General features: G+C 58.9%; 43 protein-coding genes (1 of these 43 running past the window's edge). 26 read left to right on the plus strand and 17 right to left on the minus strand.

The window, feature by feature from the left end; genetic code table 11:
• Nucleotides 1-479: 479 nt before the first annotated feature.
• On the minus strand, nucleotides 480-1,157 hold the full coding sequence (locus tag ABIQ96_RS07465) for a hypothetical protein (protein WP_348213943.1): 678 nt from the start codon (nucleotides 1,155-1,157) through the stop codon (nucleotides 480-482).
• 27 nt (nucleotides 1,158-1,184) lie between these two features.
• Entirely contained in the window at nucleotides 1,185-2,936 is a 1,752-nt protein-coding gene (locus tag ABIQ96_RS07470; RefSeq protein ID WP_348213944.1) for a cation:proton antiporter, read from the minus strand.
• A 313-nt stretch (nucleotides 2,937-3,249) separates the two neighbouring features.
• On the opposite strand from ABIQ96_RS07470, the gene mprF reads away from it, so the two are divergent.
• From mprF to ABIQ96_RS07490, 4 genes are all read left to right on the plus strand, one after another.
• Entirely contained in the window at nucleotides 3,250-5,859 is a 2,610-nt protein-coding gene (gene mprF / locus ABIQ96_RS07475) for a bifunctional lysylphosphatidylglycerol flippase/synthetase MprF (protein ID WP_348213945.1), read from the plus strand.
• Entirely contained in the window at nucleotides 5,856-6,677 is an 822-nt protein-coding gene (locus ABIQ96_RS07480) for a hypothetical protein (RefSeq protein WP_348213946.1), read from the plus strand. Before mprF ends, ABIQ96_RS07480 begins: the two co-directional genes overlap by 4 nt.
• A 128-nt stretch (nucleotides 6,678-6,805) precedes the next feature.
• Nucleotides 6,806-10,876, plus strand: coding sequence for a hypothetical protein (locus tag ABIQ96_RS07485; RefSeq protein ID WP_348213947.1), 4,071 nt, complete (start codon nucleotides 6,806-6,808; stop codon nucleotides 10,874-10,876).
• Nucleotides 10,813-13,923: a hypothetical protein gene (locus tag ABIQ96_RS07490; protein ID WP_348213948.1), complete on the plus strand. Its 3,111-nt coding sequence runs from the start codon at nucleotides 10,813-10,815 to the stop codon at nucleotides 13,921-13,923. The genes ABIQ96_RS07485 and ABIQ96_RS07490 overlap by 64 nt, the downstream gene beginning before the upstream one ends.
• 10 nt (nucleotides 13,924-13,933) lie before the next feature.
• On the opposite strand, the gene modB is transcribed toward ABIQ96_RS07490, so the two are convergent.
• The 3 genes from modB to ABIQ96_RS07505 are packed head-to-tail and all read right to left on the minus strand — an operon-like array spanning nucleotide 13,934 to nucleotide 16,830.
• Nucleotides 13,934-14,605 (minus strand): molybdate ABC transporter permease subunit, encoded by a 672-nt coding sequence (modB, locus tag ABIQ96_RS07495; RefSeq protein ID WP_348213949.1) that lies wholly within the window; start codon nucleotides 14,603-14,605, stop codon nucleotides 13,934-13,936.
• 21 nt (nucleotides 14,606-14,626) lie between these two features.
• Nucleotides 14,627-15,367 carry a molybdate ABC transporter substrate-binding protein gene (gene modA, locus ABIQ96_RS07500; protein ID WP_348213950.1) on the minus strand — a complete coding sequence of 247 codons (741 nt, stop codon included), beginning with the start codon at nucleotides 15,365-15,367 and terminating at the stop codon, nucleotides 14,627-14,629.
• Nucleotides 15,368-15,420: 53 nt separating this feature from the next.
• Complete coding sequence (locus tag ABIQ96_RS07505) at nucleotides 15,421-16,830, minus strand: alginate export family protein (RefSeq protein ID WP_348213951.1); 1,410 nt, start codon at nucleotides 16,828-16,830, stop codon at nucleotides 15,421-15,423.
• Between the two features lie 84 nt (nucleotides 16,831-16,914).
• Between ABIQ96_RS07505 and ABIQ96_RS07510 the strand changes: the two genes are divergently transcribed.
• The 4 genes from ABIQ96_RS07510 (at nucleotide 16,915) to ABIQ96_RS07525 (ending at nucleotide 19,116) form a co-directional block, all read left to right on the plus strand.
• A complete protein-coding gene (locus tag ABIQ96_RS07510) occupies nucleotides 16,915-17,508 on the plus strand; it encodes a helix-turn-helix transcriptional regulator (RefSeq protein WP_348213952.1) in 594 nt (197 codons plus the stop codon).
• Between the two features lie 37 nt (nucleotides 17,509-17,545).
• A complete protein-coding gene (locus ABIQ96_RS07515) occupies nucleotides 17,546-17,866 on the plus strand; it encodes a hypothetical protein (RefSeq protein WP_348213953.1) in 321 nt (106 codons plus the stop codon).
• Between the two features lie 93 nt (nucleotides 17,867-17,959).
• Nucleotides 17,960-18,532 (plus strand): hypothetical protein, encoded by a 573-nt coding sequence (locus ABIQ96_RS07520; RefSeq protein WP_348213954.1) that lies wholly within the window; start codon nucleotides 17,960-17,962, stop codon nucleotides 18,530-18,532.
• Nucleotides 18,529-19,116 carry a DUF6036 family nucleotidyltransferase gene (locus tag ABIQ96_RS07525; protein ID WP_348213955.1) on the plus strand — a complete coding sequence of 196 codons (588 nt, stop codon included), beginning with the start codon at nucleotides 18,529-18,531 and terminating at the stop codon, nucleotides 19,114-19,116. The genes ABIQ96_RS07520 and ABIQ96_RS07525 overlap by 4 nt, the downstream gene beginning before the upstream one ends.
• Before the next feature lie 163 nt (nucleotides 19,117-19,279).
• Here the strand turns inward: ABIQ96_RS07525 and ABIQ96_RS07530 are convergent, their stop codons facing one another.
• Nucleotides 19,280-20,392, minus strand: a complete 1,113-nt coding sequence (locus tag ABIQ96_RS07530) for a hybrid sensor histidine kinase/response regulator (protein ID WP_348213956.1) — start codon at nucleotides 20,390-20,392, stop codon at nucleotides 19,280-19,282.
• 200 nt (nucleotides 20,393-20,592) lie between these two features.
• On the opposite strand from ABIQ96_RS07530, the gene ABIQ96_RS07535 reads away from it, so the two are divergent.
• The 3 genes from ABIQ96_RS07535 to ABIQ96_RS07545 all read left to right on the plus strand — a co-directional run bounded on the left by ABIQ96_RS07535 (nucleotide 20,593) and on the right by ABIQ96_RS07545 (nucleotide 29,765).
• On the plus strand, nucleotides 20,593-22,854 hold the full coding sequence (locus ABIQ96_RS07535) for a glycosyltransferase family 4 protein (protein WP_348213957.1): 2,262 nt from the start codon (nucleotides 20,593-20,595) through the stop codon (nucleotides 22,852-22,854).
• Between the two features lie 2 nt (nucleotides 22,855-22,856).
• Nucleotides 22,857-24,302, plus strand: a complete 1,446-nt coding sequence (locus ABIQ96_RS07540; RefSeq protein WP_348214064.1) for a glycoside hydrolase family 130 protein — start codon at nucleotides 22,857-22,859, stop codon at nucleotides 24,300-24,302.
• A gap of 99 nt (nucleotides 24,303-24,401) precedes the next feature.
• On the plus strand, nucleotides 24,402-29,765 hold the full coding sequence (locus ABIQ96_RS07545; RefSeq protein WP_348213958.1) for a LamG-like jellyroll fold domain-containing protein: 5,364 nt from the start codon (nucleotides 24,402-24,404) through the stop codon (nucleotides 29,763-29,765).
• A 55-nt stretch (nucleotides 29,766-29,820) separates the two neighbouring features.
• On the opposite strand, the gene ABIQ96_RS07550 is transcribed toward ABIQ96_RS07545, so the two are convergent.
• Entirely contained in the window at nucleotides 29,821-31,179 is a 1,359-nt protein-coding gene (locus tag ABIQ96_RS07550; protein WP_348213959.1) for a sulfatase, read from the minus strand.
• Between the two features lie 473 nt (nucleotides 31,180-31,652).
• Here ABIQ96_RS07550 and ABIQ96_RS07555 point away from each other — a divergent pair, with 473 nt between their 5' ends.
• The gene (locus tag ABIQ96_RS07555) at nucleotides 31,653-31,958 is read left to right on the plus strand and encodes a hypothetical protein (protein ID WP_348213960.1); all 306 of its coding nucleotides are present in this window, start codon (nucleotides 31,653-31,655) and stop codon (nucleotides 31,956-31,958) included.
• A 5-nt stretch (nucleotides 31,959-31,963) separates the two neighbouring features.
• Here ABIQ96_RS07555 and ABIQ96_RS07560 read toward each other — a convergent pair whose 3' ends face one another.
• Together ABIQ96_RS07560 and ABIQ96_RS07565 are read right to left on the minus strand one after the other, a co-directional pair.
• Complete coding sequence (locus tag ABIQ96_RS07560; protein WP_348213961.1) at nucleotides 31,964-32,956, minus strand: hypothetical protein; 993 nt, start codon at nucleotides 32,954-32,956, stop codon at nucleotides 31,964-31,966.
• A complete protein-coding gene (locus ABIQ96_RS07565) occupies nucleotides 32,953-33,570 on the minus strand; it encodes a hypothetical protein (RefSeq protein WP_348213962.1) in 618 nt (205 codons plus the stop codon). The genes ABIQ96_RS07560 and ABIQ96_RS07565 overlap by 4 nt, the downstream gene beginning before the upstream one ends.
• 232 nt (nucleotides 33,571-33,802) lie before the next feature.
• On the opposite strand from ABIQ96_RS07565, the gene ABIQ96_RS07570 reads away from it, so the two are divergent.
• Genes ABIQ96_RS07570 through ABIQ96_RS07580 form a run of 3 tightly spaced genes read left to right on the plus strand, consistent with a single transcriptional unit; the run spans nucleotide 33,803 to nucleotide 37,477 of the window.
• A complete protein-coding gene (locus tag ABIQ96_RS07570; RefSeq protein ID WP_348213963.1) occupies nucleotides 33,803-34,474 on the plus strand; it encodes a sigma-70 family RNA polymerase sigma factor in 672 nt (223 codons plus the stop codon).
• Complete coding sequence (locus ABIQ96_RS07575; RefSeq protein ID WP_348213964.1) at nucleotides 34,464-37,031, plus strand: SUMF1/EgtB/PvdO family nonheme iron enzyme; 2,568 nt, start codon at nucleotides 34,464-34,466, stop codon at nucleotides 37,029-37,031. The genes ABIQ96_RS07570 and ABIQ96_RS07575 overlap by 11 nt, the downstream gene beginning before the upstream one ends.
• Before the next feature lie 32 nt (nucleotides 37,032-37,063).
• Nucleotides 37,064-37,477 carry an OsmC family protein gene (locus ABIQ96_RS07580; RefSeq protein WP_348213965.1) on the plus strand — a complete coding sequence of 138 codons (414 nt, stop codon included), beginning with the start codon at nucleotides 37,064-37,066 and terminating at the stop codon, nucleotides 37,475-37,477.
• Nucleotides 37,478-37,479: 2 nt separating this feature from the next.
• On the opposite strand, the gene ABIQ96_RS07585 is transcribed toward ABIQ96_RS07580, so the two are convergent.
• Nucleotides 37,480-39,462 carry a sialate O-acetylesterase gene (locus tag ABIQ96_RS07585; protein ID WP_348213966.1) on the minus strand — a complete coding sequence of 661 codons (1,983 nt, stop codon included), beginning with the start codon at nucleotides 39,460-39,462 and terminating at the stop codon, nucleotides 37,480-37,482.
• A gap of 173 nt (nucleotides 39,463-39,635) precedes the next feature.
• On the opposite strand from ABIQ96_RS07585, the gene ABIQ96_RS07590 reads away from it, so the two are divergent.
• The 4 genes from ABIQ96_RS07590 to cysK are packed head-to-tail and all read left to right on the plus strand — an operon-like array spanning nucleotide 39,636 to nucleotide 44,926.
• Nucleotides 39,636-41,402, plus strand: coding sequence for an assimilatory sulfite reductase (NADPH) flavoprotein subunit (locus tag ABIQ96_RS07590; RefSeq protein WP_348213967.1), 1,767 nt, complete (start codon nucleotides 39,636-39,638; stop codon nucleotides 41,400-41,402).
• 26 nt (nucleotides 41,403-41,428) lie between these two features.
• Nucleotides 41,429-43,150: an NADPH-dependent assimilatory sulfite reductase hemoprotein subunit gene (locus tag ABIQ96_RS07595; protein WP_348213968.1), complete on the plus strand. Its 1,722-nt coding sequence runs from the start codon at nucleotides 41,429-41,431 to the stop codon at nucleotides 43,148-43,150.
• Between the two features lie 24 nt (nucleotides 43,151-43,174).
• On the plus strand, nucleotides 43,175-43,921 hold the full coding sequence (locus tag ABIQ96_RS07600; protein WP_348213969.1) for a phosphoadenylyl-sulfate reductase: 747 nt from the start codon (nucleotides 43,175-43,177) through the stop codon (nucleotides 43,919-43,921).
• Between the two features lie 45 nt (nucleotides 43,922-43,966).
• Nucleotides 43,967-44,926 carry a cysteine synthase A gene (gene cysK / locus ABIQ96_RS07605; protein WP_348213970.1) on the plus strand — a complete coding sequence of 320 codons (960 nt, stop codon included), beginning with the start codon at nucleotides 43,967-43,969 and terminating at the stop codon, nucleotides 44,924-44,926.
• A gap of 186 nt (nucleotides 44,927-45,112) precedes the next feature.
• Here cysK and ABIQ96_RS07610 read toward each other — a convergent pair whose 3' ends face one another.
• Complete coding sequence (locus ABIQ96_RS07610) at nucleotides 45,113-45,364, minus strand: hypothetical protein (protein ID WP_348213971.1); 252 nt, start codon at nucleotides 45,362-45,364, stop codon at nucleotides 45,113-45,115.
• Between the two features lie 13 nt (nucleotides 45,365-45,377).
• Here ABIQ96_RS07610 and ABIQ96_RS07615 point away from each other — a divergent pair, with 13 nt between their 5' ends.
• Nucleotides 45,378-46,163 (plus strand): hypothetical protein, encoded by a 786-nt coding sequence (locus ABIQ96_RS07615; protein WP_348213972.1) that lies wholly within the window; start codon nucleotides 45,378-45,380, stop codon nucleotides 46,161-46,163.
• A complete protein-coding gene (locus tag ABIQ96_RS07620) occupies nucleotides 46,160-47,551 on the plus strand; it encodes a TonB-dependent receptor (RefSeq protein ID WP_348213973.1) in 1,392 nt (463 codons plus the stop codon). Before ABIQ96_RS07615 ends, ABIQ96_RS07620 begins: the two co-directional genes overlap by 4 nt.
• 3 nt (nucleotides 47,552-47,554) lie before the next feature.
• Here ABIQ96_RS07620 and ABIQ96_RS07625 read toward each other — a convergent pair whose 3' ends face one another.
• Nucleotides 47,555-48,019: a hypothetical protein gene (locus tag ABIQ96_RS07625; protein WP_348213974.1), complete on the minus strand. Its 465-nt coding sequence runs from the start codon at nucleotides 48,017-48,019 to the stop codon at nucleotides 47,555-47,557.
• 145 nt (nucleotides 48,020-48,164) lie between these two features.
• On the opposite strand from ABIQ96_RS07625, the gene purC reads away from it, so the two are divergent.
• From purC to ABIQ96_RS07640, 3 genes are all read left to right on the plus strand, one after another.
• Entirely contained in the window at nucleotides 48,165-48,878 is a 714-nt protein-coding gene (purC, locus tag ABIQ96_RS07630) for a phosphoribosylaminoimidazolesuccinocarboxamide synthase (protein ID WP_348213975.1), read from the plus strand.
• Between the two features lie 86 nt (nucleotides 48,879-48,964).
• Complete coding sequence (locus tag ABIQ96_RS07635) at nucleotides 48,965-49,261, plus strand: helix-turn-helix transcriptional regulator (RefSeq protein ID WP_348213976.1); 297 nt, start codon at nucleotides 48,965-48,967, stop codon at nucleotides 49,259-49,261.
• Nucleotides 49,251-50,468, plus strand: coding sequence for a type II toxin-antitoxin system HipA family toxin (locus tag ABIQ96_RS07640; protein ID WP_348213977.1), 1,218 nt, complete (start codon nucleotides 49,251-49,253; stop codon nucleotides 50,466-50,468). Before ABIQ96_RS07635 ends, ABIQ96_RS07640 begins: the two co-directional genes overlap by 11 nt.
• 10 nt (nucleotides 50,469-50,478) lie before the next feature.
• Here ABIQ96_RS07640 and rimK read toward each other — a convergent pair whose 3' ends face one another.
• Entirely contained in the window at nucleotides 50,479-51,375 is an 897-nt protein-coding gene (rimK, locus tag ABIQ96_RS07645; protein ID WP_348213978.1) for a 30S ribosomal protein S6--L-glutamate ligase, read from the minus strand.
• A 229-nt stretch (nucleotides 51,376-51,604) separates the two neighbouring features.
• Here rimK and ABIQ96_RS07650 point away from each other — a divergent pair, with 229 nt between their 5' ends.
• Both ABIQ96_RS07650 and ABIQ96_RS07655 read left to right on the plus strand, forming a co-directional pair.
• Nucleotides 51,605-52,996 carry a UTP--glucose-1-phosphate uridylyltransferase gene (locus ABIQ96_RS07650; protein ID WP_348213979.1) on the plus strand — a complete coding sequence of 464 codons (1,392 nt, stop codon included), beginning with the start codon at nucleotides 51,605-51,607 and terminating at the stop codon, nucleotides 52,994-52,996.
• Between the two features lie 163 nt (nucleotides 52,997-53,159).
• Complete coding sequence (locus ABIQ96_RS07655; RefSeq protein ID WP_348213980.1) at nucleotides 53,160-53,777, plus strand: HAD family phosphatase; 618 nt, start codon at nucleotides 53,160-53,162, stop codon at nucleotides 53,775-53,777.
• 30 nt (nucleotides 53,778-53,807) lie between these two features.
• Here ABIQ96_RS07655 and ABIQ96_RS07660 read toward each other — a convergent pair whose 3' ends face one another.
• From ABIQ96_RS07660 to ABIQ96_RS07675, 4 genes are all read right to left on the minus strand, one after another.
• The gene (locus ABIQ96_RS07660) at nucleotides 53,808-54,950 is read right to left on the minus strand and encodes an 8-amino-7-oxononanoate synthase (RefSeq protein ID WP_348213981.1); all 1,143 of its coding nucleotides are present in this window, start codon (nucleotides 54,948-54,950) and stop codon (nucleotides 53,808-53,810) included.
• 7 nt (nucleotides 54,951-54,957) lie between these two features.
• Complete coding sequence (locus ABIQ96_RS07665; RefSeq protein ID WP_348213982.1) at nucleotides 54,958-55,863, minus strand: D-alanyl-D-alanine carboxypeptidase family protein; 906 nt, start codon at nucleotides 55,861-55,863, stop codon at nucleotides 54,958-54,960.
• 84 nt (nucleotides 55,864-55,947) lie between these two features.
• Nucleotides 55,948-57,426, minus strand: coding sequence for an inorganic phosphate transporter (locus tag ABIQ96_RS07670; RefSeq protein WP_348213983.1), 1,479 nt, complete (start codon nucleotides 57,424-57,426; stop codon nucleotides 55,948-55,950).
• A gap of 12 nt (nucleotides 57,427-57,438) precedes the next feature.
• Nucleotides 57,439-57,671, minus strand: partial view of a pit accessory protein gene (locus ABIQ96_RS07675; protein WP_348213984.1) — the 3' portion only. Its footprint extends 424 nt past the window's final position; 233 of the gene's 657 nt are visible here — the last part of the coding sequence; its start codon lies off the right edge, out of view — the gene reads right to left on this strand; the stop codon is at nucleotides 57,439-57,441.

A 57,671-nucleotide genomic window follows, 5' to 3' on the forward strand; every position in this document is an offset into this window, starting at 1 on the left:
GCCGAACTCTCCCTGCCTGCCAACCTAGCCGCCTGTGTCCTCCACCTTCAAACCCAGATCACCCAACATGCCGAATCCAACACCGCATGAAGAAAAAACTTGAATGACTACATGCCTGTTCATCTGCGGTTAAAAAAACTCTTTCCGTATTGGCGTCCGAAGGGTTTCAGATTTTTCAGACAGCCTCTCAGGCGTTCGAAATATGGGGTGCCGATCTTTGGTCTGTATGTGTTGGAGGGCGGAGCTCTTCAATCCACCGCTTGCGGCGGAACTTTGGACTGCGGTGAGCATCACCGCTTTGAGAGAGAGCGTTGATGTTCCATTGAGGTGCGTGCCTTGGAGTGAAAGGCGTGAATGCGGCTTTTTTTCTGGCGAGAAGGGGTGGCTGGAAAGCCGGCCTGCCTCCCAAAGCGGTGATGCTCTATCGTTTTCACCGCAGTCCAAAGTTTTCGCCTGCGGCGATATGTTAGGTGAATGCTTCACGGCCCGGCTGCCGTCTCCATCCCGCGGTAGCGCCACGGGGCGTAGCCGTGTTGGATGAGTTTCCCCACGCGCAGGCCGCAGGCGCTGACGCGCCAGACGGGCAGGGGACCGGCTTCGTAGGCGTCGAATTCCTCGCCGGAGATTTTCCATTTCACGAAGAGAACGACGTGTTTGTCATTGAGAACGATATCGCCGGGGCGCAGACGGCCCCAGGATTCCAGAGGAGTGCAGATCTGCGGGAGTTCCGCCGTGGAGTAGGGGCGGGGAAGGTTCCAACAGCGCGAGACAAAGCCGGAGCAGTCGATGCCGCAGGATTCCCGGCTGGTCCCGGCGTCGCCGAGTTTGCGCTTGGCTGCGTCGGCGATGTCGCCCGCTTTTTTTCCGGCGGCGATTTTCTCAAGGAACATTTCCGGCGTATCGAAACCGCCCCACTGATAGGGCATGCTTTTGGCGGCAACGCCAGGCTTCCACCAGCCACCGGGCGACTTGAGGCTCTGGTCCGGGGTTTGGACAAGGATGCCTTGCGAATCGACCCCATGTCTGACATTCCGCACGTCCGGCGTCCATTCGACCTGAGTGTAGCGGTAGGCGGTGGCGATGGCTTGATCCGGTGTGACCTTGGGGGCACAGGAGGGAATCAGGCAGCAGACGAGAAGCGGATAGAGAAATCTCATAACGGCGATATGATGGAAAGGGGAGAGCTAGATTTCCAGTGCCTGCGCATCGGGGTTGGAGAAATCCCTGCGGAAACGGTCGCGTTCGCGGTCGATCTGTTCGCGGTTGGCACCGAAAGCTTCGAGGATTTTTTCGGTAATGGAGAGCGCGACCTCGCCTTCGCCGGAGAAGACCGCGGTGGCACCGGCTTCCATCAGTTCCTCCGCCTCGCGCAGATAGGCGGTGCGGGCGATGACGCGGATGCCGGGATTGATGCGGCGGTTTTCCTGGATGATTTCCTTCCCTAACGGGATACTGGAAGAGCTGAGAATGAGGTTGTCAGCCTTTTTGATCCCGGCGGCTTTGAGGGTGTCCGGATGGCTGGCGTCGCCGAAAAACGCACTGATATTTTTCGCCCGCAACGCTTGAACGGTGTCGAGATTCATTTCGACGACCGATGGCGAGAAACCGTTGTCGCGCAGCAATCGGAAGACGGTTTTTCCCACGGGTCCGTAGCCGATGATGACCGCCCGCCGTCCATGGTCCGGTGGCGACTGGGATTTGTTTTCATCGGCGGTGAGCGGTTTGCGGTTGAGCAGATTCCACAGTGCGGGGCGGCGAGCGACCCAGCGCTCGATCACCGGCATCGCCCGATAGAGCAGCGGCGAAAAGGTGATGGAAACGATGGCGGTCGCGACCAGCGCATTGAACGCCTGATCAGAAATCAGCCCGTATTGGCTGCCCATGGTGCCGACGATGAATGAGAACTCGCCGATCTGAGACAGCACAGCGCCGACCGACAGCGCCGTGCCTAACGGATAGCGCAGCAGCAGCGTAATGACGACGGCGGAAAGCGGTTTCACGATCATCACGATGCCGATGGTGGCGAGGACCAGCCACGGCGTTTCCAACAGGCTGTGGAAATTGAAGAGCATGCCCACGGAAACGAAGAACAACACCGCGAAGGCGTCTTTCATCGGCAGTGCATCGGTCGCTGCGCGGGTGCTGAATTCCGATCGGCCCACCACCATTCCGGCGAGGAAAGCACCGAGTTCCATCGAGACGCCGAACAATTTCGCCGCGCCGATCGCGATGCCAAGAGCCACCACCAGCACGCTCAGAGTGAACAATTCCCGCGAGTGAGTGCGGGCGACCAGTGTGAGAATCCACGGGATCACCCGGCCGCCGACGAGAAAGGTGAACGCCACCAGCGCACCGATTTTCACCGTCGTCCACAGCAGCGCCAAGGCGATCGCCGCTCCGCCGACCGACTCACCGCCGCCGCTGAAAATCGCCGGAATGAGCACTAGCACGAAGACAGTTAGAATGTCCTCCACCACCAGCCAGCCGATGGCGATGTGTCCCGTAGGCGTGTGCAGGTGGTGGTTGTCAGCGAGGATTCGCGTCAGGACCACGGTGCTCGCCACGGCGATTGCCATGCCGAAGACCGCGCCATCCGCCCAGCCCCAGCCGAAGCCGCGCAGGATCAGCATGCTGGCCACGGTGGCGATCACGCTCTGGCCGAGCGCACCGGGGATGGCGATCCGTTTCACCGCCAGCAGTTCCTTGAAATGAAAGTGCAGACCGACGCCGAACATCAGCAGGATCACCCCGATCTCCGCCATCTGCTTGGCGAGTCCCTCGTCCGCCACGAAGCCCGGCGTGTTCGCGCTGACCACGATCCCGGCGAACAAATACCCCACGATCGGCGAGAGTCCGATCCGCAGCGTGAGGTAACCGAAAACGAGCGCCGCCGTGAGGCCGCCAGTGAGGGTGAGGATGAGATCGAGATGATGCATGCCGGAAAATGAAAACGCCGCCACAGGCTAGCGGGATTGCGGAGCTTGTCGTTCTTTTTTCCCGACATCGGGGTTTTTCAAAGCCCATTCATTCCGGACACCGCGGCTGGAGTGTGCATGTCACGCCGATGCACAGGAAGCAGATGGGATTATTGAGCCAAGATGGCGAAATAACCGATTGTTTTTCAATGTGCTGTGAACTTTTTCAAGTTTTCGGAAGAATTTGCCCGTCGGTGTCGTTTCACTGATGATAAACAAGGGTTGAGTTCGGAGTGAAAGCCGCTCAAACCTGCGCGCGGTCCTCCGCATTGGCATGGATCTTCCGATCAAATTTGAGAGAGTCAAAGGGCTGTTGGCCGCTGTCGCCCCATTCGCATGGTTGGCGCTGTTGGCGTTTGCGGTGTGGTCGTTAGGCAAGGAATGGGGCGGTTTCCACTTGGACGAGTTGGACGACGCCTTGCGCCGGATCGGCGTCTGGCATTTGAGCATCGCTTTGCTGCTGACAGCGGCGAGTCTGTTATGCAATGCCTCGCTGGATCTGGTGGCTTTGCGGTGGTTAGGGAAATCCCTGCCTACCGGTGGGGTGCTTGGGACGGCGCTGATCGCCGGTTCGTTCAGCATGAACGGTGGCGGCACCATCCTCGGTGGCGGCGCGATCCGACTGCGGTTTTACGGTCAGTATGGCCTCGGCGGTTCGGAAATCGCGAGGATCACCGGATTTCTAATGGTCGCCGGTTGGCTGGGCCATGCTTTTCTGGCGGGGATCATGATGTGCTGGTCGCCGCCGGTGCTCGATTGGCTGCCGGCGACGATGGGGCGAGGGATCGGTGTTGCGTTGTTAATGACCTGCCTCGCGATTTGCGTGCTTTCGGCCGTCGGCTTCCGCGGCAGGCCGGTGCGGTTCCTGCCGCCGTGGAAGGTGATGCTGGCGGCGATGATCGTCTCGGGTTTCGATTGGTTGTTCGCCGGGCTGGCGCTGCGGGTTTTCCTACCGGCTGAAATTCCGACGCCTGCCTTCCTTGCCGCCACCGCCGTAGGGCAGGCGATCGGAGCTGCCAGCCATGTTCCCGGCGGCATCGGCGTGATGGAGCTTTTCATCACGAAATTCACCAACGGCATGGTGGCCTCGCCGGTCATCGTCGGCGCGCTGCTGACGTATCGGCTCACCTATTATCTCATCCCATTCGTCATCGCCGTTGCGGCTGTTAGCTTCCGGGAAATCTGGAGCAGGCGGCATTGGGCGAAGAAAACGATGGATGGCACGGGCAAGGCTTGGTCCGCCATCGCTCCGCGGCTCGCCGGGATGAGCGCGCTGGCCGGTGGTTTCGTCCTGATGCTGTCCGCCAACACGCCGATGGATGCGAGCCGCAAGCTGGTGTTGGAGAAATTCATTCCGCTGCCCTTTGTCGAGGCGTCGCATTTTCTATCAAGCATTGCGGGGACGGTAATGATCATCGTCGCCAGCGGCCTGTTGCGGCGGGTGCAGGCGGCATGGTGGATCGCCGTGGCGATGGCCAGCGGCGGCATTCTTTTCTCGTTGCTCAAGGGCTTCGATTGGGAGGAGTCGATCGTTCTGTTTGTTTTCCTTGGAGCGTTGCTGCCGTTTCGCTCGAAGTTTCATCGCCACGCCGGGATCTGGACGCGTCGTTTTTCGCTGCAATGGTGGGGACTCATTCTATCAATCGTCGGCCTTGCGATCTGGTTCGGGTTTTATACGAGCCGCCACATCGGATATGAGAACGAGCTTTGGTGGCAGTATTCCTTCGATAACGACGCCGCCCGTTTGCTGCGCGGGATGGCGGGCAGCGCGATGATCCTCATCACCGTGGCGCTGATCCAGTGGTTCCGGCCCGCGCCGCCACGAGCACGCGGACCGCAGCCTCCGATGGAAATGATCTCGGAAATGGTTTCGCGGACGGCCCGGTGCAGCAGCGCGCTCGCCCTGGTGGGCGACAAGGAATTTCTTCTCAACTACGAGCAAAGCGCATTCCTGATGTATGGAGACCAGGGCCGCACCCGCGTCGCCATGGCGGATCCCGTCGGCGACGAGGAAAAATTCGAGGGACTTTACTGGCGTTTCATGGAGCAGGCGCACGACGACGGCATGCGGGTCGCGTTCTATCAGGTGGGAGCCTCGATGATGCCGGTCTGCGTGGAAATGGGCCTACGGATTTACAAGCTGGGGGAGGAGGCGATGATCCCGTTGGACACGTTCGATCTCGCGTCGTCCGAGTTGAAGAAATTCCGCAAGGTCATGAACCGCATGGAGCGCGAAGGCTGGATTTTCGAAATCTGGCAGCCGGACGTCGTCGCCGCGCGCCTTGATGAACTTCGCTCCGTTTCGGATGCATGGCTCGCCCATCACCAAGCCAAGGAAAAGGGCTTCTCACTCGGCCGCTTCACCGACGACTACGTCCGTCAGCTTCCCGTCGCGGTGATTCTGGTGCAGGGAAAGGTCATCGCCTTCGGCAATATCTGGCCCGGCAATGGCAAGGACGAGCTCTCCACCGATCTGATGCGCCACGTTCCCGACGCGCCTAACGGAGTGATGGATTGTCTTTTCGTGAGCATGATGCTGTGGGGGAAAGAGCAGGGCTACCGCTGGTTCGACCTCGGCATGGCCCCGCTCTCCGGACTCGCGGGCAACCAGTTCGCCCCGTTGTGGAGCCGCATCGGTGGATTGATCTACGACAAGGGCGAGGCGTTCTACAATTTCAACGGCCTCCGCGCCTGGAAGAGCAAATTCCAACCCGTCTGGCATCCCCGCTACCTGGCGATTTCCAAGGCATGGGACCTGCCCGCGGCGATTCTCGACATTACCACGCTGATCGGCAAACCTTCGATCCGGAAACGAAAGGACGGTTCGTCGCCGACCAAGGAAACGTTGCCCGATGACCGACTGATCACTCCCGATCCATCATGATACCGAAGTCCGGAACCCTCCTTCGCCGCGTTCTAACGGTGATCCAGATCCTCCTGTTGATTCCCATCGCCTGGTTTCTCTATCACCTCTTCCTGCCGCGTCTCTACACCAGCAAGAAGGCGGAGGTCATTCCGGTAACGCTTTCCAGCGGGAAATTCGAGACACTCTATTACGCCGCGGAGCATCCGAAGGGCATACTCATCGTCGCCACCGGCGATGGCGGATGGTCGGGACAGTGGGAGGAACCCGTCGCTCTCCACGCCGTCGCCGCCGGTTACGCGGTCGGTGGTTGGGATTGCCGGAGATTCGCCAATTCCCGCACGTTCGATCACGCGAAACTGGTGGAAGCCTTCAATGCCGCCGTTGCCTCCGTTAGGAAACGCGCCAAGCTTGCCGACGAGATTCCCGTCTGGTTCACCGGCTGGTCCACCGGGGCCGAATGGGCGATCAACGCGGCCGCCAGTCCGGACCGCGAGAAGCACCTCGTCGGCATCCTCGCCGTTTCTCCCGGCGACCGCAGCCGCTATGGGATCAGCCAGAGTGATCTGTTGGGCCTCGATCCCAAAGGCCCCGACACCTACGCTCTCGCCGATCTGGCACCCGCACTCCACGGCGTCCGCATCGTCCAGTTCGCCGGGCAGCTCGACATGCTCGATGATACCGATTGGCTCAAATCCCTGCATGCCGCCACTCCCAACAAACTCGTCGTCATCCCGGATGCCACCCACGACATGAACGGGGCCGGGGATCGCTTTCTCAGCGAGTTCGACATGGCCGTCCAGTGGATGATCGACGCGCCGATTCCCGCCGGAAATTAGGGCGAGGGATCGTTTTCGAGAGTGCGTGTCCGGAGAATTTGTTGTAAACCGGGGATTCCGGGGCAACATGTGAAGAGGTAACCCATCCGCCTGTTCCGCTATCGGACCGTCCGCGGCCTCTCCGACTCATGAAATCCATTTCGCGACGTATACTTGCAGCTTTCCTTCTTCTCGCCGGTCTGGCTCGCGGGGAAACGGTGCTGCAGTATTTCAATACCAGTTGGGCGGAAATTTCCCGCAGGATACCGGAAGTCGCGGAGGCGGGCTATGATTCGTTGTGGCTGCCAAATCCCTGCAAAGGCGCGTCCGGTGCCTATTCCGTGGGCTACGATCCGGTGGACCGTTTCGACCTCGGCGACAAAGACCAGTCCGGCTCAGTCGCCACCCGCTACGGGACCAAGGCGGAACTGCTGCGTCTTGTGGAAATGGCGCACCGTTTCGGCATTCGTGTTTATTTCGACAACGTCATGGCCCACAGCGCGGGGCCGTTGGATCCGGTGCCGGCAGGCACGCTGCTTCCCGGTATCCCCGGATTCGTCCCGGAGGATTTTCATCTGGTCAGCAAGACCGGCGGCGGTTGGAGGAAACCGAGCGACAGCGTGGACTACAACGACGAGTGGCAGGTGCTGAACCGGAATCCGTTCGCATGGGACATCGCGCAGGAATCTCCTAACACCAGCTTCGATCCGATCGGACAAACCGAGAACGCCGACTATCCGAAATGGGTCGGAATCCGGCATCCGGGAAAAACGTCGCTCTATCCGGACAACGATCTCGCCGGAGTGACGGATGCCAATGGCGAGATCATCCATCCTTTCGCCGACAAGGAACCCTATCAGGACACCGGCACCGTCGCGCATCCCGAGTGGGCGGGAAACGGGAAATTCGATTTCACGGACACCAACAGCAATGGTCAACATGACACGGGCGAGCCCTCGGAACCTTTCACCGACACCGGAGTGGATGCGTCTAATCCCGCCCGGCAGACGGCGGCCTGGGGTTTCGGCGACGGGATCCGCAACATGGGTGATCCGGTCGAGGAAGATGTCAACGCGATGCTGATCCGCTCAATGCGTTGGACGATCGATCAGACGCACTGCGATGGTTTCCGGCTGGATGCGGTGAAGCATGTTCCCAGTTATTTTTTCGGCCAGCAGAGCGGCACGAAGGATCCATCCAGCGCCGGCTATCTCGGCCGCGCCCAGGCCCAGTTCAACCTCACTCATGGTTACTCGGATTGGTCGAACCACCGTGACTCGAATTTCTCGACCAACGCCGTGCGCAACGACCTCGTTTTTTTCGGCGAGCATCTCGGCGCGCCGCCGAATCCCAACGATTATCTCGCCGCGGGGATGCGCATCGCCAATGATGATTTCGTGAACAACGTCGGTGGCTTCGCCGGCATCGGTTCCAGCATGGCCGGTCTGGACAACCCCGGGCAGTTCACCTTCGGCGTCGATGGCGGCATGATGTATTGCCTCAGCCACGATAACAACTACATGGCCGGGAGCGAGCGCGCGGCCGCCCATCAATACATGCTCACCCGCGCGGGCATGCCGATTGTTTACACCGACGGCTATAACATCTCCGGCGGTCCCGACTATTTCCCCAAGCCGGCCTACATTCCATTCCTAGGACAGTTCGGACAGAACTACATCACCGGCACGCTTCCCGTGCGGCGGGATTTCATTCGCGGCGATCAGGTGGCTCGTTGGTCCACCCAGAATTTCTGCGCTTGGGAAATGCGTGACTTCAGCGAGAACGCCGGCATGAGCGTGGGAGATGCGACTACGCTGCTGGTGATGCACGCCCGGAACTACACGTCCGGCCAGCAGATGCCATTCGGCACGGTGTTCGGTGCGGGCTCCCGTTTGAAAAATTATTCGCCATATAACGGATCGTTCTACGCGACGGTCGGCAATGACGGCCTGCTGCGCGGTGACGACAACTCCGTCGTCATTGTTCCAAGCGGTGGTTATTTCGCTTTCTCCTACGACACGCCGGGGCTTCCTAACATTTGGCAGGGCTCTCCGTCGGTCCGCGCCATTGACATTGCCGAGAACGGCGCGCCAGTTCCGACCATAGGCGTGCTCCGCAAGGACGGAGCGAACGGCGACCCCGGCTATGCCTACACCGCGCAGGTTCCTCTCGTTAGAAATCCCGCGAATCTCACCTTCACCGCCCGTGCGGACGGCTCCGCGGAAAACATCCTGATGGCGCTGGATGGGGGCATGGATCTCAACTCCCAGCTCGGCGCGGGATTCGCCGCGGGACGTGACAACCCACCGGGCACGGCCAGGGACACCTACCTCGGTTTCGAGCAAATGGAGTTCTCCCGCCGCGTGGCCGAGAAATTCGCCGCGCAGGATGTCGGCCGAAATGTCATCGGCTCACAGGGCTCCGAGACATGGAAGGCGACGATCGGCACCGGCTTCGACGTGGCGTCACCGGCGCTTGGTGCGGGCGTCAACACGAACACCTCCACCGCTGCCTACGTCTATCACAATCCCGCGTCCAACCGCGATGGGGCGACGACCACCGCGCAGTTCACCCCGCAACCCGCCGCCGCGGCAGGGCAGGCGATCACCGTGCGGGTGAAGACTGCCTATCAGTTTCAAGTAAACCAGACTTGGCTCTATTACACCACCGACGGCTCCGCTCCTGAAGGCTCCGCCGGAGTTCCTGCCGGAACAACGCAGGCAGTTTCAATGGCTTTCGAAAGCGCCGGTGCCGACGATTCGCCAACCCTGCATACGGATTGGTGGAAGGGCACTATTCCGCCGCTCGCTTCGGGCACCGTGCTGCGCTACAAGATCGGCTCGCTACACACGGTTTCCGCCAGCCGCTTCCCGTTTTCCGTAGCGGACGTGGAAGTGAAAAAGCGCATGGAGACGGTTTTTCAAATCACCAACTTCAATGCCGCCACCGCCACGGTGTTTCCTCACGACGATCTCGGTGAGCGTCGCACCGGACTGAGCGAGGGATTTCACGTTCTCCGCACACGCGCCTTCCTCAGCCGTGGTGGCAAGGCCGCGCTCTACAAGACGAACACGCAGACGTTCTATTACGATACCGTGGCTCCCACCGGGCAAATCGCTTTCCCGGCTGAGAACTCCACGCTCGGCGGCACCACCTACGGGTTTGTTGTTCTAACCGATGCAAGCGTCACGGATGTCCGTTTCAATATCCTCGATTCGAATTCCGGCAATGATTCTCCGGCCAATGGAAATGGCTCGGGAAATTGGGCGGTCGCTACTGAGGTCACGCCCGGCCAGCTTGGCAACAGCAGCTATCAGCGCGAGTGGCGTTTCGACTACAAGAACATCCCGACCACCGCTCCGCCCGCTACAGTTAGCGTCCGCCTGCGCGAGGCGTCGTCCTCGACCAATGACGCGCTGAGTGATGGCGCGGGCTGGTTCTCCACTCTGACCCGCCACGTCAACACGGGCTCGCCTTATCCGGTCAATTTCCGCATCCAGTTCCCGACGGCGGACGGCACGGTGGTCGGCACCAACTACACGGAAAAGGTCTATTTCGACAAGAGCCTCGGCTATAATACCAACACGCCTATCGATCCCGCGCAGATCATCGGCGAGTTCGGCATCACTCTGGACGGCATGTTGCTGCCACGTTCCGGCTACACCTTCATCCGGGATGAAACCGGCGGTGAGAGCGCCATCGCCTTCCACCTGCCGCCGTTCTACACGGGAAATCCCGACGACCTCCACGAGATCCGCGCCACCCACCAGCGCGGCGATGTCTCTCTAACCGACACCCGGCTGGTGAAGGCGTCTCCGGGAGCCATCCCTGACAGCGATGGCGACGGACTGCCAGACTACTGGGAAATCCGCAACCGGCTCGATCCTAACAATCCCGACGGCGAGGAAGGCGGTTCCGGCGACAAGGACGGCGACGGGGTTTCCAACCTTCTCGAATTCCTCGGTGACTACAATCCGGCCGATTCCAGCGACGGCACCCTGCTCCAGCCCATCATCTCACCCATCGGCGGAAGCTGGCGCCTCCAGTTCCCCGTTATTCCAAACCGTGTCTATCAAATTGAGACCAGCTCCAACCTCACCACCTGGAGCAACACCGGTTCCAATTTCAGTGTCGCCAGCGAAAATCCAACCTACCTATGGCTCGATCCCACACCTACCGTCGCCCCGCGTTTCTATCGGGTGAAACTCAGCTTGCCGTAGCTGCCCGGGCGCTGATGGTGATGCTCGCCCTCAGCGTTTCCGCTGCGGCTGCGAATCTCAAGATCAGCGCGAATTCCGCTACCCGGCAGGTTGCGACGGAGGTGGATGGGAATTACTCGACAACGCATTTGTACGTCAACGAGGTGGCGGGTGATTCCATCCCCATCACGGTTTTTTTTGATCCGCAGATGCTGGGAGTCGAAAGCGCCGAGGTTTTCACCAACCTCAATCGGCGTGATCGCGCGCAGTTGGACGCGAACGGAGATGGTGTTGAGGACGGTATCAAAACTCCACCCGGCAACGCCATTCCGGCCGGCAACGATGCGAACTATTACAAGGCCTACACGATGAGTCTGGTTTCAGGCGGCTATCAGCTCACGCTGCCCGCGATGAAAACCGGTGCCTATCGACTCACCGCACGCTGGCGATTGACTACTGACGCACCTGGAACCTACCGCTATTATACCGATCCCTTCGGCGATTTGTGTTTCCGGGCGCACGCTCTCGTTGTCTCGCCGAAGCCGGCTCGGGATATCCAGCTTTATGAGGTCAACCCGCTCACGATTACGGCGACGGGAACACTCCCATCGCAGCGCGGCACTTTTGCCGATCTTGCAAACGGCGTGGGCGGCGGGCCACGTTTCAATCTACAATACGTCAAGGATCTCGGTGCCAACATGCTGTGGTTCCAGCCGATCCATCCCAACGGCATCGACGGCCGCCAGATTGATCCGGCCACCTCACAGCCGTTCGAAGTCGGCAGCCCGTATGCGGTGAAGAACTTTTTCGAAGTCATGCCGCTGATGGCGAAGTCGTTCAATCCCGGCGGCACCCCGTCCTCTAACGATACTCTGGCTGGACGCACGCAGGCGATGACCGAGTTTCAGGGATTCGCCACCGCTGCCGATTCCGCGAATGTGGGAATCATGCTCGACGCGCCGTTCAACCACACCAGTTATGACTCGGAACTCGCCGCCATCGGGCAGACCTTCTTCGGCAACGGGGGGACGAATGCGAATACCGAAATCCGCAATGCGGAGGCGCGTTTCTTCGCAAGGACGGATGCCTACGACATGCGGGCATCGGGCGCGGGAAATATCGCATTGGCGCCGGACCGGACGGACTTCGGAAAATTCGCGGATACTTTCGAGGTCTACTATGGCCGCTATGCCGCGCTGGTTTCCGGTTCGACGGGTGGTTTTCAGAACGAGGGGGATTGGTTTGATTATTCGATCGGCAGCGAAGGTTCGGCGGGCGATGCCAACGGCCACTTCGACGCGATCACCCAGAATGCCTGGCGTTACTTTGCTGAATACACGCTCTTCTGGCTGACCCAGACTGGCTACCCGGCGAATGTAAGCGGCGCGTCCCTGAACTCTAACGTCGGGATCGATTCGCTCCGCGCGGACTTCGGCCAAGGGCTGCCGCCGCAGTGCTGGGAATACATCATCAACAAGACCCGCACGCGGAAATGGAATTTCATCTTCATGGCGGAAAGCCTCGATGGCGGTGCCGTGACTTTTCGCTCCGCGCGGCATTTCGATATTCTGAATGAGAACATCGTCTTCCCGCTGCATGCCGCGCAGAACACGACCGACTTCCGGAACATCTATGAAAGCCGCCGGAGTTCCTACGGGCAGGCGCTGGTCCTGCTGAACACGAGCTCGCACGATGAGGATCACTATCAGGATCCTTGGCACGCTTTGATCCGCTATGCTGCTAACAGCAGTGTGGACGGCGTGCCGCTGGTTTTCCCCGGGCAGGAACTCGGCCTCAGTGGCGCGGTGGTTCCGCCGGGTGACACGCAGTCCGGAATCACGCCGTTCGGCTATGACCGTTATGAAACGAACTTCGGGAAGCCGATTCCGCATTTCAAAAAGTTCAACTCGCTGATGCCGCTTTGGCTGAAGACACAGGTCGGCGACCCGACATTCAACTATGGTGTTGCGCAGCTCGCGAAGGTCTATCAGGGAATCGGGCAGGCCCGGAAATTCTCCCCGGCGCTGCGGAGTTCCAACCGTTATTTCCTGAATTTGAACGACAACTCGCCGCACGGTCAGATTTTATCGGTCGCCAAATTCGAGAATCGCAACTCCGCTCCCAACTTGTCCGACGTGGTGCTCGCGTTCGTGAACTTGGACCGCAACGCCACTCCGGCCACCATGGGAACCAATAAGTTCAATGTGAATATCGACACGGATGCGAATGGCGTGAATGACTTCGGCATCAAGCCGGCCCGCCAGTATAATGTGAAAAACATCGCTGCCTATCTCGGCACCGATCCTAACCGGCGGAACACCTTCCTCATTCCCGGCGGCATCTCCGGCAGCGATCTGATTTCGCAAGGACTTTACGTCGCGATGAACAAAGTGCCGGTAACCGATGGCGATTGGTCCACCGCACCCTACGAAGCCCAATATCTGAAACTCTACGACGTCACGCCACCGCCCGCGGCTAACACACCGGCAGCGGATCTCGCCTTGTTCGGGACCGTCATCGGAAATCAAGTCACCTTTACGTGGACGGCCGCGAATGATCCCGAAGGCGGGATTTCCGGCTATCACGTACAAATCGGGACCACTCCCGGAGGATCGGATCTGCTCGACGCATCGCCTACGTCCACCAGCCAATCCGTCACCGTGTCTTACGGCACCACGCTCTACGCCCGCGTCCAACAGATCAATAACGCCGGTATCTCCGGGCCTTACAGCAGTGCCTCGGCTGCTGTTCTCGTCCTCGATCCCGTCGCAGACACCGACGGCGACGGCCAGTTAAACGCCTCCGAACAAACCGCCGGCACGAACCCTCTTTCCGCGGCTTCGGTTCTGAAAGCCACCGCCGTCGGGAGATCCGGAAACGACGTGACCGTTACGGTCGCCACGGTCTCCGGCAAAAACTATCAGCTCGAAACCAGCACGACGCTTGCCCCGCTTTCCTGGAGCAACGTCGGAATCCCCGTCAACGCCACGGGGCCATCCACCCTTTTCACCCACACCAACGGGGCGGGGGATGGCAGGCGGTTCTATCGGGCAAGGGTGGTGCCATAAGGGGCGGCCTTCAGGAATTCCGCCGCTTTTTCTGCAAGCGCTCGCTGAGCCAGAGGACGATGAAGGCGATGGAGACGGAGACGGCGGCGAGTTTCCAGACGGTTTCGTCCTGGCCGAGCTGGACGTGCTGATAGATGGCGACCGAGAGGGTGGTGGTTTTACCTGGGATGTTTCCGGCGACCATGATGGTGGCGCCGAACTCGCCGAGGGCGCGGGCGAAGGCGAGCAGCAGTCCGGCGATGATGCCGCGGCGGGCGAGGGGCAGGGTGATGAAGAAGAACACGCGCCACTCGGGCGCGCCGAGCGTGCGGGCCATTTGTTCGAGCTCCGGGCTGACCTCCTCGATGGCGGCACGGGCATTTCTAACGAGCAATGGCAGTGACATGACCGCCAGCGCGAGGACAACGGCTTTCCACGTGAAAACGACATCGGTTTGGAATGTTTGGTCGAGCCACGAGCCGAGCGGCCCACGCCGGCCGAAGATGCGGAGCAGGACGAGCCCGGTGACGACCGGCGGCACGACCAGCGGCATGGCGACGAGCGTCTCCACGAAGGATTTCCCCCACCAGTCCTTGCGGGCGAGCAACCAGCCGAGCGCGAGGCCGGGCGGCAGGATGAGCAGCGTGCCGAGGACAGCCATCGCCACTGAGAAGGCGATGATCTGGTATTCTTCGGCGCTCATGGTCGGCGCAACGATGGCGGCTCAGTCGATGACGGCAAAGCCGAACTTCGCGAATGTTTCATCCGCCTGCTTGTCGGCAAGATAGGCGAGGAACTTGCGCGCTGCTTCCATGTTGCGGGAGTCTTTGATGATCGCGGCCGGATAGGTGATTTTCGGACCGTCGGCAGCAGGGACTTCCAAGGCAATCCATACCTTCTTTGAAATCGCGGCGTCGGTCTTGTAAACGATACCGGCTTCCGCATTTCCGGATTCAACGACAGCCATCGCGGCGCGGACGTTTTCCGCCGGAACGACTTTCGATTCGAGCGCCGCCCAGAGTCCGGCCTTTTCCAGCCAGGCTTTCGCGTAGATTCCAGCGGGCACCGCCTTGGGATCGCCTAAGGAAAGGTGCTTGATAGCGGCGTTCTGCAGATCTGCGGGAGCGGAAACTTTAAGTCCGTTTTCCGCTGTGATGACGACGAGCGAATTCCCCAGCAGATCCTTGCGGGTGTCCTTGGCGATGAGATCGGCCTTTTCCAACGCGTCCATCTTCGCCTCGTCGGCGGAGAAGAAGATGTCGGCGGGCGCTCCGGCCTGGATCTGTTGGGCGAGGGTATTGGATGCGGCGAAATTAAAGACCACCTTGTCGCCGCCGGACTTTTCGTAAGCGGTGGCGACTTCCTTGAGCGCGTCGGTCAGGCTGGCGGCGGCGAAGACGGTGACCTCGGCGGCGATGAGTTGTCCTGCTGCAAGCAGGGAGAGGAACAGTGCGAATGATTTCATAGAACGGGGGAAGAAAAATCTATCGAGCGGAGAATCAACGAGGGGATGATTGATTAGAAAGTGAGGATGAGCTGGGTGTAAAACCAATCCGCGTCGGTCGCGGCGGAGCCGACGGATTGATCGATGTAGTCGCTGGTGAAGAAGTGGCCGTAGCCGATCTGATAGTTGGCCCACTTGTTGATGCCGTAGTTCGCGTAGAGATCGATCTCGGAGCCGACGAACGAGTTGTTTCCGGGATTGATACCGTAGCCGTTGCCGCTGCGGCCGCTGCCGGATTCCGGATAGAAAAGGTCGTTGGTGTCGTCCAGGATGAAGAAGAGGTAGTCGGCGCCGAGCGTGAGTCCTTTGACGGGCTTGATGGTGAATTCCAGTTTCGGGATGTGCATGTTCCGCGCGCCGACCAGATCCATCAGGCCGTAGGGCCGGTGCTGGGTGCCGAAGAGGTTTTCGAAGGTCTCGACCTTGCCGTCATTGGGATTGCTGTCGCCGGATCCGTGTTCGTAGCCGACGCCGAGCCGTGGCGTGCCGCAGGAACTTTTCCATGTGTAACCTGCATCGAGGAAGACGCCGTAGGATTGTTGGTCGAGGCGGTCGAGCTGGGTCTTGTTATAAACACTGCCGAACTGATAGTCGAGTTCCATGCTGTAGTCCCATCCGCCGAAGGCCTCGGGATCGGACTTCCACAGCGTGCCGAGGGTGTAGATGTCGCGCTGGGTGGATGGTGAACCGGGGACACCGGTGGAAATGGCGTTAGGTGCCTGCGGCCGGCTGTTGCGCGCGAGGAAGTAGGCCTGCGTTTCCTGCCAGGGCATCAGCTTCTTGGTAGAGGCGTAGATGCCGGAGAAATAGTCGTAGTCGTTGTCGACGTTGAAATTTCCGTCATCGACGAGGACGACCTTGCTGGTGAACGCATCGACCCAACCGAAGGAATTTTCGAGGCGGAGCTTGATCGCGTCGAACGAGCGACCGGTGTTGCTCCAGTCCCCTTTGCCGATGAGACGCTGGTCGCCGTAGGCCATTTCCTGCCGGCCGATCTGGGCGGTCAGGGGAAACTCCTTGGCGTTGCCGAAGATCATATAGGCTTGGAAGAGATCGAGGGAATCCTCGGCGCTCGGGTCGTCATTGGCCGAAGCGTCGCGACCTTCGACGAAGGCACTGACCCAAGGCGACGCCTTGTAGCCGAGGTGGATCTTTTCCCGGAGATAAGTCGCTTCCCTGCTCACGGCGGTGCCGGAAATGAAATCAGTGTTGGCCACCACGCCGGCGTCTTCCTTGTCTTCATAACGGCCGCGGATTTCCGCGCCGATGTCCCACGGCTGGCTTTCCGGGTATTTGGCGTGCAGCCATTCGTCGAGGAGCGGTGTTTCTTTTTCCGCAGCCTGGCTGAGGAATGGAGCGAGGACCATAGCGGCAACGACGTCGGTGAGGAGTGAGTGGTTGCGTGTTGTCGGAAGCGTGGACATAGCTGGTGAAGACGATCTGAATGACAAACTGCGGTGTCGGCAAGCCGATTGAACCCGGCGGAGATTCAACCGATTCATGCGCCGATGTCCGCCCGCGCATGGGTGATTTTTTTCGTAGGTGGTTCCGCTGCGATGCGCTACATCCCGGGCATGGATGAACTGACACGCGATCACGGACCGCAGCCGCTCGACGGCTTGATGGACCGCTGGAAGATTACCAATCATGAATTGGTGGAAGTTTCCGAGGAACAACTGAACCACAAGCAGGTGCAGAAGGCACGGAAAGGCCGGCAACTCACGCTGCACCTGATGCAGAAACTGATGCGGGCGCTCAATGCGACCGTTCTGGTGAAGCTGGCGAAGGAGGACGGGGAAAAATTCAGCCCCTATCTGCACAAGCATCTTCACAGCTACTTTTTACAATTCAATCTTCGTTGCTTTCGGAAGGATCGAGACGGATGGGGGACGGCGAGTTCCGTGCTCGGTGACCGCATTCGGGCCGCGAGGAAGAAGCTCGGACTTACCCAGGGCCAGTTGGCAAAGCGCGTCGGAGTCACGAAAGGCACGCTGTTCACGTGGGAGGCCAACTCCCATCAGCCTTCCGGCAGCCCGTTGCAGAAACTGGCCAATCTTTTTGGGGCAGAGTGGCTCGGGCACGATCAGCGGAGGAATGCTTGATCTCGCAGGGCCACCGAACGATAAACACCGCAACACGATGAGCGAAGAAGAACGAGAATTTGGTCCCCAGCCTCTGATAGCCATGATGGAAATGTGGGGCCTCGAAAGCCACGATTTGGTCGATGCGTCAGACGAGCAGCTCACTTACAAGCAGGTCCAGAGAGCCAAGTCAGGGCGGAAGCTCACGCTCAAGATGATGATGAAGGTTGCTCGCACGCTCAATCTAGCGATCTGGAAGAGGCTTGATGCGGCGCAACGAGAGCAATTCGTCGAATACCTCCACAAAGACGTGTTTTCCTATTCCAAGGGGTTCAATCCGGACAAAGAAGATCCCAATCATGGGCTCGTTGTAAAATAGTCCTGTGTATTCGGTCGTGGGGCGACGACTGGTCATTCAGCGGGCTGTGGAGAGTGGGATTGCAATCGATTGGAACGTTGCTAGCCTCAAGCCATGGAATCCTTAACGTTGGCTCGACGGCTGGGCACGACAGCGCACCTCTCGGCGTTGTTGATGAAGGCCCGACGTTTGGGACTGGCGAGTCCCATGGATCTCGAGCGGCTGGCGGTGTCCCGGGGACTGCGCTACTACGACAGTCACGGGGATTCATTGAAAGAGATGAGAAGAACTCCGGCTGTCTCGGATAGCGGGAGCGAGAGAGGATTGACGAACGAAGAGTTGGCGGTCGCGTTACTTTCTCCGTCGGCTCTCTATTCACAGCAGAGGCTGAGAATGGGGGCTGCGATGTTGGCTGCGGAAGGAAATCGTCCGGAATCCATCGCAAATCTGGCACTTCGGGAGCGTTGCGAGACGGTAGTGAGGCACATTGCTTTGTGCGGTCATGAGGTGGAGCCACAAAACCCATTCTGGGACAAATTGCTCGGGTTGCTTCCGGCAAGCGATTGGGTGCCGCAACCTGACGCTTTGCCTCATCCCACTCGCTTCGTGGCGATGACCGGCATCACCCGGAACGGGGTTGGGAATCTCAAACAGTGGATCAGGCCGCGTGCGCCGCTTTCTTCATGAGAGCCTCGCAGGACAATCCGACCGAGGTTCTTCTCGCTCTTGATCGCGAATTGGATCACGAGGTGAGTCTGGTTCTTTATGGGCGTGCGGCGTTGTGTTTGGGATTTGCGGATGCACCAGCAGAATTCGGCACGACCCAGGATGTGGATGGCATCATTCGTCTATCTCAACTTCCCGTACTGATGGAGGATAGTGGATTTTGGGAAGCTCAAGAGCGCGCTAACCGCATTTTGGAACCCAGGGGGCTTTATATCACTCATCTTTTTAGTGAGGATCAGGTTTTTCTTCGCCCCCAGTGGGAAGAACATCTGGTTCCCGTCCTACAGCCGGAAACCCGTTGGCTTCGTCTCTTCAGACCTCACGCGGTGGACCTGATTCTGACCAAAATGATGAGGGGCAACGATCCTCAAGACATGGAGGACGTGGCGTTTCTGGTGACAAAAAGTGGGGTGACGTTGGCAGAAATGGAAGTCGCCTTTCAAGAGGTAAGGATGCCAGACCTGCATGAACTCCGGGATGCCTTCGAAAGAGCTCTGCCTCGAGTAAGGGAAATTCTGGATCGGAACGGCTTGATAGGTTCCTAACATTCGTCGAGTGAGATGGTCACTCGAACAGGACACGTGGTGGGAATCGTTGATATAAAAGTAGCCGCATGCACATCTCTTCAATTACGCGAAGGGCCACGAAGCCGCCTGGGTGGATCCGAATGAGGAATTGATGCCGAAGTAACGGCGATGTCTGACGGAGTCAGTTGAAAGCCAGTGGTAGCTTGACGGAGAAACAGGCGCCTCCCAAGCGGCTTTTCTCGTAGAGGACGGTTCCCTGCATGGCGCTGACAAGCTCATGGACGATGTGCAATCCCAGGCCCGTCGATGCTTCGCCGGCGGTGGGGCGTGCGCTGAGTCGGGTGAATTTCTGGAAAAGCTGTCCGACTTCCTCCTCCCGGATTCCGGGACCTTGATCCTCGATCCTAAACTCTCCATTTCCACCATCGGGTTGAATTTTGATCGCCACATGTGCTCCCTTGGGAGAAAACTTGATCGCGTTGGAGATCAGGTTTTCAAAGCAGCACAGCAACGTTTTGTCCTCCCCTAGAACCATGATCGCGTCCGGTGCGTTGTGGAACTCCAAGTGGATTTGCTTGCTGCGGACGTGTTGTTCAAAACCTCTCACCGCCTTTGCGGCGTTCTCGTTCAAGCAGACAGGCTCGTTGCGGATTTTGGTTTTCAGCTCATCGAGCACAGGCGTGGCCAGCAAGTTGGACACGATCTCGAAGGCGCGGGCGGACGAGTCCATGATGCTGCCCACAAGCTGGTCCTGTTCGGGACTGTTGCCTTTCGCCCCTTCGGCAAGCATGATTGCGGCAAACTGAATGCCGTTGAGCGGGTTCTTCAGGTCGTGGGCCACGATCTCCAATAGACGGTTTTTTTCCGTGATGATCGCCGACATGAGGCGGCGACTTTTCTGGAGGTTCGAGTGGAGATCGACCCTGGTGAGCAGTTCGGCACTGTGGAAAGGCTTGGTCACGTAATCCACTCCGCCATATTGCAAAGCTTCGATGACGACGTCTTTATCGCAGGGGTCGGAAAGGAAAATGATCGGAGTATCACGGGTTTCCGGCCTCGCCTGGAGGATGCGGCAAAGCTCGAATCCGGTCATGCCGGGCATCATCACGTCCAGCAGGATCATGTCAGGCTTCGCGAACTCCAGTTTTGCCAAGGCTTCCGGTCCGCTTGAGGCAGCGAGGACTTCGTGACCGTGCTTGAGGAGCAACGAACCGACCATTTGGATGTTCTGCTGGTCGTCATCGACCACGAGGATCAGCGACGGAGCGTCGGTGTGTGGAAGTCGGTCAAGCATGGTAGGAAATGGCCATCAGTGTTTTCCCGGCACTCGCTAGGTAATCGGATTACCCTTCAAAAGTCCATCATTTCCGCGATAGCGGTCTTCGGAGGAGGGCTATCGGTGGGGTAATCAGAAACATTAAGTTGCGAAACCGGAGTGGAGCGGTTCATGTGAGGGATGCTAATGCGGTTGATTACGGAAGGTTTGGTTTGAGTGTGGGTCCTTTTCCGGAACGAATCGCATTCCTGGGCGGTTACGATCCGCGGCGTTGCGGGATAGCCACCTTCACGCACGACATTTGCGAAGCGGTGGCGAGGGCGGTTCCTGATGCCGAATGCATCGCGGGTGCGGTGAACGACCGGGTGGAAGGCTATAAGTATCCGGAACGGGTACGCTTCGAAATCTTTGAAAAGGATCTGGATTCATACCGGCGGGCGGCGGACTTTTTGAATTTCAACAATACCCAGGTCCTTTGCGTTCAACATGAATTCGGCATCTACGGCGGGCCTGCGGGAAGTCATCTGCTGGCTTTGCTGAAGGAATTGCGCATGCCGGTGGTAACGACCTTGCACACTGTTTTAAGAGAGCCGAATCCCGCGCAGCGAAAGGTGATGGATGAGCTGGTTCACCGCAGCGACCGGTTGGTGGTGATGGCCAGGAAGGGCAGGGAGATTCTGATGGAGACCTACGGAGTTTCGGAAGCGAAGATCGACGTGATTCCTCACGGCATCCCCGACGTTCCGTTTCTGGATGCGGAACCTTACAAGGCCCAGTTCGGCATGGAAGGCAGGGAAGTCCTCCTGACGTTCGGATTGTTAGGACCCGGAAAGGGGATCGAGCATGTCATCGAGGCATTGCCGGAAATCATCAAGCGCCACCCGAAAGTGCTTTATGTGATTCTCGGCGCGACGCATCCCCATTTGGTTGCCCGGGAAGGCGAAACCTATCGGCTAGGTCTGGAGCGGCTGACGGAGGAGCGGGGGGTGAAGGAGCATGTCATTTTTTACAATCAGTTCGTTTCGCCGGAGGATCTTACGGAATTCATCGGAGCCACCGACATCTATCTGACACCCTACCTGAACGAGGAACAGATCACGTCGGGAACGCTGGCTTACGTCTTCGGGGCCGGAAAAGCAGTGGTTTCCACGCCCTACTGGCATGCCAGGGAATTGCTGGTCGAAGGCAAGGGTGCTCTCGTTCCCTTTCGCGATCCGGCGTCCATCACTGCTGCGGTTTGCACTTATCTGGACGATCCCGTTTTGTTGAACAACACGCGGGCCGCGGCCTATCAGGCGGGCCGGGAAATGATCTGGCCTACGGTGGCTGGGAATTACATTGAGTCATTCCAACGCGCGCGGGCCGACCGGAAATCTTTGCCTCGTGGGGCCTTCGGCGGATGGACGCTCGGCAGCAGACCCTACAATCTGCCGCCTCTGCGGCTGGATCATATCGTCAGAATGAGCGATGGCACGGGGATCTTCCAGCACGCGACATTCAACGTGCCGAATTTCCACGAAGGCTACTGCACCGATGACAACGCGCGGGCTTTCATCCTATGCAATCTGTTGGAAGGACCGAACTCACTGGAGAACCACTCGACGACCTATCTTGCCTTCATGGCCGCCGCGCTGGATCACGAGTCCGGGCGTTTCCGCAACTTCATGAGCCATGGCAGGGAATGGTTGGAAAAAGCGGGCAGCGAGGACAGCCACGCACGGGCCTTGTGGGCGCTGGGTGTGGGGGCGGGTCGCTCGCGCAACGCGGGGCACCAGCGTCTATCCGTTTATCTCTTCGAGTTGGGATTGCCCGCAGTCTGTGACTTTACCTCGCCACGGGCTTGGGCTTTCACACTGATAGGAATCCACGAATATCTGCGCGAGTATCCCGGAAAGGAAAAGGTGCTGAAGGCCCGCGATGAACTCACTTCGAAATTGGTGAGACTGTGGAATGACTGCGCGACCGACGACTGGCCCTGGTTTGAGATTTCCGCGACTTACGACAACGCCCGCCTGTCCCAGGCGCTGATTCTTTCAGGGCTCTCCATGGGCGATGAAGCGGTGGTCGGAATCGGGCTCGAATCCTTGCGCTGGCTGACCTCCATCCAGAGAACACAGGCAGGCCATTTTCGCCCGATCGGCAGCAACGGCTTCTATGTGAGGAATGGTGCCCGCGCCGATTTCGACCAGCAGCCTGTGGAAGCCCAAGCCATGGTATCTGCCTGTCTTGACGCCTTTCACGCGACGGACGATGCCACTTGGACCGCCGAGGCAAAACGGGCCTTCGAATGGTTCCTCGGCAGAAATGATCTCGGTCAGGCGCTTTATGACTCCGCCAACGGTGGTTGTGGCGACGGGCTCCATGAAACACGCGTCAATGCCAACCAAGGTGCGGAATCCTCCCTGGCCTTCCAGATCGCCCTGGCGGAAATGAAGCACGCCGCCCATCCCACTCCTGCTCCCATCGATTTCCCTTCATGAAAATTTCCATCCGCCGCCACGAGATCATGCTCCAGCCCGAGAGCGCCAGAGTGATCATCCGTCCGTTCATTCCGTCCGATGCCGACAAGATCACCGCCATCATCCGGCGCACTCTGGCCCTGACAGACAAAGAGGTGACCCGTCAGTTGAAGGCCGTCTATCAGGAGTTCGAATCCAGACATTACGATGTCGAAGCATTGTTCATGGCGCATTATCGGAAGATCGCCCGCCATATCTCCAGTCCGAGCCCGCTTTCTCGTGAGTCTGAGCTTTTGTTAGGAGCATTGTTCTCAGGGGAATACTCGTTGGAGTCCGCGGCCCTGTTCAATCCCTCCATCGTTCCCCATCCGGACCAGAGCGACGTGCCGGCCGGAGGCCTGCGTTTCATCATGAGCCTGCGTGCGACAGGCGAGGGGCACATCTCGTCGATCGAGTTTCGGTCGGGAATGATCGATCCGGGCGGCGGAATTTCCTTCGATCCCGTTTCCCGCTTCGTCGCCATGCCGCTGGTCGTGCCGAATCCGACCTACCGCAAGAAGAGCTTCGTCCTGAAGTTCCATGAAATGGGATTCGACAACCCGTTTGCGGATGCGGTCATGGCTCCGCTCGGATCCGAATTCTCCCGGTCCGCCCTGAACGAAAGCGTCGAGGCTGTTGGAAAAGGCGCCCACCCGGAAACCCACGAACTGCATCGCACGCTCGAGTGCATCAAGTGGCTGGCGGATTCCAACTACGAGCTGAGTTTTTCCTCAAAGCTCAACGTCAGCGAGCGCATCATTTTCCCCGTTTCTCCCAATGAGAGCAACGGCATCGAGGACGCCCGCTTCGTCTGCTTTAAGGAGGACGGGGGAGGCGCGTCCTATTGCGCCACCTACACCGCATATAACGGAAAGGCGATCCTCCCGCAGTTTATCGAGACCCGGGATTTCCTGAACTTCCGCATCCTCACTCTCAACGGCACTGCCGTGCAGAACAAGGGCATGGCGCTGTTTCCCCGCACCATCGACGGCCGCTATGCCATGCTCTCCCGGCAGGATGACGAGAACCTGTTCATCATGTTCTCCGACAATCTCCACTACTGGAACGATCCTCAATTCCTGCTAGGCCCTGCAGAGGTTTGGGAATCCGTCAAAATCGGAAACTGCGGCTCACCCATCGAGACCGAGGCCGGCTGGCTGGTGATCACCCACGGTGTCGGTCCCATGAGGAAATACTGCATCGGTGCGGTTCTGTTGGATTTGAATGATCCCACCAAAGTCATCGGCCGTTTGAAAAAGCCATTGATCTCGCCGGAGGGCGTCGAACGCGAGGGCTACGTCCCCAATGTCGTTTACAGCTGTGGCTCGCTGGTTCATGGGGACAAACTCATCCTGCCCTATGCCATGAGTGATAAATTCACCGCCATCGCGAGCGTGGATTTGAAGGAACTGCTTGCGGCACTCTTGTAGAGGCGGGTATTTGAGCGGCGTGAGGCGGGCCGACGTCCCGCAACGCCTTGAAAGTTAGAGTTGAACTGTCCGGAGGATTGGCCGACCGTCCGAAGGCCGATGATGAAAAACCCACCCTCCGCGAGGTCACTCGCCAAAGCGGCTTGTTGCGCCCTCGTCGCTGGGCTGACGCAGCAGGCAAGCGCCGTGATGACCAACCGCTGGTCATTCAACAACACGGCCGGAACCGCCGCCGCCAGCACGTCGATGGCGGACAGCGTCTCCGGTGCGACGGCCACCGTTCGCGGAAATGGTTCCACGTTCACCGGGACGGGGCTGACCATCACCGGCGCGACCACTGGCAATCAAACAGCCGCGGCCATCGCAGGTTACGTCGATTTGCCTAACGGAATTTTTTCTTCAAAAACGAACCTCACCATCGAAATATGGGCCTCGCCGTTGAGCTACATTGCGAACGCTCGGATGTTCGACTTCGGACGGGTGATCACCGCGGGCAACGGCAGTGCGCCGGGCGAAATCGTGGACACCGCCACCACACCCGGCGCGGGCCTGGCTCCCTCCGATGCGGTGTATGTGAATTTCTGCCTCAACAGCATCAGCTCGCAGCGGATGAAAGCCTGGCTCAACGGCGTGCAGATGACCCAGATGGACACCGCGCTCGCGACCACGGCGGGCACCCAGTATCATTACGTCTTTACCTTCGAGGACGGCGTCGGGACCTACGGCGCGGCGGGCGGGCGCATGACTTGTTTTCGCAACGGCACGCAGGTCACCAGCGCGGATGTGAATTTCCGCCTCGTCGATATCGAGGACGTCAATAACTGGCTAGGCCGCTCGAATTTCAGCAACGACTCGCTTTCCAACGCAAATTACAACGAAGTCCGCCTCTACAATCACGTCCTGACCACTTCGGAAATTTCCGCCAATTTGGCAGCCGGCCCGGACTCCATTGTCACTCCGCCCGCCTCCGTGGATCCTCCGGTCCCGGATAACCTGTGGACCTTCACGACTCAGGCAAGTTCCTCGGTATCGTCCGGCACCACGTTCAACGACAGCATCGGCGGCAGGATAGCGACCCTGCGCGGCAATGGCGGATCGCTGACCGGCGGTGCCGTCGTGCTTCCAGGCAGCACCACCGGAAATCAGCCGGCTTCCGCCATTTCCGCCTATGTGGATCTTCCTAACGGAATCGTCTCGCAGACGGCGAGTGTCAGCTTCGAGGCCTGGGCGACTCCCATTTCTTCGAAAATTTGGCAGCGCCTCTTCGACTTCGGCCGCTGCGTCACCACGTTCGGCACCGGTGCCGCCACCGGTGAAATTCTCGACGGCTCCACGGCTCCCGGCGCGACCGCGGGATATGACAATCTGAGCCTCACCTTCAACAACGCGGGCGATATCAATTCCCAGCAGCTCGAAGGCCAGTATGACGGCACCGCCGCGCAGTATTCGTTCTCCTCCGCCACGACCACGCCCGGCACGAAGTATCACTACGTCCTCGTCGTCGAGGACAAGGCCGCCGGTTGTCAGGCGAGATGGTATCGCAACGGGGCTTTGCAAAATACCGCCGACTTCGCCTTCCACATCAATGCCATGGAGGACGTGAACAACTGGATCGGCCGCTCGATGTATTCCGGTGATTCAAATTCTAACTTGTCACTCGACGAGCTCCGCATCTACCGGCGTGTCATCACTCAGGCGGAAATCCAGGCCAGTTACACCGCAGGGCCGGACCTCACCGTCGGTCCGCCCGAGCCACCCGCCCCGGCGCCGATCCCGTCGCGCCGCTGGAACTTCAACGCGGCCGCCGGGGCCGCTCCATCAGGCACCACATTTCTCGATCAGGCCACCGGAGAAATCGCAACCGTCCGCGGCAATGGAGCCACTCTCAGTGGCACGGCGCTCGTCCTGCCCGGCACCACCACCGGCAACCAGACCACCGCTAACATTTCCGGCTACCTCGATCTGCCTAACGGGATTGTTTCGTCCCGCCCCAGCCTCACTTTCGAGGCATGGATCACCCCGCTGTCCTCGAAGACGTGGCAGCGTGTCTTCGATTTCGGAAACACCAACGTCACCAGTGGAACGGGTGCCGCCACCGGCGAAATCATCGACGGAGCCAACGCCCCCGGCGGCTTCACTGGAAACGACAACCTCCTCCTTTCCCTCAACGTCAACGGCGTTCTCGGCACCCACCGTCTTGAGGCCAAGCGCGCGGGCGCATCCGCCGTCACCAACGACGCCGACTATTCCTCCGTCACCAGCGCTGGCACCCGGTATCACTACCTAATGACCGTTCAGGATGGCGGCGGTGCGAGCGGCATCTCCGGTTGTCTGGTGAAATGGTACCGCAATGGCGCGCTGGCCGGGACCATTGATCTTCCCTACCGCCTGCCGGATCTATCCGACGTGAACAACTGGATCGGCCGCTCGATGTATGGCGGCGACATGAACTCGAACATGTCGCTCGACGAACTCCGTATCTACGATCGCGCCATCACCGCCGCCGAGGTGGCTTCCTCTTTCTCCGCCGGTCCGGATGCGACGTTCGCGCCTCCCGTCGCCGTGGCGGACAGCGCCACGATCCACCCGAATCAAAAGGTGCTCGTGGACGTGCTCTCTAACGACACCGGCTCGCCCATTCCTTCCACGTTGCAAATTCTCAGCGCCCCGGCTACAGGTACCGCCACCATCAGCGGTGGGAAAATCCTCTACACCCACAGTGGCAGCAGCGCCGCACCGGTCACCTTCACCTATCGCGTCGGAAACGTGAGCGGAACCACCGCGGATGGCACCGTCACCATTAATTTCGCCAGTTCGCTGCGTCTCACGAATCCGGCCCTCGCGATGCCCGCCGCACCGCCTTCCAGCACCTGGCAACTCGTGGACGGTCTGCCGGGTCTCACCTTCAACCAACCGCTTTGCATCGCCTCGCTTCCGGGCGACACCAGGCAGATGTTCGTCTGCGAGCGCATGGCGAAGATCCAGCGCGTCGCCGATGTCACGGCGGCCGCGCCGGTGAAAAACGTTTTCCTCGACCTTCAGAACGTCGTTCTCGGACGCACGCCCACCGAGACCATCGAAGGCGGCGGCAATGCCGAGCATGGCTTGTTAGGCCTCGCGTTCCATCCGCAGTTTGCCACCAACGGCTACTTCTATGTCGCCTACACCGTGCGCTACAACACGCTCTACTATCAGCGCATCTCGCGGTTTTCGGTCAGCAGTTCGGATCCCACCGTTGCCGATCCGACGTCCGAGAAAATCCTCATCAATCAGCTCGACGAAGGCTCCAACCACGACGGCGGCGACCTCCACTTCGGCCCGAACGACGGTTATCTCTACTACACCGCCGGCGACGAGGAAAACCCCAACGATTTCCGCCTCAACAGCCAGAAGGTCAACAAGGACTTCTTCGGCGGTGTCTTCCGTTTTGATGTGGATAAAAAAGCCACCAGCATCGAGCCGAATTCCCATGCGGCCGTCATCATCGATCCCGGCACCGGCCTGGCGCGATACTCGGTGCCGAAGGACAATCCTTTCGTTTCCACCACTCTCGGCGGCGCTTGGGGCGGAACCTACAACGGCGTTGCCGTCACTCCTCTATCAGGCGTGCGCACCGAGTTCTGGGCCACCGGCCTGCGTCACACCTGGCGCATGTCGTTCGACCCCGCCACCGGCGACCTGTGGGGCGGCGATGTCGGCCAGGACACCTACGAGGAAGTCAACAGGATCGTCAAAGGCGGCAACTACGGCTGGGTCTATCGGGAAGGCAAACACGACAACGCCGCCGCGGTCAATGCGGGTTGGCCGGCCAAGCCGGTGCCCTTCGTCTCGATCGATCCGATCTACGAATACGTTCACGCCGCGATCACCGGCGATGCCAATTTCAAGGGCAACTCCGTCGTCGGCGGCTACGTCTATCGGGGCACGCGCTACCCGTCGCTCGTCGGCACCTACATCTTCAGCGATTCCGTTTCCGGCCACGTCTGGCAGATGGACACCACCACCGGCGCAACCACCCGTCTCACCGGCCTGGCCGGCGCGTATGGCGTCTTTTCCGCGCAGGGAATCGATCCCTCCAACAAGGACCTGCTCTTCTGCGCCTACATCACCGGGAAAATCATGCGTCTCTCCACCGGCAGCGACCTCAGCACCGGATTCCCCGCCACGCTCGGGGCCACCGGCCTGTTCGCAGATCTATCCGATCTCTCGCCCGCTCCCGGCCTGCTTCCCTATCAGCCGAACCTCACCTTCTGGAGCGACTTCGCCGTGAAGCGCCGCTGGTTCACCATTCCGGACGCGACCAGCAGGATGACCTGGAGCAAGGACGGCAATTGGACTTATCCCACCGGCACCGTCTGGGTGAAACACTTCGACCTCGAACTCAGCCGGGGAAATCCCGCCACCAAAAAGCGCATCGAAACCCGTGTGCTGGTGAAAACCGCCACCGGCTCCTATGGCGTCAGCTACCGTTGGAATGAAGCGCAGACCGACGCCACCCTCGTCGAGGATTCCGGTGCCGAGTTCGACATCGCCATCGACGACCACGGCACGCCGCACACCCAGCGCTGGCAGATTCCGGGACGGTCCAGTTGTCTAACATGTCACACCCCGCAGGCCGGTCATGCCCTTTCCTTCAACACCCGCCAGCTCAATCTCGTCAATACCATCAACGGCTACTCGGGCAACCAGCTTGAAACGCTCTCCGCGCAGGGTTTCCTGAACAACACCCCCGATCCCGTCGGCACCCTCGCCCGCCACGTCCGGCCGGATGAAACGGCTTATCCGTTAGAGCAGCGCGCCCGCTCCTACTTCGCCGTGAACTGCTCCTACTGCCACCAAACCGGCGGCAGCGTCAGCGGCTTCTGGGACGGTCGCGCGCACCTGACATTGGAACAGACCAATCTCATCAACGGAGTCGCCGTAAACAACCAGGGCAACGCGCTGAACAAATACATCGTCCCGGGCGACACCACCCACAGCATTGTCCTCAACCGCATGGCCGGGACAAACAGCTTCGGCCGCATGCCCCCGCTCGCCAGCAGCGAGGTGGATCCCACCGACATCGCCCTCATCACCGACTGGATCAACAACAGCCTGCCCGGCCGCCCGCTCTATCAGCAATGGCGCGACGGCTACTTCACCTCGCTCGATCAGAACGGCGACAAGACCGCCGACCCCGACGGCGATGGCGTCAGCAACTACGAGGAATACCTCCGCGGCAGCTCGCCGACGAGCGGCGGCAGCCCATGGCAGGCAAGCATCGCCAACGGCACGCTCCAGTTTCTCCGCAAGGCGAACCGTTACTACTCCATTCAGACCAGCGACAGCCTCGGCCAATGGCAGCCCTGGTCGAACCCGGCCCTCGAAAGCAGCTACAAAGCCACCGACGAGGTAATCCAGTTACCGCTGCCGGTTGATCCGGATGGAAAGCAGTTCTTCCGCTTCAGCGTCACCGAACCGTGAGCCTGGAGTGTCGATCTGATAGTGTTACTGTTGGGCATCTCGACCCTTCTCGTTTTTATTGGGCTTCCATCATGGTCGGTTTGCCAAAGACGGTGCACTTGTCGCCTTGCTCCTTCATCCAGCGTTCCAGATCAGCGCGCATCGCCGCGAGGCGTTCCGTTTGGGCTGGATCATCTGTCAGATTGTTCTGCTCCAGTGGGTCGTTGGCGAGATCGTAGAGTTCCTCCTTGGGACGCTGTTGATAGCGTTTCACCTTGGTGGCGGCGACCGGATTGCTTTCGGCTTTTTTGATCCAGCTTCGCCAGTAATCCGAACCAGCCTCGCCTGCCTTCGTGATGTGGCTGGTGAACTTGAATTCGGGATGCAGGTTGAGGATGTATTTCCAGCGGGCGTCACGAACGCAGCGGCTCGGATAGACGTTGAAATCTCCGTCGCCACTGTGGGTCACGTAGACGCGATCGCGATGGGTCGCGGCTTTTCCTGATATCACGTTGATGAATGAACGGCCGTCGATGTTTTCCAGTTTGTCCCCGCCAGCCACATCGACCAAGGTGGGGAGCACATCGATTAGCGACACCATCGCATCGCTGCGCGAGCCTGCTTTGGTGTGGCCCGGCCAGACCGCGATCATCGGGACGCGGATGCCGTCCTCGTAAAGCGTCCATTTGCCAAACGGCCACTGCGCACCCTGATCAGCGAAATGAAGGAAAAACAAATCGTCGCTGAACTTCTTGCGGGCGAGGTCGTAAACTTGTCCCAACTCGTTGTCCATGCGGGTGATGGCGGCGTAGTAGCGGGCGCGCGCCTGGTGGGTGAGCGGAGTGTCGACATGGTTTTTCGGAATTCCGACGGCGTTGGGATCATGGCCTTCGGGAGTGCCGGGCCACGGCACGTGCGGCCAGTTGGTGCCGACGAAGAGGCACAGCGGTTTGTCGCTGTTGCGCGCTTCCAGCCATTTCAATGCCTCCGGAATAGCGATGTCCTCGTGGAAATTGGTGTTCGCGCAATAATCGAATCCGTAGTTCTTCGTTTGATTGTAGTGCCCGACTTTGCCGAAGCTCACCACTTCGTAACCGAGTTCATGGAGGTAGGCGGGCAGCTTCTTGATTTCGGGACGGGGCGCGGCATGGTTCGGCTCTGCCCCGTTGCGCGCGGGCATCAATCCGGTGAGCATAGCCGCACGGCTTGGCGCACAAGTCGGAGACGCCGCGTAGGCGCGGTCAAAGGTCATGCCTGCCGCGGAAATCCGGGCCATGTTCGGCGTATCCATCTCCTTCGATCCATAAACCGACGAGTCCGCGGCCGTGTGGTCGTCCGAGATGAAAATGACCAGATTCGGTCGATGCTCGGGTGCGGCTTTGAGCAACGGGAAACCTAGCAGAAATGTGGCGAAGATCAGCGCGGATCTTGTCACGGAGGGGAAGCACGGTCTATTCTTGAGCATCATTTTAGGATCGGTTTTCAGGAAGGATGAATCTATCAGAAGAACCCCGGAAACGTGCTTGTCTCCGTGGCCAAAGAGCAATCCACACCACTACCGCGCTTTTTACCTCACTGATCCGACAGGACTTATCATAAAAATCCATCCGTCCCGTCGGCCCGGATCTCTACAGTGAGAATGTCCGCCTGTTTTACCATCGGAGTGGGACAGATGGCGCGGGCCACGGGCAGCAAGGTGAGCGTGTGCTGGCCGATCCATAAAACTCCGGGAGCTTTTCCCGGTCGCCGAACGCATTCACAATGGATGATTGATTGTTGGGCAATCTTCATTAGATCGGCGCATGGCACGGCAAAGATTGGGTCTATGAATTAAAAACATTCATTCTCGGACAGTTTGAACTAGGCATTTCGGAAAAACTTAGTAGTTTATTAAGAACCTTCAAACCCATGAAATACGACGTCTTTCAATTGCCTGATTCTCATCAGCAACTGCTTGATGAGACACCCGAACGCCGCAAGGTCCGGGTGATTCTTCTTGACCGTGACAACCTTCCGCTGGCCCGTGGGACAGCGGTATTACCGCTCCTTTTGGGCGTGGGGGTGTTTTGGCCGGATTGTCCGATGCCCGGACCCAGTGGGCTCGCCACAGCAAAATGTTTCACCCTGCCGAGCGGCGAAATGCTGACTTTAAAGGCGTTGGAATTGTGCAAGGGCCATCCACCGCATTATGACTTCTGGGTTTGTCAGCCTTGATTCGCTCAGGCCGCACTCGCTGGTGCTTGAATGAGCAGACAATCTTCGAGGAACGGTTGAAGCGGTTCAAGCAGCGCGGACCCTTGACTCAGGAATTGTTCGCGGAATTGGTCTTCGATCCGGCGTAGGGCGAATTCCAAGTCGGAAAGAACCAAGTCATTCGAGCGACCGCGAACCACCGCCATCAGGATCACATGGCGGCCGACGCGGGAGATTGCATTTCGTTGGTCGGGAAGTTCGAAGGTTTCGCGGATTTTCGCATCCTCGTCTCGGAGCTGCATGGTGAGTCGGTGCACTGTGCTGGTGACCCGTTTGGCGGACGAATGCCGGGCCGGATCGCAGCTTGCGAATGAGATCAGCGCGAGACTGGATACGTCCAGGAGAAAGACCTCCTCGACTTGGAAACGGTGGGTTTTTTCGAAGAGAATTTCCTCGTAAGTGCGACTGGAGAATAGGGCCTGAAAGAGCCAGAAGAGACGGTCAAAAGCACGGGGCCCTTGAAACGGTCGTGACGCTGGCGAGTATTCGGCGAGGGCACGGCGAATGGTTGCCCGGAGCATCGGTTCGAGATAAGTGTCGATACCGTTTTCCTTGGCATAAACGGCGCTGCGCACCGCTTGTTCGACGATGGGTCCGAAGGCTTCCCGTAGGTCGTCGTCCGTGAAATCCGGTTCGGGGGCGAGAGCTGCGGGTGCTGGAACGAACTCCTTTGGCGCTGAAAAAGCTGGAGCAGGGGACTGTGACGGGATCGGGCTAACCGCGGTAACTGGCGCGGCAGGTGAGGGCAGAATCGTCAACGGAGCAGGCCATGAAGTGGGAAATCCGGTGGGACCCGGCACTGGGTCGGATGGCCATGACGGCAACGCGGATAGAGTTGAAGGGTTATTTGATTTTTCCTGACCGAATGCGGACGGGATCGGTTTCCATATCGGAGGGCCGACGACCCGGGCCTTGAGACCGGAAGACGGAGTGGGAAGGGGGGAAAGGACCGCTGTCATGAGCGTGTGGCGGTGCTTGGGAAAAGGGTGGAAGGCGATGCACACTCGGCGAGGGCGCGTGCGGCGAGGGCGATTCGATTGAAACGTTCTTCGAGGGAATCTCGGTCCACAGCCCGGCTTTCGAGACGGGTAATCTGGGACTCGGTGCTTTCCCAAAGTGCCGCGACTTCTCCGCGAAGCTGACTGGCGAGGCGTTGGTCGCGGTCGTTCAGATGGACTTGAAAGGAACTTTGCCAAGCCGTGAGCCAGGTTCCGATTTTCCGCTCCAACTGGTTAATTGCAGGCGCGGCAGACTCACTGGATTTCAACGCGGCGACCTGTTGGATCTGGGCTGCCAAGCGCTGGGTTTCTTCCCGGTGTTGGGAGAGCCGCAGTTCGGTTTGTTCGCGCGTGGTATCGACGAGTCGATGGACGTTTTCCTTGAGCGCTTCGAGCTGTGCCTCGTTGGCAAACAGCCGGTCCTCCAGTCGGGAGGAAGGAGCCGGAGACGTGACTCCTCCGGATTCGATGCGGGCGACACGCTGCTCAAGACGTTCGAGATGGCGGCCGACGATGATTTCGCGGATCCGCTCGACCGTTTGAGAAGGATTGAGGGGTGATGGAGTGGGTGACATTGTGCTCTCCGTGGGGGGAGTCCGCGATTGGGTGAAAATCGCGGACACGGTTGAGTAAAGGCGGGGAAGACTAAGCGAACGTTTGGAGGATTGTAAATAACATCGGCGACATTTCGTTTTTCACGATGGTTTGAAGGTCTTTAGTAAAGTTTTATAAATTGATAATGAAGCCGTTGTGAAAAAGTCGAATCGGTGAAAGACAGCGGGCGAGGAATCAGGTAAACAGTTCTTAATGGCTGAGGGCGACGAGGAAAAAACGGATGATCGTGATGCGATCCTGGTGCAGGCGTATGCGAAAACGCGGAAGAGCCTGATCGCAAGGCTGGATAATTGGGAGGACCAGCGGACATGGGATGAATTTTACCAAACCTACTGGCGCTTAATTTACTCCGTCGCTGTGAAAGCTGGCTTGCGGCAGGACGAAGCGTTCGATTGCGTGCAGGAAACAATTTTATCCATCGCCAAACAGAGCAAGAAGAAGCTCTACGACCCCGAGCAAGGGTCCTTCAAAACCTGGCTGATGAACATGACGCGCTGGCGCATCAATGACCAGTTCCGCAAGCGCAAGAAAGACACCGCCATGATGGCTGGTGAGTGGGAAAACGACCGAAAAACAGCGGTGATCGACCGTGTGGAAGATCCGAACGGCGATGTTTTGTCCCGTCTCTGGAATGTGGAGTGGAAAAAAAACGTCGCCGACGCCGCTCTTTCCCGTGTGAAGGCGCAGGTTTCTCCCAAGCAATATCAGATTTTCGACTGCTACGTGATCAAGCAGTGGGATGCCAAGCGGGTCCAAGACCAGCTCAACGTTAGCATGGCGCAGGTGTATTTGGCGAAGCACCGGGTAGGTGCCGTCCTCAAGAAGGAACTCGCCAAACTCGAAGACGAAGCAGATGGCGATTAAGATCCGTCCGAATCCTGCGATTCCCGACCACGAGGTCCTGCGCAAGATCGGTGGCGGTGCATACGGCGAGGTGTGGCTCGCCCGCGGGGTGACCGGGGCGTTGCGTGCGGTGAAAGTCGTGTGGCGTGAGGATTTCGAAGATGCCCGAGGGTTTGAGCGTGAGTTCGAGGGAATTCTGAAATTCGAACCGATGTCCCGGGATCATCCGGCCTTGGTCAACATTCTCCACGTCGGCAGAAGTCCCGACGGTGTTTCATTTTACTACTACGTGATGGAACTTGGCGACGATGTGAGATCGGGCCAGGACATCAATCCCATCGAATACGAACCTCGCACGCTGCGGGCCGACAATCATCAGGGCGTCGGCGTGCAATGGGACACCAGCGACTGCATCGATGTGGGGCTGCGATTGTCCGAAGCTCTGGACCACCTTCACGAAAGGGGACTCGCGCACCGTGACGTGAAACCGTCCAACGTGATTTTCGTCAACGGACGGGCGAAACTGGCCGACATCGGACTGGTGGCGACCCGCGGACAGCGGACTTTCGTCGGCACCGAGGGTTTTGTCCCGCCGGAGGGACCCGGCTCTTCTCAAGCCGACGTATATAGTCTCGGCAAAGTTTTGTATGAAATCGCCACTGGCAAGGACCGGTTGTCATTTCCCGAACTTCCCGAAGTGATGCCCTCCGGCGTTGACCGCAAGCGCTGGCTCGAACTGAACCGCATCATCTGCGACATCTGCGAACCTCGGATTTCGAAGCGGAAAATCTCCAGCGCTTCCGATCTGGCGGATGCTCTCCGCCGTCTCCAACGAGGGAAACGTCGTCGCCAGAGCGGCCTCGCCGTCTGGATGACCACTTCGTTGTTAGTTGGCTTCTCCGGTTGGGCGGGTTGGGAAGTTGTCAAGGACAGCGATTGGGTGAAGGCGCTCTACCCAGTCGCAGAAGTCCCCAAGCCGCAGACCGGAACGCTGCGTGTGGTGAGTTCCCCACCGGGAGCCGAAGTCTTTGACGCCAGCGGAAAATCCTATGGGACCACTCCGAACGCTTATATCGCCGTGACAGTGGGGGACGAGTATTCGCTCGTTTTCAAAAAGCCCGGTTACAGCAAGTACAAGCTCGAAGGAAAAGTGATGGCGCTGACCGACGTGCCGCTGTTCGCGGAATTGAAAATCGACTCGCCGCCGCAAACTGGCGAGCCGTGGAAGGATCATCTTGGGAATTCCTATCAGCCGGTGGCGATGCAGCACGAGAGCTCAGGATTTGTCACGAAGGACGACTGGGTGAAATTCTCCAAAGAAATGAAACGTCCGGAAAAATCGGCGGAGTTTCTCAAATTCTCACAGAACGGCCAGGGCGTGGAAATCGTGTTGGCGAAGCAGGCCGACTCGGATATCTACTGCGAATGGTTCCGCAAGGGGGGCAACGAGGCCGGGTATCTGCCTGAGGATTTCGAGGTTTCGCCGATGGTGGAATCCTCCTTCGACAATCCCGGCCTGAGTGAAAGCGCCAGGCGCGACGGACTGAAACCGTTTCGCTTACTGGTCCGGAAAATTCCTTATGGTGAGATCACCGTCAGCACCGATCCTCCAGGTGCGGAAATCTATATGAGTCCGATTTCCGACCCCTCTAACCAAATTTCCAAAGGGCCGGCCAACTCGCTGCCGATCACACATGTCAAACCGGGCGTTTGGCTGATCTATCCGGTCCGCGAGGGATACGGGTCGAAACCAATCGAGGTCAAAGTAGGTGACGGAGAGAAGGTTTCGCTGCCGCTCACCTTGGAGAAAAGCAAGGGCGTGGTTTTTGGGAAGCGGTGGGAGAATGGAATAGGCATGCGTTTCGCACCCGTCGGACAGGATTTGATGGCCTCGGTTTGGGAAACCCGGGTGAAAGACTATGAGCGATTCGTCAAGGAATCGAATCCCCGTCACGCCGCGCCACGACCCACTGATTTCCCTCAGACGCCGGATGATCCGGTGGTGAATGTTTCCCGCGAGGAAGCCAGAGCATTCTGCGAGTGGCTCACCGAGAAGGAGCGCAAGGGCGAGCAGCGAATCGCCGAGACGCACATCTATCGGTTACCGACGGATCTGGAATGGAGTTTGATGGCCGACCTCAAGGAGGATCCCGACATCAGTCCGAGTTGGCGGCACGCGCGGAAACAACAGATCTACCCTTGGGGCCTCAACTGGCTTCAAAACAGCGTGGCGGTTGGCAATTTCGCGGATGCATCGGCATCGCGCGAACCCGGCGTGACGGTCGATCGGACCATTGCGGATTACGATGACGGTTTTCCCTACACCGCACCGGTTGGCAAGTGGTCGCCTAATTCACTGGGGCTTTACGACCTCGGCGGGAACGTGCAGGAGTGGGTGGATGACGACTATTCCCAACTCGGCACGAATCGGCTGGGCGTGCTCCGCGGTGGCGGGTGGAGCAGCTATCAGGCGGAGGATCTTTACGTCGGATCCCGCAATCCTCTGCCACCGACGTTCCAGGATTCCATGTATGGGTTTCGCGTGGTGCTTGCCAAGGTCCCACCGAAAACCGAATGAGCGCGATCAGCTTTTCCTAACAATATTCCACCATGGTTGAAATCAAACTTAGCTACGAAGGCGAACTGCACTGCAGCGCCATCCACATGCCCTCGGGCAACACCCTTGTCACCGACGCGCCACTCGACAACAACGGCCGCGGCCAGGCGTTTTCACCGACCGACCTTGTCGCCACAGCGCTGGGCGCCTGCATGGCCACCGTCATCGGGATCGTCGCGAAGCGCAAGGAACTGGCGGTCGAGGGTATGACCATTTCCGTCCGGAAATTCATGTCCGACGACCAGCCGCGCCGGATCAAGCGCCTTGAGTTGGACCTCCAAATGCCGCTGCCCGCGTCGCACCCGGATCGGAAGGTTCTTGAAAGCGCCGCCCGCGGTTGCCCGGTCCATCACAGCATCCATCCGGACATCGACGTGGCGATGAACTGGGTCTGGCAGGAAGGGTGAACTCAAGGCGCATAGGCCTCAATTTCGGATAGAAATCCGAAATTGCGGTCATAGTTGTCCTGTTGCGGATAGGTATCCACGAACGTCGCGCGGATGAAGCGGGCCTTTGCGGGTTCGAAACTCGCCTTCGCCTTGGTGGCCTTTTTCATGGGGAATTCAGTGCGCCCGACTTCGGTGAATTTCTCACCGTCCTCGCTGATCGAAACCGCGACTGTTTTTGTGGAACCAACGTTGGGTGTGCCATAGACGATCGTTTTGATCGTTTGTGATGACCCCAAGTCCACTGTCGCCGTTTTCGGGAAGTTCGGGGTTTCGTCGGTTGCGTAGCAAGATGGTGCGAAGTCCGTCCAGTTTCCATCGGTGAGGCCGGTATCCCAGCCGTGGGTGTTAGGGTTGCTGGATTTGAAGGGTTTTCCACCGGAGATCTTGTGTCCCAGTGTTGGATCGACCGGCCAGTGGGTGTTGAAAGCTCCGGCGGGCAGGCCTTCCTTATTCATTAGGTTTGGCTCGGCGAGCTGGGACCAGGCGAAGCGGGCGCGGTCGGGTTTCGGCACGGAAGCGCTGGTTAGCAGAATGGATTTTCCGTCGGCGGATATCTTCGCATCGGCTGGCTGATAGACCTCGTCGCTCCCGGCGATTTCAAACAGGGTGGGGGGCTTTCCGTCACGGGTGGTCAGACCGCCGCCGATGTGGTCGAAACCGATGGCGAGCCCTGCGTCGGTGACTTTGTATTTGGAAAACAACGGCCCGGATTTGACGATGTCGGTCTTGCCATAGGTATCCGCCAGGGCCCACAGGGCAAGACGTCGCGCAACCTCGCCCTTGTTAGTCGGGTGGATGTTCTTGACGTTTCCGATGTCATTGATGACGGCCATGCCGGTGTGGGGAACCTTGAGGGTTTCCTGCTGGGCCCACCAGATGCAGGGAATATCGAAGGTGCGGTTGTCTCCGTAGTTGTAGGGGGCGAGCTGTACGAAGAGGAAGGGAGCTTCCGGTGCACCGAATGATTTGCGCCAGCCGGCGATAAGGGCCTTCATCTTCGCGGTGTAGAGCATTCCCTCGCCGTTGTTGGACTCGCCTTGATACCACAGGAAACCACGCAGCGCATAAGGAGCCAGCGGATGGATCATCGCCTGATAGGTTCCCGTCTCCGCTCCGGATCCCAGTTTCAACACCTCGGGGGCTGCTGGCATTTCGGGTGCCTTGTTACCGGAATCGAGGGCCTTTCCGGCGGCGTCCGCCCAATCACGGATGGCGGAAACGTATTTCCGATAGGGCTGATCATACTCGGGAAATCCCGGGCTTTTCGCGAGGCGGTCCTTGTGCATTTGGGCCAGTTCGTCGATTCCCTCAAGCCCCTCCTCGGCCCACCACGGTTCGATGCGGGATCCACCCCAAGAGCTGTGAATCATACCGACCGGCACTTTTAATTCCTCGGTGAGTTGCTTGCCGAAGAAATAGGCGACAGCGGAGAAATCTTTGGCTGTCTCAGGCGTCGCGGCGGTCCAACTGGCTGGGACGGAATCCTGACGGACGTTGCTCAGGGTCTTCGGCACTTGGAACAAGCGCATCAGCGGCACGGGGCCGGTGGCGGCGATATCCTGATCCTCTTTCCGGGTTTGTCCGACCTTGAACTCCATATTGGATTGCCCGCTGCCCAGCCAGACTTCTCCGACGAGGATATCTTTGATTTTCAATGAGGGCGATCCGTCCTCGGTGACAGATAGGGTCCGGCTTTCCGCACTGGCGGGCATGGAATCGAGAGCAACCTGCCAGCGTCCGGCGGCGTCAGCGGTGGTGGTTTTCGTTTGTCCTCCGAAGGCGACCGTTACTTTCTTGCTGGCGCTCGCATGGCCCCAGACCGGAACAGGTTTTTCCCTTTGGAGAACCCCGCCATTTTGGAAAAGGGGAGCGATCACGACTTCCGCGGCCAGTGGTTGAGTGACCAGCAGGAGCGCCAACCATCGAGTATTGGGTTTGAACATGGCCCCTTCCTACGCGGTCGCCAGAGGAGGTCTAGCATTACATTTCTGGAAATTTCCAGAGCGGGAAATCGTTGCTGGAATTCAAATCCTTTCGAAAAAATGGTTGCGTATCGGGCAAATTACCTCCACTTTTCGGGCGAAACCTCATAAAACAAGGTAATTAACTAAGGATTATGCTTCCAGAGCACGCCCCATTCACTTCTGACCAGCGCCGAGCGTTGGATTCGCTCCTTGCTGGCCTCGATCCCGTGCAACGCGGCTGGCTCAGTGGATTTCTTGCAGCCGGTGTGGCGGCGGCACCCGTCGTAGTAGCCGCCCCGGTTTCCGCAGGGAAACTGACCGTGCTTTATGGAACAGAATCCGGAAATTCCGAATCCTTAGCGGATCGCACCGTTAAAGAGGCGAAAAAGCGTGGTTTCCAAGCGGTCATGAAAAACATGTCCGATATTTCTCCCGCCGATCTCGCAAAAACCGGAAATCTGCTGGTGATCATTTCGACTTGGGGCGATGGCGAACCACCGGAAACGGCCACTTCATTTTACAAGGAATTCATGTCCGCCGATCTCTCACTCTCGGGCGTGAATTTTGCGGTTTGCGCGCTGGGGGACACGTCTTACGAAAAATTCTGCCAGACCGGCAAGGACGTCGATGCCCGCCTTGAAGCGCTCGGTGCCGCCCGCGTTTCCGCCCGCCAGGATTGCGATGTGGACTACGAGGAAAACTACGTCGCATGGCTCGCCAGCTCGCTTTCCGCGCTGGCTCCTGCCTCGGCCGCACCGGTGAATTTCGTTGCTGCGGCTGCCGCGCCTTCGGTCGAGTATGGTAAGAAGAATCCATTCCCTGCCGAGACGACCGACAACGTGATTCTCAACGGCGAAGGTTCATCGAAGGAAACCCTGCACGTGGAATTGTCTCTTGCCGGTTCCGGTCTTTCCTATGAGCCGGGTGATGCGCTGGCAGTCATTCCGGTCAACGCACCAGACGTCATCAAGGCGATCCTCGGGGCGGCGAAACTCTCCGGCAACGAAGAGGTCGAAGTGAAAAATGTCGGTCGCAAGCTGCTCGCGGACGCACTCCGTGAGGACTACGACATCACCGCCATTTCACGCGCTGTTCTAACGAAACTCGCCGAAGCCCTCAACTCCACCGTCCTGCGCGGGTTGCTGGCAGACGATGCGAAAGAGCGCTTGAAGGAATACACCAACGGCCGCGAGATCATCGACGCGATCCTCGACTTCGCTCCCGACGGTCTTTCAGCCGAGAAACTCACCGGTATCTTCCGCAAGCTGCCGCCACGTCTTTATTCGATTGCTTCCAGCCCGCTCGCTCACCCGGACGAAGTCCACCTCACTGTGGCCGCCGTCCGCTACGACACCCACGGCCGCAAACGCAAGGGCGTCTGCTCCACCTATCTGGCGGACCTCGTGAAATCGGGGGATCCGGTGCAGGTCTTCGTTCAGCCGAACAAGAATTTCCGCCTTCCTGCCGATGCTTCCACGCCGGTGATCATGGTTGGCCCGGGCACCGGCGTTGCGCCGTTCCGCGCGTTCGTAGAACATCGTGCGGCTCAAGGGAGCTGCGGGAAAAACTGGCTGTTCTTCGGCGACCAGCATTACACCTATGACTTCCTCTATCAGCTTGAATGGCAGGATTTCCTCAAGGACGGAGCGCTCACCCGCCTCGACGTCGCTTTCTCCCGCGACCAGCCGGAGAAAGTCTATGTCCAGGACCGCATGATCGAGCGCTCGAAGGAACTCTATCAGTGGCTAGAGGAGGGCGCTCATTTTTACGTCTGCGGCGATGCCAACCGCATGGCCAACGATGTCCATCAGGCTCTGGTTTCCGTCGTCGAAAGCCAGGCGGGCATCTCCCGCGAAGCCGCCGAAGCCTACGTCGAGGACCTCAAGAAGACCAAACGCTATCAACGCGACGTTTACTGAATTTCAATTTCCAACTTTCCACTATCATGTCCGAGAAAAAACTCTCAGCCAACGAATACATCAAGATCGACAGCAACTACCTCCGCGGCACGATCGCCGAGGGGCTTGCGGATCTTTCCACGGGATCGATGGTCGAGGATGACCAGCAGCTCCTGAAATTCCACGGCACCTATCAGCAGGACGACCGCGACATCCGCGCCGGTCGCCGCAAGCACAAGCTGGAGAAGGCCTACAGCTTCATGATCCGCATCCGGGTTCCCGGCGGTGTGGCGACTTCGGAGCAATGGCTCGAAACGGACCGCCTCGCCACCCAGTTCGCGAATGGCACGATCAAGCTCACCACGCGCCAGGCGTTCCAGTTCCACGGCATCATCAAGTCGAACCTCAAGCGCACGATCAAGGAGATCAACCAGTGCGCCATGGACACCATCGCCGCCTGTGGTGATGTGAACCGGAACGTGATGTGCAATCCGAATCCGTATTTATCGGAAATTCACGCGCAGGCGTTGCAGGCTGCCAAGGATATTTCCACGCACCTCACTCCGCAGACCCGCGCCTATCATGAGATCTGGTTGGACGGTGAGAAAATCGAATCGAGCGAGGAAGACGTCGAGCCGATCTACGGCAAGACCTATCTTCCGCGGAAGTTCAAGATCACCATCGCCGTGCCGCCGTCGAACGATGTCGATATCTACGCGAACTGCCTTTCCTTCGTCGCCATCGTCGAGGGCGGCAAACTCGTCGGCTATAATGTCGCCGTCGGCGGCGGCATGGGCTCGACCCACGGCAACGAAGCCACCTATCCGCGCATCGCCGATGTCATCGGTTTTTGCACGCCGGAGCAGGTCGTGGACGTCGCGGAAAAGGTCGTGCTCGTGCAGCGCGATTTCGGCGACCGCACGGACCGCAAGCACTCTCGTTTCAAATACACCGTCGATGACCACGGTCCTGACTGGATTCTTGCCAAGCTCAACGAGTATCTCGGCTACAATCTCGGCCCTGTGCGCGATTTCAAGTTCGAGGACAACGGCGACCGCTACGGCTGGACCGAGGACGCCAATGGCAACTCGCACCTCACGCTTTTCATCGCTGGCGGCCGCGTTCTCGACACGCCGTCCTATCCAATGCGCACCGGTCTTCGTGAAATCGCGAAGATTCACGATGGCGACTTCCGTCTCACCGCGAACCAGAACCTGATCATCGCCAACGTCTCCCAAGCCAAGCGCTTGGAAATCGAGAATCTGTTGGAAAAATACGGCATTCAGGACAGTCATCTGAAGAGCGCCCTGCGTCTCAACTCGCTGGCCTGCGTCGCGCTTCCAACATGCGCTCTCGCTCTTGCCGAAGCCGAGCGCTTCCTTCCCGACCTCCTCACAGGCTTGGAAGAATCGCTTGAGGAAAACGGTCTGCGCCACGATGCCATCACCATCCGCATGACGGGTTGTCCTAACGGCTGCGCACGTCCGTTCATCTCCGAGATCGGCTTCGTCGGCCGCGGACCGGACCGCTACAACGTTTATCTCGGTGGTGGATTCGCCGGCCAGCGGCTGTCGAAACTCTATCGGGAAGATGTCACCGCCGATGAAATCAAGCCGCTGCTTGCGCCGATTTTCCGCCACTATGCCAAGGCGAGGATCGATGGCGAACGCTTCGGTGACTTCTGTATCCGCACCGGATATGTGAATGCCACCATCCAAGGCCCGGATTTCCACAAGAATATCAAGCCAGAGGCGCACGTCGCCGTTTAATCAATTTTTCAACCCCGCTCCGATATGGAAGCACTCAAATTCGAAATACCACCCGTGATCTCCCACGACATTGATCCCGAAGGACTCTCTGCCGCCTTGGCGCCTTTGCGCGCTGGGGAGCGACTTCGTCTGCTTTACGAGCAGCTCGGCGATCGTCTCGTCGCGTCCACCAGCTTCGGACTTCAGGCCGCGGTGATGCTGCACCTGATCCACGAGCACGCGCCGAAGATTCCCGTCGTGTTCATCGACACCGGATTCCTGTTTCCGGAAACCTATCAGTATGCGGAGCAACTCACCTCGAAGCTGAATCTCGATCTCCGTATCTATCAGCCAACCGTCTCAGCAGCCCGCATGCAGGCGCTGTGGGGAAATCTCTGGGAAAATGGCAAGGATGGTGCGGATCGCTACGGCCTGATCACCAAGGTCGAACCCATGAACCGCGCGCTTCGTGAAACCGGAGCCGACGTCTGGCTCAGCGGCCTCCGCCGTTCGCAGTCCAGCACCCGCGTGGACCGGCCTTTCGTCGAGCAGCAGAAGAAGACCGTCAAAGCCTATCCGATCCTCGACTGGGCGGATGCGCAGGTGGATCTCTATTTCCATCAGAACGGACTTCCGCGCCATCCGCTCGCGGAAAAGGGCTACGTCACCATGGGCGACTGGCACAGCACCCGTCCCGTCATCGACGGCGACATCGAAGCCACCCGTTTCAACGGCGAGAAATTCGAGTGCGGCTTGCACCTTGACTCCGGCGCTCCTGATTTCCAGATTTGAACCGTCTCCTCCTGACTCTGAATACTTCCAACTGACAAACTCATCATGAACATCGCTGAAAACATGGTTGCCACCGTCGGCAACACCCCGCTGATCCGCCTCAACCACCTCACCAAGGGACTCGATGCCGAAGTCTGCGTGAAAGCCGAATTTTTCAACCCGCTTTTCAGCGTGAAGGACCGGATCGGCAAAGCCATGATCGAGGCCGCCGAAAAGGATGGCTCGCTCAAAGCAGGTGGTCTGATCATCGAGCCGACATCGGGAAATACCGGTATCGCGCTTGCATTCATCGCCCGTTCGAAGGGCTACCGCTGCATCCTGACCATGCCCGAGAGCATGTCGATCGAGCGCCGCGTTCTGCTCCGTTTGTTAGGTGCGGAAATCGTTCTCACCCCTCGCGCGCGCGGCATGAACGGCGCTATCGCCATGGCCAAGAAACTCATCGAGGAAAACCCTGGCTCATTCGGCCCCGGCCAGTTTGACAATCCGGCCAACCCGCAGGTTCACCGTGAAACGACCGCCGAGGAAATCTGGCGCGACACGGACGGTCAGATCGATGCATTCGTCGCCGGTGTCGGCACGGGCGGAACGCTCACCGGCGTCGGCGAAGTTTTGAAAGCTCGTGGCAGCGCGAAAATCATCGCTGTCGAGCCGGTTGCCAGCCCGGTCATTTCCGGCGGTGCTCCAGGCCCGCACATGATCCAGGGCATCGGTGCCGGATTCATCCCGAAGAATCTCAACGTCTCGATCATTGACGAGATCATTCAGGTCTCCAACGAGGATGCGATCGCCACCGCCCAAGCACTGGCCCAGGAAGAAGGTCTTCCAGCCGGTATTTCCACCGGAGCAAATGTCTGGGCGGCGCTTCAGGTCGCCAAGCGTCCCGAATTCAAGGGCAAGCGCATTGTGACCGTCGGCTGCTCGTCCACCGAGCGCTACCTTTCCACCGCCCTCGCCGAGAAGGTGCGTGAAGAGGTTTCGAATTTGCCGGTCAACGAAATCTAATCAACTCCTTTTCAATCGGGCGCGGCTTTCTCACGAAGGCCGCGCCTGCTTTTTAACGAGGGCAAAGCTTGCAGAGCGCGGCCCGAAAATCGCAGGGTGGGGTGTGCCCGAGACGATGGAAAGTGCCCGACGGTGGAGCGGTTATGTGTGCCCTGATTGCCGGTTCGTGTTTCGCGTGCCTCGCGATCATGACGGCAAGGGTATCGTTTGCCCGAGTTGCCGGCGGATGTTAAAGATTCCGACCGCGTTGGATGTCACGCCGCCTTTGCTGGCTCCCTTGCGCCGCACTTCGCCGGAGGAACCTGCAACGACTGACAGCGAACCACGGAAGCTGAAGAAGCGCCGAAAGGGGAGGAAATCCGGCGAGAACCATTCGTGGGAGAATGACTCCAGATCGTCCCGGTCCAGCGAGAAGAAGCAGATGCGTTTGTTTCTCATCGGAGGGGGCTCCTTGTTGATCCTGATCGTGACGGGCGTGGTTTTTTCGATGAATGGCAGTCGCAAACCGTCCGAACCGGTGGTCAGGGAAGCGCCTGTCGTGGCGCCAGCGAACAAGGAGCCAGTCAACCCCGGGGACCCGAACCAAGCACCTGTTAGCGATGTCGTATTTCTCGCGGAGGCCGAGCCGCTGGCGCAGAAATTTCTCAAGGCGACCACGGTCGAAGAACTCCTGCCGCTGGTTCGGAATCCCGAGACGGCCGAAAACCGCATGCGGCGGTTTTACCCCGACGGGAAATTCAAAGCCGCGGGTCTGTCGCAGTTCAATACGAGCGGAGAGCTTGATTTGCTAGGTGGGTTCAGGGCGATCCGGGTGATGACCGGGGACTTCGACGAGAAATCGCTGGTGTTCACCGATACGCCGGGAGTATTGAAAGTCGATTGGGAAAGCTGGGTCGGCTGGTCGGAAGTGCCGTGGGATGAATTCCTCTCTTCCAAGCCGTTCGAGGGGAAAGTCTTCCGCGTCACGCTGAGCCCGGTGGATTATTACAATTTTGACTTTCTGGACGAATCCAAGTGGCAGTCATATCGCTTGATATCACCGGACAAGGAGCACTCGATTTACGGCTACGCGGAAAAGGGATCCCGGTTGGACCAGCGTCTCCGCCCGAATGCCGACACCAAGTCCGTCGCGCTCATGCTGTCGCTGAAATTTCCCAAAGGCACCTCGTCGAACGATCAGGTAGAGATCGAAAAAATTATCAACGAAGGCTGGGTGGAGGAAGAAAATCCGAAATGATCCCGACCACCTATGACAAGGCGCAGGAACTGAACCTCGATCCGATGATCTACGGCACCTTCGCCGAGATCGGCGCGGGGCAGGAGACCGGCAATTATTTCTTCCGCGCTTCCGGCACCGCGGGGCTCGTGGCGAAAACCATTTCCGCCTACGACATGACGATGAGCGACGCCATCTACGGTCATTCGGAGCGTTACGTTTCGGCGGGCCGGCTTGGGTCGATGCTCGACCACGAATATTCGATTCTGCTGGAAAGGCTCGGTCCGAAGCGCGGCCCTAACACCACCTTCTTTTCGTTCTGTAACACCGTCCGTGCGCGTGGCTGGAACGATACCGGCGAGTGTCACGGCTGGCTCGGCATCCGCTATCAGATGAAACCGGGAGATCCGCCGTCTGACATCACGCTCCATGTCAGGCTGCTGGATGTCCGGTCGATCGACCAGATGGAGGCGTTGGGCACCATCGGCGTGAATCTGATTCACGCCGCGTATCGCCATCGGGGGCATTTGCAGAAATTCGTGGAGTCGCTGGTGGACAACCTCGCCGCCGGGCGGGTGGAGGTGGATTTGTTGAAATTCACCGGTCACGGATATGGCTTTTTCGACAACCGCCTGTGTGCGCTGCAACTGGTGGAAAGCGGACTAACAGATGCGACGATGTTCCTGCCGAACGGTGAGGTGGTGCAACCGGCGGAGGCGCTCTATCGTCGGCCGGTGCTGCTGTTGCGCGGGAGTTTTGATCCGGTGATGAATGTCCACCTCAAGATGCTGGAACAAGCGCGCGGAGGATTTGTCGAGACGCTGGACGAGGGGGATCGCATCTCGGCCATCGAACTGTGCGAAATTTCCATGCACAACCTGCTGCGTGGCAGCGGTGTGGACCACGTCGATTTCCTAGACCGGGCGGATGCGCTCCAGTCGTTGGGCAAGACCGTGCTTCTATCACGTTGTGCGGAGTTTCACCGGATCGCCGCATTTCTGCACCGCTACACCAGCAAGCCCATCGGCATTATTCTCAGCATCGGATTGCTCAACGAATTGTTCAAACCAAAGTGGTCGGAGAATCTCGCGGGAGGATTGTTAGAGTCGTTCGGAAGGTTGTTCAAGGAGGGTGTGACGCTTCAGGTATTCCCGTGGAAAAACCGCAAGAACGGCGAGCTCGTGACGGCGGAAACTTTCCGCGCTCCGGACGACAGCGTGCATCTCTATCGGCATTTCCTCGCCAATGGCAGGATTCAGGCCGTTCCCAGCAAGGATGACGAAATCCTCTGCTACACCGGGCGCGATGTCTGCCGGATGATCACCTCCGGCGACGAGAAATGGAAGGAGCTGGTGCCCGAGGTTGCATGGACGATGGCCCAGCGCCATGCCAAGTCGCGGCTTTCCTGAGTTTCATTGCTCGCCCGAGTGCTCGTCCCGCGCACCCCGCAGGTGGGAAGGCGTCTTGAGCAGATCGAAATCCGAGCCGCAATACATGCAGCGGAACGTCTGCGTCGCGATGATCGAAAGCGTCGCCGAGACCCCGTGATTGAAGGGGAAAATCCGGGTAGCTCTGGAGTGGGCGAGAGCTCCCGAATTGATCAGCGGCGTGCCCTTGCACAGCGGGCAATGGGCCGAACGCCGTTTGAAAAATGCAATCACCCACATCAACGCACTGAACACCATTCCGCCAATGATCACCTGAGTGGCCAGTTGGCTGGGCTCGTAAAAAAACAAAATGAAAGCCGTCGCGGTCGTGATAACCCCCATGTAGTGGAGTGCTGAAAAGAACACCGCCACGGTGAACGGCCGACTGGATGGGAGCGAGCGCGCACGCAATACCCTCGCGGGCTTCGTTTCGGGGACTCGATCTGGCATTACGGGTTGAAAAGTCCAAAATACAGCGATTCTTTGCAAGGCCTGAATTCCAGCGATCCGAAAGTATTTGGTTCGAAGTGGAATCATTTCACTTCGCGGTTTCAGCGCTCTTGACCGCAGCGGGGCGGGGTTTTACCACTTTTCAATGACACCACTTTACGAAGGCAAAGCCAAGCGCCTCTGGGCCACCGAGAACCCCGACACCTTGCGCATGGAGTTCAAGAACGACGCCACCGCCTTCAATGGTGAGAAGAAGGCGAGCTTCGAGAATAAAGGTCGCCTCAATAATGAAATCAGCACGCTGATTTACGGTTTCCTGGAAAATGCCGGCGTCCCGACCCACTTCGTCCGCAAGATCGACGAGACCAACGTCGAGGTGAAAAAGGTCACTATCCTGATGGTCGAGGTGATCATCCGCAATCTATCCGCCGGCAGCTATTGCAAGCGCACCGGTATCGAGGAAGGTCGTGTCTTCTCCCAGCCTGTTATCGAGTTTTCCTACAAAAGCGACGAGCTCGGCGACCCGCTGATCAACGACGACTACATCCGCGAAATGGGCCTCGCCACACCTGAGGATCTCGCCCATCTGCGGAAATCCGCACTCCAAGTGAACTCCATCCTCATCGACTTCTTCGCCAAGTGCGGGCTCAAGCTCGTCGATTTCAAACTCGAATTCGGCCGTCTCGTTTCCGATCCGTCGAAGATCGTCCTCGCCGACGAAATCAGCCCTGACGGCTGCCGTCTGTGGGACCTCAAGACTGGCGAGAAAATGGACAAGGACCGCTTTCGTCGTGATCTCGGTAATGTGATGGAAGCTTACGAGGAAGTGCTGGGTCGACTGAAAGGCTCGCTGGCCTGATTTAAAAATCATTGAAATTTTGTCTATTGAGTCTTAAAAGTGCCTTTGTGGACAAAATAGGAGCTCTTAATCAACGCAATCCCGTGATGCTCGCACGGGAAGTCGGACAGCAACTCAAGCGTCTGCGCCTCGCCAAAGGCTGGACTCAGGAAGAACTTTCCGAAAAGTCGGGTGTCGCCGTTTCCACGCTGAAATTGCTGGAAGCGAAAGGTAATGGCTCGTTCCAACGGTTGATCCGGGTGGCCATCGCGCTCGGCGTGGATGGTGAGCTCCGCGGTTTGTTCTCCCAAACTGGAGTGATGGAATCCATCGAGGCTGTGAAACTTTCCGAACGCCAGCGCGCGCCTCGCCGACGGAAGGAGGATTCCGGCCATGGAGCTTGAGGTTCATTGGGCCGGGGAAGGGGAGCAGCGGATCGGACGTCTCTATCAGGATCCGCGCGGAGCGGTGTTTTTCGAATATGACGCCGCGTGGCGTGTAGGGAGCCGTGAGCTTTCGCCTTTCTATCTACCTAACGGAACGACGGGAGCCGTAACGACATCGACACCCGCGTTCGGCGAATTGCACGGTTTGTTCCAGGATACGCTGCCGGATTGGTGGGGCGAACGTTTGATGCGCCAGCATTTCGAAGATCGCGGGATTCCATGGAAAAATGTGACCGTCCTGCGCAAGCTCGCCTGTCAGGGAGATCGAAAGATGGGAGCGCTGGCATTTCGTCCGGATCTCGATGGCAAGGATTTCAACGATGGGATGATCGCGGAACTCGGTGCCCTGGTTGAGGCGGCACGGGAGGCCTTGCGCGGCGAAAGCGGGCATGTGCTGGCGGAATTGTTACAGTCCGGGATGTCTCCCGGAGGTGCGCAGCCCAAAGCGCTGCTGGCGCTTTCCGACGATTTCTCCGAGATCCGTCTGGATGATCCCGCGCCCGAAGGATTCGGAAGCTGGCTGATCAAATTCGATACCGAACCGGTTTTGCATGAAGGGGGAATCGAGGCTGCCTACGCGGCGATGGCGCGTGCGGCGGGGATCGATATGCCGGAAACCCGGCTGCTGGAAGCGGCGGGCGGACGACATTTCCTGACCCGCCGTTTCGACCGGACAGCGGATGGAAAGAGGCTGCACCTGCATTCCTACTCCGGCCTAACTCATACGCCGTTGCGCGACGGACTGGAATACGGCGATCTAATGGAACTCGCCCGTGTTCTGACCGGGGATCATCGCGCCGTGGAGGAAATTTTCAGGCGTGCGGTTTTCAACGTCGCCGCATCCAATGACGACGATCACGGGCGGAACCACGCGTTTCTGATGGATGGGGCGGGAAACTGGAAACTCGCTCCCGCATTCGACGTTACCCTCGCGACCTATCCGTTAGCTTCGGGATTCCGCGCCGCACGGGTCATGGGGAAGGCGGGAAACATCACCCGTCGTGATCTGAAGCGATTGGGCGAGGAACAGGGCGTTCGCAAAGTGGATGATGCCATCGACCACGTGTTGAATGCCTTGGCGGACTGGGAACGCCTCGCTGATGATCACGGTCTGCCAAGAGCCACCGCTTCAAGAGTCGGCCAGCAACACGGACTAACGGATTGATCGGGGTTGTTTACTTGTCCGTCGATTTCGACGGTTTCACCGCGGTGCGTTCGATGAACTCGATGATCATTCCAGCGACGTCCTTTTTCGAGGATTGTTCGATGCCTTCGAGTCCGGGTGAGGAGTTCACTTCCATCACCACCGGACCGTGATTCGAGCGGAGCAGGTCGACACCCGCGACGTTGAGCCCCATCGCCTTGGCGGCGTTGATGGCGACGGCGCGTTCGTCGGTGGAGATTTTCACGCTCTGCGAAGAGCCGCCGCGATGCAGATTCGAGCGGAATTCGCCGGGAGCGCCTTGACGTTTCATGGAAGCGACGACCTTTCCGCCGACCACGACGCAACGGATGTCCGCGCCTTCGGCTTCCTTGATGAATTCCTGCACCAGGATGTTCGCGTTCAAGCCGCGGAACGCCTCAATGACCGACTCCGCGGCATTGGTCGTTTCCGCGAGCACCACGCCGACACCCTGAGTGCCTTCCAACAGCTTGATCACCAGCGGTGCGCCGCCGCACATCTTGATCAGCTCGCCGGTCGCTTCGGTGTGGTGGGCGAATCCGGTCACCGGCAGTCCGATGCCGCGCTTCGCCAGCATTTGCAGCGACCGCAGCTTGTCCCGCGAGCGGGCGATGGCGACGGAATCGTTGAGAGTGAAAACGTTCATCATCTCGAACTGCCGCACCACGGCGTTTCCATAAAACGTATGTCGCGCGGCGATGCGCGGAATGACGGCGTCCGCCACCAGTTCCTCGCCGTCGACATAGATCCTCGGCTTGCGCGAGGTGATGTTCATGTAGCAGCGGAGGTAGTCCACGACGCGGACCTCATGGCCCCGCTTCGTGGCGGCCGCAACCAGAGCGTCCGTGCTGTAGAGTTTCGGATTGCGGGAAAGAATGAGGATTTTCATGAAGGGAAATTCGGAGGATCAATAAGCAGGAAATGCGCCTGCGTCCAATAGGCATGCCGCCTCCCGGTCAACCCCAAAAACAAATCTCTCACGTTGTCGGGAAGAATGTGGATGCATCAATGTCCGTCATTGTCAGCAGGAGGCAAACCAACCCGATTTCGATTTGATTTTTCCGCGTGACCCAACGCCTGGACAGGGGCAGGGTTTCCACAGAACACTTTGCAAAATCATGGGAAATTTTGACGCATTCGAAACCAAGATGACCGCCGCCGGTATGGGCGACGCGGCCATCCGTGCCTTCCTCCGCAACTACGAAGCGCTGCTGCGCAATGAGACCGGAATGATTCCCGAGGAGTCTATTTCACCAGCGCAGGGGCTCGCCTCATTTGACGAAATCGCCACATCAGGTGACGTGGATCCGATGCTCTTGTCGCAAGCGGTCGTCATCAAACTGAACGGCGGTCTTGGCACCGGTATGGGCCTGCAAGGTCCGAAGAGCCTGCTCGCCGTCCGCGACGGAGTGAACTTCCTCGACCTCATGGTTCGTCAGATTCTCGACCTCCGTAAAACCAGCGGTGCGAACGTGCGGCTGCTATTGATGAACAGCTTCAGCACGAGCGCGGACACGCTGGCGCATTTGGAGAAATACACCTCACAGGGATTGGCCGACGCCTCCGAAGTCGAGCTGATGCAAAATCAGATTCCGAAGATCGACGCCACGACCTATCAGCCCGTTGAATGGCCCGCCGATCCGGACCTCGAGTGGTGTCCGCCGGGCCACGGCGATCTCTATCCGGCACTCGTCGGCAGCGGGTGGCTGGATCGCTTGCTCGCGGAAGGGGTGAAATATGCTTTCGTTTCCAATTCCGACAACCTCGGTGCGATCCTCGATCCCGCGATCCTGAGCTATTTCGCCAGGAGCGGAGCACCGTTTCTGATGGAGGTCACCCGCCGGACCGCGGCAGATCGCAAGGGCGGTCATCTAGCAGTTCGAAAATCGGATGGACGCCTGCTGCTGCGCGAAGTGGCGCAATGTCCGGATGCCGACGCCGACGCGTTCCAGGACATCGACCGTCACCAATATTTCAACACGAACAGCCTGTGGCTCCGCCTGGATCTCCTGAAATCCCAACTCGCGGCCGATTCCGGCGTGTTGCCGCTGCCGATGATCCGCAACAACAAAACGGTCGATCCGCGCGACAAGAAATCGACCGCCGTGGTCCAGTTGGAAATCGCCATGGGGGCCGCCATTGAGTGTTTCGAAGGAGCGGCCGCCATCGACGTGCCGCGCAGTCGTTTCGCGCCGGTGAAGACGACCGGGGATTTGCTCGCCCTGCGCTCGGACGCCTATGAGGTGCTCGACGACGGCCAGGTCCGCCTCGCTGCCTCGCGAAATGGCGTGCCTCCGAACATCGTTTTGTCGGATGACTACAAGCTGGTGGACCAGCTCGATCCGCTAGGCGTTCCGAGCCTGCTCAACTGCGATTCGCTGAAAATATCCGGCCCGGTTCATTTCAACGATGGCGTGGTGATCGAGGGCGAAGTGGAGATCAAAAACACCACGCCGGAGCGCATGATCGTGTCGTCGGGAATCTACAAAAATCAGGCGATGGGACTCTGAGATTCAGCAGGTTCCAAATCCTACACAATTAGCGCAAATAGCGGAAAAATAGGGATTTCACCTAGGTAATTAGAACCATTTCGGCACTTTCTAAGCAAAGTTGAAACATTCTTGATGACCGCTCTTGCCAACACCCGCTTCTGTGCATAAGCCGTGCGGCGCAATGGCAAGTATCGGACCCTTTTCTTTCCCACCCACTGGTTTTGAAGCTGTAATTTTCGATTGTGACGGCACGCTCGTTGACTCGATGCCCGCCCATTTTGATGCTTGGTGCGAAGCGCTCGCGCTCCACGGGGCCGGCGGTGTTTTCAAGGAAGATGTCTTCTTCGCCATGGGTGGTCGTCCGACCATGGACATCGTGGTTGAGCTCAACGACGAGTATAATTTGAAGCTAGATCCCAGCGCTGTAGCCTTCGCAAAACGTGAGGCTTTCCTTAAAAGGCTGAACACCGTGACTTTGATCGAGGAAGTCGCCGCTTTTGCGGAAGGCCTCCGCGGCAAGGTCCCGATGGCGATCGCCACCGGCGGCTCGCGGATGGTTATCGAGAAGACTTTGAAAATCGTCGGGATTTCCGATTGGTTCGACGAGGTGGTCACCGCCGACGATGTCGAAGAGGGCAAACCCGCTCCGGATATTTTCCTGAAAGCCGCGAAACTGCTCGGGGTTGATCCAACGAAATGCCTCGCACTGGAAGACGCCCCGGCCGGCATCCTCGCCGCCCAACGCGCCGGAATGCAGGTCATCGCAATTCCTTCGCCGTTGGTTTCGTCCAACTTCTGATAGGGGGCGGAGACGTCTCGTCCATGCGCCCTATTTCGATGGATTCACCAGCGCTCCGAGCCTGGATGCCAGTGCGTCTATCACGTCTGAGGAATGCACGGCAGACACGCTGATCCTCAATCTCGCAGTCCCGCGAGAGACGGTCGGGTAGCGGATGGCGGGAACGAGAAAGCCTTCACGTTCCAAGGATGATGCGGCGACAAGGGCGGCTTCGTTAGAGCCGAAGATTCTGGGAATGATCGGAGTTCCTTGCTGGGAAAGGAACGCGATGTTTTCCTGAAGTTTCGAGCGGAGTTTCTTTCCTTTCTCCGAGCGGATTAATGTCAGCGAGGCGGTGGCTGCATGCGCGATGGCCGGAGGAGGAGCGGTGGAGTAGATGAAACTCCGGGCGCGGTTCGTCAACAGGTCGATCCAATCACGCGAGGCGGCAAGATATCCGCCTGATAGGCCGGCGGCCTTGCTGAGCGTGCCCATTTGGAAGGTGATGCGTTGTTGGAGGTTTTCCTGTTCGGCCAGGCCCATGCCGTGTTCGCCGAGGACGCCGAAGCCGTGTGCTTCATCCAACAGCAACAGTGCATCGTGAGCTTCGGTGAGTGTGACGATTTCGCGCAGCGGGCAGAGGTCGCCGTCCATGCTGAAGACGGACTCGGTGGCGACGAGGATGCGGGCTTTCGGTGATTTCGAACGGGTGGAAACGAGCAGGCGTTCGAGCTTGCCGAGATCGTTGTGTGGAAAGACCCGGATCGTCGCTCCTGATAGACGGGCGGCATCGACGAGGCAGGCGTGGGACAGTTTATCGAGGAACACGAAGTCGGATTTGCCAACTACGGCAGGGATCACGCCGAGCGCGGTGGCGAAGCCGGATGAGAATGTGAGCGCTGCTTCGGTTTGTTTCGCCGCAGCGAGGGATTCCTCCAGCATCCGGTGGGGAGGCAGGGTGCCGCAGACGAGGCGGGAAGCCGCGGACCCGGCTCCGAAGCGTTGCACGCCTTCGATGACAGCGGCTTCGGTCTCCGGATGCCTTGCCAGACCAAGGTAGTCGTTGGAAGCGAAGTTCCACAACGGCCGGCCATCGCGAACGACACGGGTGCCGGTTGGAGAATCCAGCGGGCGAAGTTCCCGCAGGAGTCCCTCGGCAGCGAGCTGGCGCAGGGATTCGGCGGGGCCGGGCATCACGGTGTTAGAGGCCCGCGGTGGTGGCCGGACGTTCGAGCGCCCAGGCGAGAAGTTTGCTGGAATCCTTCCAGACGTTTGGCGTGGTGGATTTCAATACGACCACGATCACGGAACGACCGTTCAACGAACCGCTGGAGATCAGACAGCGGCCGGCGGCATTGGTGGTGCCGGTCTTCAAGCCGTCACAATAGGGGACGGTCTTCAGGAGCTTGTTAGTGTTTTCCACGAAGCGGGTGTGGCCGTCGTTGAAGGTGAAAGTCATCGACTTGGTCGCGGTGAACGAACGGATCAACGGACTGCGATAGGCGGCGCGGGCGGCGATGGCCATGTCGCGGGCGGTCGAGTATTGGCCGGGTTGCGGAAGTCCGTTAGGGTTGATGAAATTCGAGTTCCTCATGCCGAGCGCCGAGGCTTTCTGGTTCATGATCGCGGCGAAACCTTCCTGGCTGCCGCCGACATCCCGGGCCAAAGCGCGGGCGACATCATTGGCGCTTTTCACCATCAGCACCTTGAGCAATTCGCGGCGCGGGTAAACTTCGCCAGGCTTGAGGTTGAGACGGGTGGGTTCGCAAGCTTCGTCGGACGCTTCGACGGTGACCGGCTTGTCGATGTTTCCGGCATCGAGGACGCAGAGGGCGGTGACCAGTTTTTGGGTGCTGGCGACGGCGCGGGGGGCGTCGGCGTTTTTCGCGTAGAGCACCCGCCCACTGACGACGTCGATGACGATGGCGCTTTCGGCAGCCACTGGCGGTGGCGCTGTCGGCGGAATGGCGGCGACGCGGACCGGTTGGTCCGGCGTGGTTTGCACGCGTGGCGGCTGATTTTTTTCAGGAGGGCTTCCACCGCAGGAGGTGATGGACGCACCGGTCAGCGCGAGGACGATGAGGCGGACACAAAACAACCGTGACATGCGAGGCATCATCCTCATCAAAACCTGATCATCAAGCCGGGAATGAGGAGATCGGCAGAATCTTCACCGGGGGATGAGCGCGACTCACGGCAGCCATCCGAACAGGCGAAATATTTTCACGAGAATATAGGCAACGCCCCCGGCCGCGGGAAGCGTGAGGACCCAGGCCCAGAGGATGCGCTCGATCAGCGACAAATTGAGTGCGCTGAATCGTTTTGCGCAGCCGACACCCATGATCGAGGTGGTGATGCTGTGGGTGGTGGAAACGGTCATGCCGTAACTGCCGGTGACGGCGAGCAGGGTGGCGGCGACGGTTTCCGCGGCGAATCCGTGGACGGGCTGGAGTTTGACCATTTTGTGACCCAGCGTTTTGATGATTCTCCAGCCGCCGGCCATCGTCCCGGCTGCCATGGTCAGCGAGCAAATGACCTTGATCCAGACGGGCACGTCGGGCGAGAGGTCGGCGACTTTTGCGGCGGCGGCGGGCAGGGGAGCTTTGCCCTTTTCCCCCGCGGATTTCATTTCCGAGTCGAGGGTTTTGAGCCAGTCGGTGTGTTTCCCGGCGACCATGCTTCCGAGCACGGGGATTTTGGTGAGAATACGGTCGTCCTCGGCGGCGAGAATTTCGCGATGAGTGGCGCTGCCGACGGCGAGCAACCGCTGCGTGGCTTCTTGCTGTTGGGTTGCCGCAAGGGTCTTGGCGGCTAGGATCTGGAAGGCTTCGCGATACTCGCCGGGAGCCAATTTCGTGCTTTCCTGTTCCAACACGTTCGCCGCTTCGATCAATTGCTCAGGCGTTGATTTCGGGTTCTTGATGACGGTGACGCTGTGCTCTGCCTGCATCGATTTCCCCATCCGGAGAAAACCGAGCCAATCGGGAATATTCTGGAAACTGCCGGTCGCTGTGGCGGTCACCAAGGCCAGCGTGATGACGCCCATCGTCTTTTGCGCATCGGCCAGACCGTGGGCGAATCCCATGTAGCTGGCGCTGAAAATCTGAGCCTTGCCGAAGAACCTGTTCACGAAGCGTGGCCGGGCTTTCTGCAGCAGGAAATAGAGAAAGCCCATCAGCAGGAAACCACCGATGAAACCGATGATCGGCGAGGTGATCATCGGCATGAGCACCTTGTGCAGCACACCTTCCATGACTTCCTTGCCGTCCTTGACCTTTTTCACCGACCAGATGATCGCATGCCAGTTGTCATGGGAACTCGCAAGGGTGGCACCGCAAATACCACCGACCAGCGCATGAGTCGAGCTCGAAGGCAGCCCGAACCACCAGGTGAGCAGGTTCCAAGCGATCCCGCCTAACAGAGCGCAGACGATCACCATCGGCGAGACAAATTGCGCGTCCACCAATCCCGATGAAACGGTCTTTGCCACCGCGTGACCCGCGAGGGCACCGATGAGATTGGTGATGGCCGCCATCGCGATGGCCTGCCGCGGAGTCATCACCTTGGTGCCGACGACGGTCGCGATCGAATTCGCCGTGTCGTGGAAACCGTTGATATACTCAAAGGCGAGGGCGATGAAGATCACCAGGAAAATGATGCCGAGACTCATGCTGTTCTAGCCTCAGGAGTTTTTCAGGACGATTTGAGAAACGACGTTTCCGGAATCGCGACAACGGTCGATGACCTTTTCAAGGAGGTCGTAAAGGTCGCGCATCGCCATCGCCTTGATCGGCTCAATGTTGCCCGAGTAAATTTCCTTCAAATAACCGACAACGAGCTGGTCGGCGCGACCTTCGAGATCCTGCATCTTGTCGTTTTCCGCCTTGATATCTTCAAGCTTCGGATTTTTCGCGA

This window comes from Luteolibacter sp. (genome assembly GCF_039920825.1).
GTDB lineage: Bacteria > Verrucomicrobiota > Verrucomicrobiia > Verrucomicrobiales > Akkermansiaceae > Luteolibacter.

Excerpts from the sequence above, each read along its gene's own strand:
- ABIQ96_RS07465 (WP_348213943.1), bottom strand. The coding sequence starts at position 1,157 with ATGAGATTTCTCTATCCGCTTCTCGTCTGCTGCCTGATTCCCTCCTGT.
- ABIQ96_RS07470 (WP_348213944.1), bottom strand. The coding sequence starts at position 2,936 with ATGCATCATCTCGATCTCATCCTCACCCTCACTGGCGGCCTCACGGCG.
- mprF (WP_348213945.1), top strand. The coding sequence starts at position 3,250 with ATGGATCTTCCGATCAAATTTGAGAGAGTCAAAGGGCTGTTGGCCGCT.
- ABIQ96_RS07480 (WP_348213946.1), top strand. The coding sequence starts at position 5,856 with ATGATACCGAAGTCCGGAACCCTCCTTCGCCGCGTTCTAACGGTGATC.
- ABIQ96_RS07485 (WP_348213947.1), top strand. The coding sequence starts at position 6,806 with ATGAAATCCATTTCGCGACGTATACTTGCAGCTTTCCTTCTTCTCGCC.
- ABIQ96_RS07490 (WP_348213948.1), top strand. The coding sequence starts at position 10,813 with ATGGCTCGATCCCACACCTACCGTCGCCCCGCGTTTCTATCGGGTGAA.
- modB (WP_348213949.1), bottom strand. The coding sequence starts at position 14,605 with ATGAGCGCCGAAGAATACCAGATCATCGCCTTCTCAGTGGCGATGGCT.
- modA (WP_348213950.1), bottom strand. The coding sequence starts at position 15,367 with ATGAAATCATTCGCACTGTTCCTCTCCCTGCTTGCAGCAGGACAACTC.
- ABIQ96_RS07505 (WP_348213951.1), bottom strand. The coding sequence starts at position 16,830 with ATGTCCACGCTTCCGACAACACGCAACCACTCACTCCTCACCGACGTC.
- ABIQ96_RS07510 (WP_348213952.1), top strand. The coding sequence starts at position 16,915 with ATGTCCGCCCGCGCATGGGTGATTTTTTTCGTAGGTGGTTCCGCTGCG.
- ABIQ96_RS07515 (WP_348213953.1), top strand. The coding sequence starts at position 17,546 with ATGAGCGAAGAAGAACGAGAATTTGGTCCCCAGCCTCTGATAGCCATG.
- ABIQ96_RS07520 (WP_348213954.1), top strand. The coding sequence starts at position 17,960 with ATGGAATCCTTAACGTTGGCTCGACGGCTGGGCACGACAGCGCACCTC.
- ABIQ96_RS07525 (WP_348213955.1), top strand. The coding sequence starts at position 18,529 with ATGAGAGCCTCGCAGGACAATCCGACCGAGGTTCTTCTCGCTCTTGAT.
- ABIQ96_RS07530 (WP_348213956.1), bottom strand. The coding sequence starts at position 20,392 with ATGCTTGACCGACTTCCACACACCGACGCTCCGTCGCTGATCCTCGTG.
- ABIQ96_RS07545 (WP_348213958.1), top strand. The coding sequence starts at position 24,402 with ATGATGAAAAACCCACCCTCCGCGAGGTCACTCGCCAAAGCGGCTTGT.
- ABIQ96_RS07555 (WP_348213960.1), top strand. The coding sequence starts at position 31,653 with ATGAAATACGACGTCTTTCAATTGCCTGATTCTCATCAGCAACTGCTT.
- ABIQ96_RS07560 (WP_348213961.1), bottom strand. The coding sequence starts at position 32,956 with ATGACAGCGGTCCTTTCCCCCCTTCCCACTCCGTCTTCCGGTCTCAAG.
- ABIQ96_RS07565 (WP_348213962.1), bottom strand. The coding sequence starts at position 33,570 with ATGTCACCCACTCCATCACCCCTCAATCCTTCTCAAACGGTCGAGCGG.
- ABIQ96_RS07570 (WP_348213963.1), top strand. The coding sequence starts at position 33,803 with ATGGCTGAGGGCGACGAGGAAAAAACGGATGATCGTGATGCGATCCTG.
- ABIQ96_RS07575 (WP_348213964.1), top strand. The coding sequence starts at position 34,464 with ATGGCGATTAAGATCCGTCCGAATCCTGCGATTCCCGACCACGAGGTC.
- ABIQ96_RS07580 (WP_348213965.1), top strand. The coding sequence starts at position 37,064 with ATGGTTGAAATCAAACTTAGCTACGAAGGCGAACTGCACTGCAGCGCC.
- ABIQ96_RS07585 (WP_348213966.1), bottom strand. The coding sequence starts at position 39,462 with ATGTTCAAACCCAATACTCGATGGTTGGCGCTCCTGCTGGTCACTCAA.
- ABIQ96_RS07590 (WP_348213967.1), top strand. The coding sequence starts at position 39,636 with ATGCTTCCAGAGCACGCCCCATTCACTTCTGACCAGCGCCGAGCGTTG.
- ABIQ96_RS07595 (WP_348213968.1), top strand. The coding sequence starts at position 41,429 with ATGTCCGAGAAAAAACTCTCAGCCAACGAATACATCAAGATCGACAGC.
- ABIQ96_RS07600 (WP_348213969.1), top strand. The coding sequence starts at position 43,175 with ATGGAAGCACTCAAATTCGAAATACCACCCGTGATCTCCCACGACATT.
- cysK (WP_348213970.1), top strand. The coding sequence starts at position 43,967 with ATGAACATCGCTGAAAACATGGTTGCCACCGTCGGCAACACCCCGCTG.
- ABIQ96_RS07610 (WP_348213971.1), bottom strand. The coding sequence starts at position 45,364 with ATGAGAAACAAACGCATCTGCTTCTTCTCGCTGGACCGGGACGATCTG.
- ABIQ96_RS07620 (WP_348213973.1), top strand. The coding sequence starts at position 46,160 with ATGATCCCGACCACCTATGACAAGGCGCAGGAACTGAACCTCGATCCG.
- ABIQ96_RS07625 (WP_348213974.1), bottom strand. The coding sequence starts at position 48,019 with ATGCCAGATCGAGTCCCCGAAACGAAGCCCGCGAGGGTATTGCGTGCG.
- purC (WP_348213975.1), top strand. The coding sequence starts at position 48,165 with ATGACACCACTTTACGAAGGCAAAGCCAAGCGCCTCTGGGCCACCGAG.
- ABIQ96_RS07635 (WP_348213976.1), top strand. The coding sequence starts at position 48,965 with ATGCTCGCACGGGAAGTCGGACAGCAACTCAAGCGTCTGCGCCTCGCC.
- ABIQ96_RS07640 (WP_348213977.1), top strand. The coding sequence starts at position 49,251 with ATGGAGCTTGAGGTTCATTGGGCCGGGGAAGGGGAGCAGCGGATCGGA.
- rimK (WP_348213978.1), bottom strand. The coding sequence starts at position 51,375 with ATGAAAATCCTCATTCTTTCCCGCAATCCGAAACTCTACAGCACGGAC.
- ABIQ96_RS07650 (WP_348213979.1), top strand. The coding sequence starts at position 51,605 with ATGGGAAATTTTGACGCATTCGAAACCAAGATGACCGCCGCCGGTATG.
- ABIQ96_RS07655 (WP_348213980.1), top strand. The coding sequence starts at position 53,160 with ATGGCAAGTATCGGACCCTTTTCTTTCCCACCCACTGGTTTTGAAGCT.
- ABIQ96_RS07660 (WP_348213981.1), bottom strand. The coding sequence starts at position 54,950 with ATGCCCGGCCCCGCCGAATCCCTGCGCCAGCTCGCTGCCGAGGGACTC.
- ABIQ96_RS07665 (WP_348213982.1), bottom strand. The coding sequence starts at position 55,863 with ATGTCACGGTTGTTTTGTGTCCGCCTCATCGTCCTCGCGCTGACCGGT.
- ABIQ96_RS07670 (WP_348213983.1), bottom strand. The coding sequence starts at position 57,426 with ATGAGTCTCGGCATCATTTTCCTGGTGATCTTCATCGCCCTCGCCTTT.